We start from the raw sequence: 57,189 nt of genomic DNA, 5'->3' as shown, positions 1-57,189 counted from the left end.
AGTCGAGGTGCCAATTATAACGGAATCGTTAATTTAGCCTTATTCAGTTCATACCGCGAAGCTTGGTACACATTCAGCTTGCGAAACTGGGAATACATTTACTTTAACATCCTCATGTTCGTTCCATTTGGAATTTTACTACCACTCCTATTTAAACGATTTACTTCCTTACCTTGGATGCTTCTCGCCGCAATTATATTTACCGGGTTCATTGAATCCATTCAGTACATAACAGGTACCGGCATCTTTGAATTGGACGACTTATTCAATAATTTATTAGGCGCATGCATCGGCTTCGGAATCGTCAAGGCTTGTATGAACAAACGCTGGTATACCCGACTTTTAGCTACACTTCCTTTGCTACTCGTCATCGTGCTATCAGCGGCTATGTTACTTTATTACGACCAAAAAGAATTTGGAAATTTAGCAAGCACCCCTGTTTCTAAAGCGCATATGAAAGAAGCCAACGTATCGACAGAAATTTCTTTTGATTCTACTTCACACGTTGCAAACGTCTACAAAGCTCCTCGATTAACGAAGGAAGAAGCCAAACAAAAAGCATATGCATTTTTTAAAGAAATGAATATTGATACATCCTCTATCGAAATTATTGATTATCAAAATGAAGCGCTTTACCGCTACAATGGTGAAGAGGCTTACTCAATTTATATCTACTATTTAGACGGTTCTTACAACACATATAACTATTCAGAATTAGAAGCATCCCTTATGGATACGACGGAAGAAACATTGCGCAGCGAATTGAAAAAAATGGCGATTACTATTCCAGAACAGGCTCAGTTCAAACGAATGGATAAAGGGCAATACAAATGGTTTCTCCATCAATTTGCGACGGATCATCAACTAATCGACGGCACATTAACACTTGATTATACGACCAACCATGCTATTCAGAGCATCGAAAATAACCTTATCTATTACGAAAAAGTAAAAGAAGTATCGATAAAGAGTGAAAAACAAGCTTATGATGAATTACAATCCGGTCAATTTAATGTATATGACCGCAACATCAAAGACTTACACGTGAAAAAAATCACGCTCGACTATGAACTTGATTCAAAAGGATTTTATCAACCTGTCTACGTTTTCAACGTCATTCTTAATGGAGAAAAAACGACGCTCACAATCGCAGCCATTGATTAATCCATGCATAAATTGTATAATTATACATATAAGTGATTCAATCTATACGATAATTAAAAACAAGGAATGTTCTCATGAAATTATTAAAAAATCATATATTAAAGTTCTCTTGCTTCTCTTATTTGCTTTAATCGGTCTATCATTTATTTTTTGGAAAGATGGCATACAAGCTGTAAAAGAAGTATCGATTTATATGATAATCGGCTGCTCTTTCATTCTCCTTTGCACATTTGTTAAAAAACGTTACGATTAACAATAAAAACGACATGCTCTAATAGGCATGTCGTTTTTTTGTCGAATGAGAAGAAAACCCCATTTATCTCAAAACTTACTACATGGTATAGTTGTACAAATAAAGTTTGGAGGGTCCTATGAAGAAAATACTTGTCATTTTATCAATCGGCATCTCATTTATTTTAGTTGGATGTAATCAAGCTAGTACAGAAGACGAGGGTAGTTCTGCAATGATCGTCATCGTTAATGACGCGGAATATAGCGGAACAGAAGATCCATTCGATGCATCGAAACCAATCGGAGAAAAATAAGTACCATCACAAAACAAACGAAGGCAACCGAGCTGCCTAAAGAAAATAATCAATCCAATTACTTCCCTGTCGAATCGACCATCTATTCCGTAAAAGGAACAGAAGATTATATAATCGTAGAAGACGATGAAAATAAAAAATGGCTTTTGCAAAAAGTGAGAGAGCTTGAGTAGTGTTTTAGTTATTAGGTTCTATCACATAAAAAACGACATGCCTTTGATTGGCATGTCGTTTTTGTTATGTTTCTTACATATAGGCAAAAAATTATAATTCTATTTCCATTTGATCTTCCCATTCGCCGGTCACTAGATTTAGCGCATCTTCTTCATCTAATATTCTAAAATAAATAGGTAAATTCAAAGTAATTTCAGCTTGATCAAAACATTTTTTGACCCAATTTCCATATTCTTTTATAGTAATTTCTTCTAAACCATTGTCACTATAAAATTCACTAAACATTTCTTCTTCTTTTTCATTAAAGTTTTTTGAATCTTCATCATAAAGAGCAAAATCAGTAAGTAATGTCACATTAAAAGTATAATCACTACCTTCAACTGGATGAACTGAATCAAACATATCTTCATTCGCTTCTAAAAAAAGATGAATATCATCTAAAGTAAAATATGCCCATGCTACTAAAACAGCCGCTTCTTCTGGAAATTGAACATGTTCTAAACCCTTAAAAGATTCAATCAACTCATTTGATTTTTTCTAAATTAAATCTAACCTCTTCTACATAGTTTTCTACACTAAACATTTTAAAAACCTCCGATTATATGAATGATACGGCAAATCTAAATAGCCTAAACGATCGAATATTATTTACATATGCCTATTCTCTTCTAATAATTCCTTAAGTTCTTTTACAGTCAGTACGTGCTGTGGATCTCGGTGAATCATACGATGACAGTTAGCACAAAGCGGTATAAGGTCGGTTTCGGGATGAACGAGTGTTTCTTTTGTAATATGAAGTGGTTTGATGTGGTGTACTTCAATAAAATTTCGTCCCCGTTCGCCGTATACTTTTTCAAAGTCGAAACCACATGCCTGACAAGTCGTGCCATGTATTTCAATAGCCCTTTTACGATTAGCGGCATTACGTTCATAGCGCTGACCATAATAGGTTTGTATTTTCCCTTCAATTCGACCACTTTCGATGGCAGCCGCTTGTAAATCATCTTCTACCGTTGGGCCGTCCCAAAGTTTTTGAAGAATCGTCGCATGTTCTTTACTAATTAAATAGTTTGTATTAACAGGATTTCTTAAAATCAATAGATTCGCTAATGGCTCATTCTCTAATAAATCGATTCGTTTAATACGAGGCGCTAAATCAACGTCCAACACATCTAAATCGATTGAGGCAAATTCGTCTCGCACCGTGTCTACTGTCCAATGAGCCGAACGATTGTCTGTTTGTTCGACAGTATACGGTTCCGAAACAACTATCGTTTTTGCAACAATTCCCCCAGTCCCTCGTTTGCCGCCATCCGAACGCCAAATATAAACGATGTCCCCGCTTTGTAACTGATTCACGAAATGTTTCTGACGTACAGACCACGTAATAATTTTTTCTTCTTTTAAATATGTATCTATATCGAAATGTTTTGGGTTCCCTTGAAAAATCCATGTTTGCATAAAACCTGACTCCCTTTTTAACAACAATGTATAAGATTCATTTTAAACTTCTCTAAAGTGAATTGAAAGACTTGAGAAAAGGACTATTCTTTCAATCAAAATAACTAGCCCACCTTTAAAAAATTTCAGTTTCAACCGTTGATTTGAAAAACGGTTTTATTTTGAATAACATACGAAAAAAGCAGCCCCCTCAGGCTGCTTTTTGAAAACGAATAAAAATGGCATTAAGCCACGTAATAAGTGGTACAAAAAAGAGTAACGTCATGATACCTAATTCACTATTTTTATGAAAGGCTTGTGCATTTATTGCATACAAAATGACCGAACTAATCGAGAAGAAAAGCGTATTGAATATAAATGCATATAAGATGAGCCAGTTGCTGCCTACTTTGTTTTTGCATATGCCGCATAGTACGCTAGATACGATCAGACCTGCTACTAAAATAAGCCAATAAACTATATTCAAAAATTCACCCCATCACAAAGTTTTTACTATAGACGTAACCCCCTCACTAAAATGTTCCCGAAACGTTATACGGCATACACTTTCTTAAATCGTTCGCAAACGACTAGCATACTCGGGGCAAATTGTTGACCGTATTCATTTAATAATTCACTAAAAAACTGCTCGTGTGCATCCCACCAAAATTGATAATCCCCTTCTCCTTCCGCTAATGCAAATTCCTCGGACACCTCGTTCATCGGCATTACTTCAACGGATTCAATTTGAATCACCGCAACAGGTACGTCCGCTCCATTTAAAATAATGTAATATTCTCCCGCTTGTGGCAAAGCTTCTTTTTCTAATTCATAAAATACATGGCCAGAAGTAGTCGCTGTTTTTTTCCTTCGACGACGAGATCCGCTAACCAATCCGCTGACGCCCCAAATTGAAAAGCATCTTTGTATTCCACACTTTCTTGCTGCGTTTCCACACAAAATTCATGCCAAAACTGCTGAATCATATCCATTTTTAAACACCTTCTTAATGAGATTATGTATCATCATTTAGTTAAAAAAATAGCTAGAATCTTATTGATTCTAGCTGTTTTTATTTTTCATCATGAATTCTTCATATTCTGCCCAAACGATGTACGCTAAACCGACTAATAATGCCAAAACACTGCATATATTTAAAGGTATGCCCACATACTCGGACATTTCACGAAATAAATTTTCGTCCCAACTAGATACACCTGAGCCAAAGACTGCCGCACTTATATATTTTGCTGAAATTAAAAAGGCAGCGATTGCTATGAAAGTAACACCTGCTCCACGTTTGTTCATTCTATTCCCCTCCCACATTTCACTTTTCTTGGACTGTATGACAAAAAATAACTTATTCAATTTATTTACATTAAGTATAACAGAAAAATCTCCATTTTTTCTATGCAAGCGGTAAACCCTTTCTCGAGTCTTACGATGCACTATATAAAATATTTTCCACATTTAAATGCACAACATTATTTCAAATCATTCATTATAATAGTATGATAAAAATATGATTATTCGCCTCTGTAGCTCTAGCAGGGAAGAGTGCCAGAAAACAATGTAGAACTGGATCGCAAGGTAACGGTTTCAGAACCACCGAAAAGCAAAAAAGCTGAGGCAGGTGAAATTCCTCGCCGGTGAAAGTCCGTAGGGAAGCGTGTTCCCCGTAGCCTATGCTTACGAAAGGAGTGCGGGTTCGAATCCCGTCAGAGGCATTCGTAAAAAAACGTACTACACTTCCTTATTTCAAACTAAAAAAATGACGCTTATTAGAAAGATGGATGATGATCATAATGGAGAAAAACAGATGTTTAATATGTGGATTTGATGGATTAGAAGAGCCTCCCTACTATGAGGATTATGCTGGAAGCAATGAAATATGTCATTGTTGTGGATTTGAGTTCGGTGTAGATGATTATGATTGTGATGAATTCAATCATGATCAATTGACAGACAAAGAAATTGTAGAGAAATCACATATTCTTTGGAGAAAAAAATGGATTGAAGAAGGGTTTAAATTATTTGTTCCTGAAAGTTTTCCGGATGGCATGAAAAATGGGGATTTTTTGAAACCAGAAGAAGCCGCTAAACAATTGAAAAATGTAGAATGACTATAGAAACAACAGCAAAAAGCGAATGATACAATGAAACTCATAAAATTGAGTTTCATTGTATCGTTCGCTTTATATTTACTAACAATTAATAAATTTTATTTACGAGCAAGCTTTTTGTTCAAAATAAGAGAGAATAAAATAGCAATAAATAAGATAGGCAGTGCGTAAATTTGTCCAACCAACAATTTCCAACTCATTGTATCGTAGCCTTCAGAAGCAGGCAGCATAAGCATTACAAGACAAACTACTACGTAAATCAAGACTGGAATAAGTATCTTCCTCAAGTTCAATCACCTCCAATTCGAAATGTATGAAGCCATCTAAACTTCATTTTATCTATACTTATACTATTCGATAAATTCTTTTATTATCCTTTCATTTGAAAAAATTGAATTTATTTTTTATGCCCCTTTTCAAACATCTCTCTATTTAATAATACGGATTGAATACACTTTTTTATTTCTATATTTTAAATTCACTTACTTTTCCTTTACGAGAAATGCCTATTCATCATTTGGAAACTGTAGAAAATTACTGTACTGTTACCATTCCAACCTTCAAAATCATCCTCACTCATACAAGCCATAAAAAGATGATACGATTCATAATCATTCGGCCAAAATGTATTTTTTGTATTGCCCTTTTCTAATGTTAAATTTATCGCATCTCGTAATTTTTCTAAACCCGTTCTATTCCCAACAATAATTACTCCTTCACTTTTCCCTGAAGGAGATAACTTATTAGTCAATAAACTTTCTTCAAAAAAAGCTCCAATAAACTACGTATGATAGTAAGATAAAGAATGCTACAAAAATCCCAAAATCAACATTTTAAGAGTATAATGAAAAGCAAAATATATGGATTGAAAAAAGATATAATTTTAATGTTTCTTAATCATTTATTGGAGGGATAAATATATATACTGTAGAAAATTATTTGAATACTATTAAATTAAATTTAGATAGAAAAACAAATGAATTGGTTAAAGGATTTGAAAATCTTAAAAAAGCATCTTTTTCTGAAGATACTGTAGTTTTGGTTCTGAGTACATCATTTTCTTTAGAAAGTGTTAATGTATTTTTATCAGCTAATGAAGATATGTTTAATCCAGTTGATTTGACTGATGGATATGTTGATAGTATAGAGTTACTTGGGGATTTTACACTATATAAAAAAACTGGTAATTTAAAAGAGCATGATAAATTTAGTGATTTTTATGAAAATAATGATTTAGAAAAAATAACGATAAATAAATATAGTATGTGGATTAAAGAATGTTTTGATTCTGCCAATTTAGATTTATCTATGCCTATTTATTTTGGTGTTTTAGATGAAGAATATGTTTTAAATTTGGTTACAGGTGAATGGGAAGATCCGATAGAAATAGAATTCTGATTCTAAAAAATAAATAAGGGTTTGTAAACTAAGACGATTAATCAAAAGGAGCGTGCTACTATGCCCTATCAACATCGAACATTTACACCCGAATTTAAACGGCAAATGGTGAAGGTTTATGAAAATGGAAAGTCTCGTGCAGCCATCGCTCGTGAGTATGATTCAACGCCAATAGTATTCAAATTACAGCCCTCATAATTTTTGTCCAATTTACTGTTGCCATTCCACAAATTGAAATGTACGAAATGAAAGATATTAAATAATCGTATTAAATGACTGTCTTATAAACCGCACTTATTTATGATATGCTTCTCCTTAACTGATGTTTGATGATTTTCAAGCTTTCACAAAGGTCCTATTACAACTGAAAAAGGAGGATCATTTTAATGATTACAACTGCAAAAATTACTGCTGCACCTATTTCAGGTTTATACACTGAAAAGATTTATGATGCACCTATTTCTACAAAAAACTGGACTTGGATAAAATTTGAGACAAACGAATATGAAACTTTTTACGGTCAATTCAAAGGTGCACCTTTACAAATCGCGCTCTCAAAACAGAATCCTTATTTTTATGTACTTACTGATTCACTTCTTTATGAGGTTAGTCGTGAAAATCCTTCCGACTATACCGCTTATGATCAGGATGACTTCTGGGGAACAATCACAAACTTAACGTTAACCCCATCAGGACAATTACTACTATCAACTTACTATGAATTACTTCAAGCAAATATGCCCCTCTTTAAAATCGAAGGTGATTTACTAGATACGCTTATCAAAATAATTCCCCCTGTTCAGATTGACGTTATTGAATTTAAAAATTGGCATAATGACCAATTACATATTCAAGCCAATTACCTTGGAACAAGTTACCCTGTCAATCTTTACTTTGATACAAACACTAATAAAATTTATGAAAAAAACGTTGAGCTTTTGGAATCAAAACCACTCAAATTCGGTAAGTACTGATAACACTTTTCTTGAGTGCTTTCATGAATCATATTACTAACTAAAAAAGCCACAAATCATTGATTTAACAATGATTTGTGGCTTTTTCGTATATTCCCTAACTTTGATTTGGGAACATTATTTTGTATGACATTGAATAAAAAATCAAGTATTATAAACTCTTAGCAATTTGAATAATTTCGTGAATAACAGAATCGACATCTTTATTATTTTTAATTACAAATAAATATTCTGCTTCATCATTTGATGGCTCTACAATATCTTCGTTTAAAGATTCTTTTTGCTGTTTGAGAAGTACTTCCTCAAAATTTGAATAAGAACCTCTAAATATATTTGTACTTCGTTGGCTTTGTTTGGCTCTATTTAGAAGAATCTCATCTGCTATATTAAAATTAACCAGAATACGAATAAATTTTTCAGAAGTAAATATTTCATCAAATAATTTTTTCTACTTTTAATACTTCGATTTGAATTACAAATAATGAGATGTAAATTTGTATTTTCAACGGCATAATCAACAATAAAACGTGTTAAAGAATTTTTAAGAATATTTGGACCTGTTTTTGGTAGTAGTTTCTCATAATGGGTATTTAGAAATTCAGCTTGGTTATCTTGGTCCATTACAAAAGAATTCTCTAAACGCTGTTCTAACAACTTTGCAAAAGTTGTTTTACCACTATGCGTTTTACCTACTGTCATAATCATTAACCTTTTCACTATTTCACCCCAACTTTAGATGTTTACAACATTATATAATATTTCATATTTTTACCATATGGTGTAAGATCGTTACCAAAGTGGCGTTTGGGAACGTTATTTGATTATTTAATGCATATTTAGTAAATGGTTTCATCGGTATTAAAGTAATTTAGACATATATAATTCATTTACATAAGAATCATTTATTTGTAGTGAATCTTTTTTGATACCTTCTATTTCAAAGCCCATTTTTTGTATAGATGAATGGCTTGTTCATTATTCTCAATTACCGTTAATTCCAATCGATGAATTTGCTCTTGTTTTGCCCAATTTGTGATGTATTCAAAAAAGTTTTGTCCCCACACCTTTTCCTCGACTATTCGAGTGGACCCCGATTGCAATGGAAGCACGATGAGATGTACGCGACAAATTTTCGCTTTTTATCATAAGATAACCTAAAATTTCTTCATTTTCTAAAGCAATAAAAAATCCAGATTTTGGTGCGTTGTTAATTGAATTTATAAATTTACTTAGTGATGCCTCCTCCATGCGTCTTTCACCAGGTGCAAATAACATGAAACCCGACTCTTCCGCATCTGTCATAACAGAAATTATTTTTAGTGCATCTTTGTCAATAGCATTTCTTACAAACATAAAATCCCTCCTTAAAAAATAAAAAAACTTCGTCTCAACAAAGAGACGAAGTTACATTCGCGGTACCACTCTAATTGATTAATTCAACATTAATCCACTTAAGCTATAACGGTAGCTGCCGTTTATACTTACTTTAGTTCAGCATAAATACTCATGGACGAGTTCAGAAATTTATTGACTGTTTTGCACCAACCAACAGCTCTCTATACAATAATTGTTCCCTACTACTTCCAATCATTGACTTATATATTGATTTAAATCATATTAAATTTAGAAAATTTTGTCAACATAAATTCCCAAAGCGAGATTTGGGAACATTCGTTGCGTATCATTGTAAATTCATATTTTTTACGGAACTACAATAATATTAGTCTGCATTTTTATAATAGATCAAATGGTCTGTCCACTCATTATTTTCGTATATAAAGCCTTTACGCATACATTCGAAGTCCATTCCTACACTTTCAATTAGTTTAATGGAAGGCGTATTATCAATATTTATATGGGCTTCAATTCGATGATAGTCCAATTGTTGAAATGCCATCTTAAGAGATACATTCACCGATTCTTTACCATAGCCATTTCGCCAATACTGATTATGAACTGTATAACCTATTCTTCCCCATTGAAAATCATCTCTCGCTAACGTTGAGAAATCTATCATACCTATATGATTTCCATCCAACTTATTGAATATACCGAAAATATAGGTATTGTCTGAAAGGGCTAATTCTTGATGTTTTTCAACTAAGCTATGAAACCACTCAAGCGTACATTTGCTCATATCTAATTTTCCTAAGTCGTGGCGATTTTGAGATGGAAAACGGTTTTCAAATCCGTTTAACCAAAATTCATAGTCTTCATTTATTAAAGGTCTTATAATTAATCGTTCTGTTTCGACTTTATATTCGAATTTTTTATTTTCCAAATTGATAGCTCCCTTTTTTGTATACTCTTATAATTTAATACCAAATATTTTTTAAATGTCATAAGACATCACACCTTCCAATTTAAATTCTGTATATTGTGAAAATTTTATCTATATAATATTACCATACATTATTTAACAAAACATTCCCAAACAGCGGTTTGGAAATCAAAATCACTCCAATTCGGTAAGTACCGATAACACTTTTTTATTGGGTATTTTCATGAATCACAACATTAACTAGAAAAGCCAGAAATCATTATTAAATCAATGATTTCTGGCTTTTTCGTATAGTCCCAAACTTTCATTTGGGAACGTTTATTGCATAATTTATGTATTAAAAAAATTCATATAATCCGTTTGCATAATAGTTATATATATGATTTTCGATTACGTTTTCACCGTAACCTTCAAAAAAGACAAGTTTATCTTTTTCATCTTGAAATGCATTTGGTTTAGGACGTATTGCTAATGCTAAATCAAATCTAGGATCACCGTATGTTGCGTTTCCCCAATCAATAATTCCAGAAATAATGCCATTCTGAACTAACACATTATCAATTGTAAAATCGCCATGAATTAAAGTTTGTCTCTCAATATGTAATGGGTGAGTAATAATTTTTTCTAATAGTTTTTTATCGCCGTCAACTTGGAAATTTTTAAAATTATATTCGGCTTGATATAACATTTGACTCAACCAATTTGTTTCATGTTTTAATGCTGGTGGACAAGATGTATGATGAATCTCAGAAAGGCATCTTCCAAAATTAAAAAGAATCTCTTCTCGTTTTTCCTTACTTTTTTCGTTAAATAATGCCGAACGTATTGTTTCCCCTTGTAGACATTCCATAAGTAACCATGATTCGCTCGTTTTTTTCTCAGTAAATATATGTACTTTGGGTACAGATATTTTAGTCTGTCTAACTAAAATATCCAAATTCGAATTTTCTTTTTTAACAAAGAACAATTGAATTCACCTTTTGTACGTTTTAAAACATACTTTTCTTCATTTGCTTCTAGGATTATGACATCTGATGTATAGCCTTGTCTTGGAAATTTAATTGAATCAATAGTGGTTAGAAAGCTTTTAATTTCTAAAGGTATTTCATTTAATTCAATAGGTTTCAAAAATTACACCCCCCTATAATCTGATTTATATACATAAAGCATAACATTCTCAAAGCGATGTTTGGGAAACAAAATCACTCTAATTCCGTAAGTGCCGATAACACCCCCTCTTTACACGAAACAACCAATCTTTTCCGTGATAAAAAAGCAGCCGATTTGGCTGCTTTTTTGATATAGAATATATATCGTAAAAAAATTATAATGTCGTAACTTTACAAAATGAAAAATTTGGAAAAATGGGTAGTAGAAATGAAATGATTATCAGCGATTTTTGCAAAAATTCATCACAAAACGTCGAGATGATTGTTACAAAGTTATAAAATAAGCGATTTTTATAACTTAGGTGCTCAATTTCTATACTAAAGAGTGAAAATGGGCGATTTTTATAACTTTAATATTTTTTATCAAACACTTACTATAATCGTCTAAAGAAAAAATCTTCATAAAACAACGAGTCTCGATAATGAAATTAAAGTCTACGAGGGTCTCGTTTTTTGAGATCTGGAACGGTTGTGTTCAACACTTCCGCAAGCTGTTGAAGTAATTCTTCAGTAATTTCATATTCACCAAACTCAATATCACCAATGGCTGTAGCTGGAAGATTTACTTTTTTCGCAAGTTCTTCTTCAGTCATATTTAATTGATCGCGTTTTTTAAAAACATTGTGAGCAATCGCATGCGTTTCAGCCTGTTCAAACCACAATCTTCTAAACGTAGGGTCTTTCATATTCTCTAAGATTAATTTATCCAAATCGTCCATTTTATCACCTCACCTTTATTTTATCATGTGTAACTATCTATTGATGAAAATCAGTTTAATCATAAAAAAAGCAGCCAAATCTAGGCTGCTTTTTTTTACACCCAGCACCTCAAAACGAATTAAAGCGAGACCTCTACGTACTTAATCCCCTAAATCGTATTTTAATTTTGAAGTATGATAACTTGTATCGACATCCAAATTTATTAATGCATCCAAGTCGTACGTTTTTTGCTTATATACTTCCTTCATATATTGTAAGAAAATAGAGCGACAAACATAGAGCTCGCTTGCATCTTCTCGTAACTCATCGTACTCAATTTCATCTCCTAATGAATCGTGGGTAATCGCTTCGAATTCTAAATTCGTGTGCCACATAAAATCAAGGAAGCCTTGCAGCACTGCTCGTCTATAGGCATCGAATGAAAATTCTCCTAGTATTTGCTTCGTATAGTGAAAGTCTTGTAAAATCCGGAAGAAGGTCACCGTTTTTTTATGATAAAATAGTTGAATCGTAAATGCGCCTCCATCCCCACCACCATCTGCGAAATAGGAAGATAAATACTTCTGCGTTTCAATTGATTTGTCCCTTAGCGAAATCGTGTGCAATAAATCATTCCAAAATCGATACAATTCACTCACTTCCGAAGCGATTGGAATCGGTTGTCCGTCGACTAAAAAGACGACTCGTCCTGCAGGATAACCTCCTGATCGTCCAAATTCATAATTAAATACATCCATATCTTTTAATTGCGTCATTTCCATATATCCGGGATACACATCGTCGACATCGAGTTCTTCTTTTTCAGGTGGAATTTGTATGTACGTTTTAATTTCCAGTTCCATCGCTATCCCTCTTTCCTAAAATCTGTTATCTTTATTCATTATATATAAAAAACCATCCTATTCCTAAAAATAGATGATTTATTATGTATATTTGTTTACATTTTTACTTATATACTTTATTACATAACGTTACATTCCAAACTATTAGGGTATTCTTTGACATACCCTTTTAAGGAGCTGATTTTATGAATGAACGACTACGCGACGCCCTTCGCTTCAGGGAACAAGGGCAGCTCGAACTGTCTAACACGCTTCTACTTGAACTCGTCCAAGCGTATCCCGAAGATGCATTCATCCATTACCAATGTGCATGGAGCTTTGATGTGTTAGGTGCGGAGGCACAAGCTGTACCGTACTATGAAAAAAGTATTTCGCTCGGTTTGCCTGATGAACATTTGGAAAATGCGTTCATCGGTTTAGGAAGTACGTACCGAACGCTCGGTGCATATGAGCAATCGAAAGCGACGTTTCTTCGTGGCATCGAAGCGTTTCCGCATAACAAGGCCATGCAAACATTTTATGCGCTCACTTTGTACAATCTCGATGAACATAAAGAAGCGATGCATCTCCTCCTGACGTGTTTGTTGGACACGACGACCGATGAGAATATTAAGCAATACAAACGGGCACTCACCTTTTATGCCGATCATTTAGACGATATTTTCCCATAATCAAAAAGCCGCCGGATACGATTCCAGCGGCTTTTGATTTTATAAAAATAAAGCGCCTACAACGAGCGAACTAATGATGACGAGTGCTGGATTTACTTTGAAGCGAACGAGCGCTAAGTATGAGCCGGCGACTAATAATACGGTCGGAAGCCATGACATCGCTTGAACGGATTCGATTAAAAATTTAATCGTTAATTGCAGCATTAACGCACCGATAATTGGCACGATAAACAGCGTCAATCGCTTCATGCGAAGGGATTCTTTATATTTCGCCAAAATGCTTAATAAGCCCATCATTAAAATCGACGGCAAAATCGTCGCAATGAGCGCATTGACCATGCCCATGACACCACCAATTCGGTAGCCTACGTAGCCTGCCATTTTCGCAACGAGTGGCCCTGGCAACGTATTTCCGATAGCCATAATTTCATAAAATTCCTCGTCCGTTAATGCTTTATGTTGCTCGACGAATTCCGTTTTCATCATTAAAACGGTCGTGTTGCCTCCACCAAATCCCGCAATACCTGCACGGAAAAAAGAGAGAAATAATTGTTTTTGATTCATTATTCGACTACTTTCTAGTGATCTATATTGTCGTACCGACTTAGTTTACAACAACGCCTGCTTCTTGAACGAATTTTGACATGCAACGCTCTTTTGCGAATATAAGTTACGCGGTTTCTGCTTTTTTTAATACGACGCTGCCTATGCCCCTTTTTTCAAAAAACGTAAATTTTCATTATTTTTCAGGAAATTATTGTATTTAACAGAATTTTCAACTATATTTATACTGTTAATACGAATCGAAGGAGTGTTATTTTTGAGAAAATCAAAGTTTACCGTTTCGCTTAGTGCTGCATTGCTTCTACTTTCAGCACCTCTTGCATCTGAATCAATCCAGGCGGAAGCGAAAGCAGCAAAAAAAGTTGTGGACAAGCAAGTACCGATTCAATTTTTAAGCATTAATGACTTACACGGCTACATTAATGGCAACAACAAAAAAGATGCCACTGGTGCACTAATTGGCGGTATGGACTCACTCGCTTATCACTTTGAGCAAGAAAAATCTGATTTTGCGAAAGCGAATAAGTTAAAATCAACTTCTTCTAATACCGTCGTATTACAAGCGGGCGATTTAGTCGGTGGCTCTCCAGCGATTTCTGGTTTACTACAAGACGAACCAGTTATGAACATCGTTAATGCGATGAACTTCTCTGTTGGCGCACTCGGAAATCACGAATTCGATGAAGGCATCGAAGAATACCAACGTTTATTAAAAGGTGGCAAACCGATTAAAAATGTGACACAAAACTATGATTTAGTAAAAGACTACAAATTTGCGGCGACAAAAATGGACGTTTTGTCTGCTAACATTAACGACAAATCAACACATAAGTTAATGAAAGGCTTTAAACCGTATGTCGTGAAAAATGTCGGTGGTGTAAAAGTAGCCTACATTGGCGTCGTAACACCGAGCATTAAAGATGTCGTTCTTGCACAACACACGAAAAATATTGAAATTGTCGACCCTGGTGTAGCTGTGGCAAAATATACGAAAGAACTTCGTAAAAAAGGCGTTAAAGCGATTACAGTCGTAGCACACGCTTCTGTATCCGTTGACCAAACAGCCAACTCATCAATCGATACACAATCTCAAACACGTCTAACAGGCGAAGTTATTGACATGCTAAAAACGGTCAATAAACTTGATCCTCAAAACTCAATCGACGTCGTTTTCGGTGGACATAATCACGCATACGCACAAAATACATACAAAAAAGTGCGCATCGTACAAGCATATAACTACGGACACGCTTACTCTGTCGTAAAAGGTAAATTAAGTACGAAAACACAAGATTTCGTTGCCACACCAACAGCGAAAATTAAGTACAACTATACATTACCGAAAGAAACGATCGTAACGAATAAAGTAGCGAAAAAAGTAAATACTATTATTACAGAAGCAGATGCGATTGTCGGAAAAGTAATGAACCAAAACATTGCGACGATGGACGTTGAAAGCTTATCAAAAACAGCTCCAACGAAAGTTCGTCCAACGGATAAGTACCCAATCGGCGGTTCACAAGTCGGTAACTTAGTGACAGATGCACAACTTGCTTCTGCACGTGAACTGGACCCAACAGTTGATTTCGCCTTCACAAACTCTGGCGGTGTCCGCTCTGATTTAAATGCCGTTCAAAATGGCGATACGCTTAACATCACACGTGGTGCTGCACAAGCGGTTCAACCGTTCGGCAACATGCTCAGCATCATCAACATTACAGGTGCGCAAGTGAAAGCCGCTATTAACGACCAATTCGTCGGTGGCTACGGTCTTGAAATGGCTGGCTTAAACTACACATTCAACGAAAATGGTGTCGTGGACGTATTCGTTAACGGCGAAAAAATCGATGAAACGAAAACATATAAAGCGGTTCTAAATGATTTCTTAAAAGGCGGCGGCGATAAATTCCCAACGTTTATTAATACGACAGTTGATCAATTTTTAGGTGTCGATACGGATATTTTCATTAACTACATCGAAAAAACAAACCATATCGAAAAATCTTCCGTTGAACAATTACGCTTAGAACGCGTACAATAATCTTTACTAAAAAGGACACTTCCAAACATAAAATTTGGAAGTGTCCTTTTTGTGATGGATACAAAATAAGTTTGTTCAGTATGAAAGAAATGACGGATGCTATTAGTTATAACGAACAATCGGTAAGTAATAATCCTTTTTCAAAAAAGGAAACCACCTTTCTCCAGTGCAATACTAGAAAAAGATGGTTTAATGCAAAATTTGACAGCGACTTCTAAGAAAATAGCATGCGTGGGAAGACCTCACAGTGAGCTTGCGAGCGAGGAGACTTCCGCCATACCCCAGAAAAGCGTCCGTCAAATTCAGCTAAAAAGAAGCGTGTTTTTTCACTTTCTTGAGTTACTTCCAAATAGTTTCCTTTTTATATGTAGCCATTTCCTTCCACAGAAATGTGCCTGTTATTAAAAACAATTCGTCATCGTTTCATTCACTACCAGCTTGCTTTTTTTACACCGGGAATTTGTCCGGCATGTGCCAATCGTCGAAACTCGATACGCGAAAGTCCAAACTTTCGCATCGTGCCTCTCGGTCTCCCCGTCACCGCACATCTTCTCGTCAAACGAGTCGGTGATGCATTTCGAGGCAATTTCTGTAATGCTTCATACGCATGTTCTTCCTTGTATTGCGCACGTAATGCCGCATAGTTTTCGACGATTTGCGCTCGCTGCTCATTACGAACAACTTTTGATTTTTTAGCCATATAGCACCTCACCTTCTACAAAGCGTAATCATTACGCTTTAAAAATACGTAAAATTTTTTTACTTCGTTTCTCTATGCACCGTCACCCAGTTCAATTTCTTACAATATTTTCGAAGTTCTAAACGCTCTGGATGTTGGCGTTTATTTTTCGTCGTTATATAATTTCGATCGCCTGTTTCCACACAAGCTAACGTAATATTCACACGCATCGTATCACCTCTCTTTTTTATAAATAGTAATCATTACTATTTAGATTATAAACATCTCCCCTTACGCTGTCAACACGTAACGTAAGAGAAAATAGTTTATGGCTGAAGAGGCTCCGTAATCGCTACTACTGGACCTGCTCGAAAAATTTTCATTAACATGCATGCCATTTGTTCGGGTGTTTCTCGTGTTTTTTTCAATAGCCATTGACGCAAGACGCCGATATTTGCCGACGCTAAATATGCCACAACGACGTCTAGCGGTACAGCGTCTTCGGCAGCCGGTACTTGTTTAAAATAACGCAGTAGCATTTGCTCGAATACACTTTGCATATTCGTAATAACCGTCGTTTGTTCGTTTGAATGTAGCAAAACTTCCATTAATGCATGTTCTTCTTCCATATACTGATAAATGCGTACGATTGTGTCGTATGTGAGTTGGCTGTCGAGCGGCTCGATACCGTTTACAGGTGTCCGTGCTTCAATCATTTGTCGTACTTTTTCAATAACTGCTTTTTCAAGCGTCGCTAACAAATGATGCGTATTTGCATAATGTTTATAAAACGTCGCACGATCCACATTCGCTGTATCTGCGATTTGTTGGACAGTAATCGTGTCGAACGGTTGATTTTTAACTAATTGAATGAATGCATCTTTTAAAGACGCACGCGTTTTTAAAATAAGTCGATCCATATTTCCACTCCTTGATACGGTGTTTATTACGTATATACTTGTCATACCTCATGAAGCGACTCATTAAACGACTTTCACTAATTATCATTCGCTTTCTATTAATGTATGCTACTATTTAGAAACAAAGGAGCGTATCAAAATGAACATGAGAGAAAAATTAGAAAATCATCAAGTCATCGTTTACGGCATCTCTATTGTGTTAGCTGTCGTTTACGGTCTTATCTTCCCTCACATAGCGATGAACTTTGACCAGTTACTGTCCGTCGTTATGGGTATTTTAATGTACGGCATGTTTTCACAAATCCCATTTACTTCCGTTAAAAAAGGGATGCTGAACCGCCGTTTCCTATGTGCATTACTCATTGCCAACTACATTGCGGTTCCGGTTGTCGTCTTTTTCCTAACGCATCTTTTTTCAATCGAATCCCATCTTTTATTAGGTGTCTGTCTCGTACTCCTTGCACCTTGCATCGACTACGTCATCGTCTTCACAGCGCTCGGAAAAGGCGATGCGAAACAAATGCTTCTCGCAACACCGCTTTTATTAGTTACGCAATTATTCGTACTTCCCTTTTACTTAACGCTCTTTTTAGGAAAAGAAGCCGCGTCACTGATCGACATGACACCTTTTATAAAGACGTTTCTTTTATTAATTGTCGTGCCACTCGTTGCGGCAATCTTTTTCCAATTACTCGCTCGACGACAACAAACTGCACAAAAATGGCTCGATTTATCCGCTTGGTTGCCCGTTCCTTTTATGGCTTTGACACTTTTCATTATCATTGCTTCCCAAATTCATTCGCTTCAAGCGTACAAAATGGAACTGCTACACGTACTACCGGTTTACATGTTATTTATGGTCATCATGCCCTTTGTATCCAAATGGATTGCTACACTATTTCGTTTGCCAATCCCACTCGGACGTGCCTTACTATTTAGTAGCTCGACGCGCAACTCGCTCGTCGTACTCCCTTTAGCCTTTGCTCTCCCCGCCCCATTCCAACTGCTCGTCGCTGCAGTCATCGTCACACAAACGATTGTCGAAATGATCGGGGAGTTACTCTACATTCGACTCGTACCAAATGTTTGGTTCAAAAATTCATAAAAAAACTGGGACATACTATCTCATAACGTAAATAAAAATGACGCTGTCGATTGGCAGCGTCATTTTTGGATGATAGTTAAGGGAGCGACTTTTGCGGAACCGTGCCCGCGAAAAGGGTCGTCCTGATATTGCAATCAGAACGACCCTTTCTATTTATTAATCAAGTTCAATCGTCACAATTTCTGAATCACTTCCGACACGCATCGGCATTCCCCACGTCCCAATACCAGACGAAACGACGACTTGTGGTCCATCTTTTTTCAATTGACCGTATCCATAGTCGATGTCAAAAACGAGCGAAGTAATGTAATTTCCCGGGAAAATTTGTCCTTTATGCGTATGCCCCGATACGATTAAATCAACATCTTCCCCGTATTCTTGTAAATGATTCGGTGTATGGTCCATCACGACGACAGGCAACGTATCATCTAAAGCATCTAATTTCGATTGAATCGAGTGACGTTCCAATTTACCAAAGCCACCAATCGGAGACGGGTCTAGTCTACCGGCTAATGCGAGACGTCCATCAATGACCGTCACCTCATCTTTCAATACGTGAATTTGACTCTCTTCCATAAAGGCAAGCATCTCATCAAACGTATCGCCCCCGTCATGATTGCCAAGTACCGCATAAACACCGTACGTCGCATCAATTTGTTGGAATGCTTTTTTAGCCGCTGCAACGTCGCGAATCGAATCAAAATCATCATTGAATAAGTCGCCAACGATGCAGACAACATCTGGATTTTGCGCATTCATACGCTCCACCATCTCCGTAAGGCGTCGCTCAGATTGTACTGCACCGAGATGTACATCGCTCACCATGACTATTTTCATGTCTGGTGATTTCACGCCCTCTTTCGTAATAATCGTATACGCTTTTTCTTGAATATTCATCGCATGAATCGAACCGTATAAGACGAAGCTACACGTCAAAACGACGACTGCTCCCCAAACACCAATCGTCACACCATTTGGAACACGTTTCGGCACGAGGCGCACGAGTTTCGCAAGCGCAACGAGTACGTCTGCCACGACGAAAAATAATAAAAAGTAAACGAAAATCCCCATCGCATACGCTCCGATGACTTTCAAAAAGTACGGTACGCTAAAGAACGACACGATAATCGAGACCGCACCGAGTAAAAATAAGCTATAAAAGATTCGTCGCTTCCCTTTCAAACGTGGGAAAAGTGCGACAAGCCCTGTCGTAAATCGTTTTGCTATGTATACGTGTAATAGTAAGAAAATCGCTATAAAAACAATCATCATGACGATCGTCCAAATACTATTCATTCAAACCCACTCCTTTTTTTCTGTATTCCCTCTTTCATAAAAATTTGACTCATTTTCAACTAATTTCCTATAGTACTTTTATATAAAATGTATGCAAAAATTTCATCAGACGCCACATGCCGCCTACACTTCTTCCTATTATATACACCTTTTATAGTTGTATCGTATAATCTTTCAACAATTGTAATCTACCCCTATGAAATATTTTTGAAAGGCGTATACTGAAACTAAAAAAATAGTAGGAGTCCATGTACACGATGACATTCGAAAAGAATCAATGGCAATTTTTAATTACTGCTTCGACGACGGCACAGGCGAAAAAAGTGCTACAACGGATCACGACACAAATTGGTCCACTTGAAATTGAAAAGATGCAACCTTATTGGAAGGAACCAACGCTTTTCGAAATTTTCGCCTCTGGTGAGACGAAAGAAACTGAAAAAGAAAAAGCGATTTTCGCTGCACTTCAGCAAGTGAACCAACTATCAAACAACGTCACATTAATCGGACCTGAACTGTTCGGTAAAGACAATTACCAAATCGAAGTTACGTGCAACACCGCTAAAATTGTCGGTCTTCACTCATTCAGATTGCATATGGATAACTTTTTATCTTAACAAAAAAATGCCCCGCTCTTTTTCAGTGCGAGGTATTTTTTTACGAACAAAAAAAGAACAAATGTTCCCCATTTATGATATACTTTTCATCAAGAGGTGATTTTATGACAATTCAACGATGTCAATGGTGTATGCACGATGAAGCATTGCAACATTATCATGACCATATTTGGGGACATGCGAAACAAACCGACGAAGCTCTATTTGAAGCACTCACATTCGAAGCGTTCCAATCCGGGTTAAAATGGGAGACGATTTACCGTAAACGAGAAGGATTTCGAGAAGCATTCGCTCAGTTTAATATCGAAGCCGTTTCACAGTTTACCGCTGAAAAGCAAGAGACGCTCCGTAACAATCCCGCAATCATTCGTCATCGCTTAAAAATCGCAGCAACCGTTTATAATGCGTCACAAATTGTTCGTATACAAGCTGAACACGGTAGCTTCCTCCATTATTTAGAAACACTGCCTGAATCTGAACGCATTCAAGCACTTAGCAAACAATTTAAATTTATCGGACCCATCTCAGCCGAAAGCTTTTTAATGGCTTGTGGCTATATACGCCCTCGCCACGAAGAAACTTGTTTTCTTTTTCCATACAAAAATGCCATCGTTTAATACATACGATGGCATTTTTAATCTGTGATTTGTACATCTTCATAAGCTGTAGAAGTTTGAAATTTATTTTCAACGTATGGACAAATTGCTTTAATTTTATAATGATGCGCTCTCGCATATTCTGCGGCAGCATCCAATAAGATTTCTCCATTATGATGTCCTTGTGACGAATGATCGACAAGTGTGCCGTAAATAATCATTCGCTGGTCTTGTAATCGCCAAATTATTTTACCAATCGAACCTTCTACAGCGTCACGTAAAGTAAACCCACGTTCATTCTCCATTAATTGCGTGTGCATACGTAACCCCCCTAGTACATGTTCTTTACCCGATTTACTTTAAAAATAAGCACATTTTTATAAAATTTTTTCATCGTCGCATTTCATTTTGACCGACACGTCCTTAAGCGTATAATAAGCAGTGGAAAACATCTTTTTTCGTCTGATGCTTTTTCAACAATCTTTTAAAATAAAGCGCTCTTTGCTTTATAAATCCAAATCTTTATTAATGCAATATTCTATATAGTTCGTAAGCGAACTATTTGTGGTATACTACTCGTTGAAAAGAGAGGAGAGATTTATATGCGTTTACAAGACAAAGTTATTTTAATTACAGGGGGTGCCGGTGGTATTGCGACTGGTATGGCTCTTGCGATGGCAAAAGAAGGTGCGATTTTAGCATTAGTTGATGTGAATGAAGAAGCTGGTAAAATCGTTGAAGAAAAAGTTCAACAATACTCACCAAAATCATCATTTTTCATCGGTAACTTACTAGACGTACCAAACTTACCTTCAATCGTTGAAAAAGTAGTCGAAAAATACGGTAAATTAGATGTGCTCGTAAATAATGCACATGCATCGAAACAAAAACCATTTGAAGAAATCACACAAGAAGATTTCGACCTATCATTCGGTACTGGTTTCTACCCAACATTTTACTTAATGAAAGCGGCATTGCCTTACTTAAAACAATCAGAAGGCTCTGTCATCAACTTCGCTTCTGGTGCTGGCTTAAATGGGCAACCGACACAAACAGCATACGCGGCAGCAAAAGAAGCCATTCGTGCCATTTCTCGCGTAGCAGCAAATGAATGGGGTAAATATAATATTAACATTAACCTTATTAGCCCGATCGCTAAAAGCCCTGGTGTAGAAAAATGGGCAGAAGCTTTCCCTGAAATGTATGAAGCAACATTAAAAACGATTCCTCTAGGTCGCTGGGGCGAACCAGAAGAAGATATCGGTCGTGTAGCGGTATTCTTAGCTTCTGATGACGCACGTTACATTACGGGTCAAACGATTATGGTAGATGGTGGTTCGATTCAATTGCGCTAGTCAAAAGGAGATCGCGATGGACAAACCTAAATTCCATGAACTCGTCAATATGGTTGAACAAGTTCACAACGGCAGTATCATTCGCTTTACGGAGCGATTCAATAAAAAAGTCGGCATTTCACTTATTGTCGTATTAAGTGAAATCCGTAAACTCGGTTCATGCCAAGCGTCCGAGCTTGCCAAAGCACTCGGTTATTCGAAAAGTAGCATGTCCGCTATTATGAAAAAACTATTCGCTGCTCATTATATTGAGCAAAAAATGGATTTACATGATCGCCGAAAAAACGTCATCATCATTACAGATGAAGGCAATGCCATTTTAGATGAAGCAGAAGTAATCGGACAAGAGTATTACGAAACGATGTACTCCGTTTTGACAGAAGATGAATTAATGCAGTATATTGAAATTCAAAAAAAACTGCTGAATCAAATTCAATCTTTCAAAAAATAAAAGAAAACGAACGTAATCATCCGATTATGTTCGTTTTTTTATTCCCGCATAGGTTTTAGCTTTCCCTCTTTCGTCTACTTAGTAAGTAACACATCTTTTTAGGAGGTGAACGTTTTGCACATACAACTTTCTAACGGAACACTCGTCACGTGTAACGATGCGTTCCTAACGATTGAGAAAAAGCAAGAACACCCCTCTTCTCAATCCGCGTTGACGCTCATTAGCCTATCCTCAATTACGGGGATGATTGTCGATACAGACTACGTATTTTTATGTGTAGAAGGCTTTCCACGACCGTATGATTTCAAACACGCAAACGTCGTCGCCATTAAACAAAATCCCTCTTGCATCGTCGGAAATGCCTATGAAATCATGGAGCTGTACAATCAAATAAAAGCTCGATTGTAAATAAAAAAAGCTCAAATAATTTGAGCTTTTTACATTTCTACTAGTATAGTATGTAAAAGTCCATATCATATTTCCCTTGAGATATCGTCAATTCAATCGTCCCGTAACTTTCTTCTTTGCCAAGCGTATACGTTTTATTGTTTTTCACTCTCTCTTCAAAAACGATTTCACCCTTCGCATCTTTCACCGTTACGACAGCTTTATTGAATAGGCTTAACCCTTCCACTTCAAACTGCATATCCTTTTCAATGTAAAACGGACGTACTTCTTTCTTCGGTTTACCGACAATCCATCCATCTAATGAATAAAAGTCGAGTGATGGTGTTTGATCATCCTCTAAAGTGTCTGAATGAGAATGAGAACTTTCCGCCACTGTCACTTTCTCTGCGTGCGCGGTGAAACGAATTGTGACGACAGCTGCAATCACAACAATCAAAAGAATCAGTGCTACTTTCTTCAAAAAATCCCCTTTTCATATTATAAATATTCAAACTACTCATCCTAAAATATCATACTTTATTTAATTTTTAGATGTTTTTTTGCTTGGATTATTAAAAAAATGACATAAAGCGCTCGTATTATACGATATTCCGTCCTTTTATTATCATTTGTCATACTTCTTTCTCAATTATATTTAAAATCCATATCGTATTATTTTTTTGTGGTAAAATGAAAAAATATAATAGATTTTTCTTATTAAAGGAAAATTTACAATAAGTACACCATTTTTAGGAGGAATTGCGTTGGATCTATATTTTATTAGACACGGCGAAACAGATTGGAATAAACATAAACGCTTACAAGGTCATCAAGACGTTCCTTTAAACGATAAAGGATTAGCACAGGCGAAAATGCTAGCCATTTATTTAAAAAAGAAAAATTGACCGTGTTATTTCAAGTCCCCTACAACGAGCGAAAACAACAGCCGATACGATTGCTGCTTCATTGCAACTCCCTGTCACCGTAGATCCTCTTTTAATTGAAAGAAGTTTCGGAGAAGCAGAAGGTATGACTTTTGAACAATATAGTACACGCTACCCGGATGGCAACTATCCTCAAATGGAAAAGAAATCAACTATCCAAGCCCGTTGTATTCAACTAATCGAAAGCTTTTCTACATATAAAGAAAAGAAAATGGTTATTGTTAGTCACGGAGAATTAATTAATCATATTTTAGATATTTTATCTCAAGGAACGATTAAAAACCAAAAACTAAATAATGGCAGCATTAGCCATATTAAATTAAAAAATGATCAGTGGAAAATTATTAGTTATAACCAATCCCCCGCTGACTTACTTCATGAACATATTGAAAATGAATGTGCAGAGAATACGTATTTTGATGAATTTGATTATTTACGTGAGAAATTCATTGACCCAAAACAAGCAAAAATGCATATTATCATTTCAAAAAATTTATACACGAAATCCTCTAAAAAATTAAATTCCAATATGGATTATTTTTATCAAAATTGTATCGTATATACGGTTTAGAAGATGCTTCTTACTTCCCACTGGCAAAAGATATGTTAACGAAATGTTTACACTATGCACAATCAATCAATGAACAAGAAGCAATCATTGAAACATATGTTGAACTCGGTGAACTGTATAAAAATATGAGAAACTATAACAATGCACTTAACTATTTTGCAGAAGCACTTGATCTAAGTACACAACATTATAAAGATAAAGTATATCAACAATTTGGTAAATGTTATTTAGAATGTGGCAATCTCAATCAAGCTGAAAACTATTTCTATCGTGCACTAGACATACGAAAAGAAACTGGAAACTTAGCTCAAATCAAAGAAACACAAAATGCTATAAACATGCTAAGTAAACAACTCGTTCAACAATAATACCGAGAAAGCTCACATGATTTGTGGGCTTTTTGTTTACTCATTTACAAGTAAACATGTATGCATTTAAACACATAAACATTTATACATGCATATAAAATAATTTGTTACACAATAAACAAAGAATACAACCACTAGGATATAGATATGTTAAGGCACTGTGGACCATTAACTACTATTCCATACACTCGGTATGTAGAGAGGTTGTTGTTGTTCAAATAATTGTTGCAATTGGATAGTGGCTTCATTTTGTTCGCAGTATGTTAGTTCTTCTATGCAAGCAGTATAAAATAAGTGTTTGTTATTTTTTTGGTGTAGTAGTAGTGTCATCATTTCTTTTAATACGAGTTGACGTGTTGAAAAACCCGTCATTGCTTGGCGTCCTTTACCGAACGTTTTGCAAATGATGGTGTGAGATTGTTTTATAAGTTTATTTAAAGAGCTTTTAGGAATACCGAGTTGTTTACATAGTGTACGTTGACTAAGCCAAACGTAGCCATCTTGACGGTCACTTTGCTCAATAAATTGAATAATGTCTTGTTCCCATTCTGTTAAATGGCTACGTGTACGATCTGCACGTTCTTTTTTATGTTTGTACCAGCCAATATACGTAATAGTGGCAGTCTCATTCGTATAAGCTTCTGTTAGTTGTTGAATGTATGTACGTTCTGGACCGTTGTAACGGCCGCTGTAAGCTGAATTGATGATCGTTGTGACTTCTTGCTTCGCTAAAGGCTCATAAAGACGCTCATTGTAGCGCTGAAGCAACTGTTCGGCATCTCCATAACTATATTTATCCGCATAGCAGCATAAAGCGAGCGTAAAGATCATATTGTTACGACCGAGTGTCCCCTTCGTTCCATGAACATTTTGCGTTGCTAAAAGTGCTTTAAACCATTTTTGATTCGTTAAACATTGTTTCCCTTGTACGACGTGTAGTTCTGGCTTATGTTCATCTTCAAAGCGTTCTGAAAAGTGAATCAAGCTCTCGATGCTATACGTTTGTTCTAAATCAAGCCACACTGTATTTTCTCGTGTGGGCATACGGAAAAAACCGAAATCATTGCAAAACAAATCAGCGCCGACTGATTGCAAACTTCTTTTCAGTGAGCGAGCGATTTTTTTTGCAACTTTCAAGCCGACACGTGCCTTATTCATATACATCGGAGACGTTAATAAAAAATATAATTGATAACCGCGCGTCGAACGTAAGAGCAACGTCGGTGTGCCGATCGAGTTGTCGAGACATGCGATTAAAATGTCTTGAGGAGAATAGTCTAGCGTATCAATATCTACGACGAACGCATTGATTTGCATTAACGCATGTTCTTCAAACCCTTTTACATATTCTTTATACCCATTCGTATAGCGGAATGTTGCGTATGGATTCGGCGTAATATGACTAAATTCAGAATAGCTTTCTAACAGCTGTTCCATCGACACGATAATTTTCCCTCGTACACCATAAGGCGTTTGCAAATCAGCTTTTTCTTTCACCGCAAACAATCCGCCTGATCTTATATTCACGGCATTCGCATATTTATTCGATTTTACGCTATGTTGGAATAGCTTATGCAAAAACATTTCTACGGGAAAAGACATCATTCTCCCTCCTCTCTCGGCTTTTTTGTTAGTATACGAGATAAAAAAGGTGCTATTTCATTCAGAAACAATTTTGAGATTGCTTCTAAACGCTGTTATATCAGTGGATAGAGCGATTTTTGAAAGAAGGATTCTTCGTCAAACTATGCAGCATACTACCGCTAAAATGAGATTGTGAGATTTAAATAAAATTTCATTTTGCTCTTTAAAGATTGATATAAAAGGATTTTGAGAAAAATGACGCGATTTTATTGGGTACATCCAACCGCTAAAATCAATTTATTGGGTAGATGCAACAGCACAATCTTTTTTCTTGAATAGGAATTTTTTAGGAGAATATAGTCATTTTCATGCGAAATAAGGTGATTTATCGGGTACATACTACAAAAAAATATTTTTCTCATACATTTGTTCGATGTACCCAATAAAATGAGATTTTTGAGAACGGTATATTAAGGTTCTTGCGACTCAAAAATGAATACAATTTAATTTATTGGGTACATACAACACAAAAAGTGAGATACATATTTAATTTTGAGATTCTTTATAAAAGCTTATATAACAGTATTTATAACCACCTTGAAATTTCATTATTGAGTAGATACAACCGCTAAAATGAGATTTTTATGTACGTATTGGGTAGATACAACCGCTATTTATTGGGTAGATGCATCAAAAATATGAGATTTTATAGAGTAAATAAAAAATGAAATGATTTATTGTGTACATAAGGCACAAAATTGATATTTATTAGATTCCTTGATTTAACAACGTTTCTCATCCTTTATATAGCAACAAATGGAAAAAAGTTTCCGTTATTATTTGATTACGAAAAAAATATCGGGTACATCCGACATTAAAATGAGATTTTTGGTGTTATGTGCACGATAATCGTGTAAGAAGTGATTTATCGGGTATATCGACACATTGGGTACGTCGGGCAAAAAAATGAGATTATAAGATTTTACGTGGAAGTTTTGATATACTTTTGTTAGATGAGATTGGAAGAAAGGTGTTGAGTCACCCAATGGATTATTCGGCGATGCTCGATAATATGTATTTAACGAAAGAATTACAAGCACTTGCGATTTGTGAAGCGGTACAACCTCTGTACATTAATGAATTTGAAGAAGTAGCTGAATGGACATCGGACGTTATGATGATGCAGCAGGACAAGGAGTATGTCCCTTCTGCTAGTTTCCAAAAGCTTTTAACATTCGTACAAATTATTATGCTCGACAATCGCGCATTCCGAAAAATTGATTTACGTGAAAAATTAGCTGACGAAACGCAGCGTAATTTATTAGATCAAGTGATGCGCCCTATTTTGCAAAAGGCAAAAAAAGCGGAAAAACCGAAGCAACCTGTCGTAAAAGAAAAAAACAAACGAAACCAAAAAAGAAAATAGAAGAACCAGTCATCGTTGAACCATTAGTAGAAGAGCCGAAGCAAGATGACACGGCGACGATCGACACGATCATTATTGAGAAAAAAGACATCGATGCTGATGACGCAGAACAAATGACACTGGAATTTAGTGACGTGGGCACGGAGCAAGTTATCGACGAAATTATGTCGAACGAATATTTAATTACGAATGCAAGTACGAGTTACCAAGTTCTGCGAGACCTCGTAACGAAAAAAGACTTTGAAGAGAATGAAGACGGGGATTTACAAAAGGAAATTTTAGTCGACGGTGTGAAGCAAGGAACAGCCGAAATTCGAACGGATGAAGAAATTCAACGACTTCCTGCTGATACGATTGAGAAGCAACGCATTTGGTTTTCTTTGCTAGAATCAACGAATTCAGCGTTAGATGAACTGTCGGCAGACTTATTCGACCTCATCGCGTTCTCTTGGATGAAGCAACCGAAAAATGAGTATGGCTACATTCACTTTGATAGTGACCAAGCATTGCGCTTAAAATTTGAAGATCCATATGCTAAATCATTCCGCGTTCGAGAAAAAGAACGTTTTGATATTATGCAGCGCGTGGCGACATTGTCGTCTGTTTGGATTGCGATGGACAACGACGACTTTATCGTCATCAATCCGGAGTCGGAAGACATTGACCGTGAAAACTATGAATTTGCTGATTTCCATCCGCTATTCCAAATCGGTTCAATCGAAATGGCATACGATAAAAAGACGAAAAAGGCGAAGGGGATTTATTCGGTAACGATTAAGCCGTCGCCATTAATTGATCGATTGCTTATTCATAACGATACGGCATTCGCTTATTTGGATTACAAGGTGTTTCAATACAACTACTATAAACATCGCCAGCATAAACGCCTCGTTCGCTATTTAAATGCCGAATGGAAAAACCGCCGCGATTCAGAAGCATCGACATTCACGGTAGAAAAACTAATTGATATTATGGATTTTGGTAAGGGGAGCGTGCACGGCAGCCGTTTGCGTGAAAGATTTGAACGTGTACTAGATGATTTATTATCAGATGATGTTATCAAATCGTGGACGTACACGACACCTTTTGATGAAAGTGAAACGACGAAACGATTATGGTACGTCAAAGTGTGGGAACAACTCGAAATCTCGATCACACCACCAGATCAGCTCATTATCGAAAACAAACGAATCGAAGAGTTACGTCTCGCATCCAAAGTAATCGACTTGCCACACAAAGAAGCTGAGCAAACACCGGAAGAGTTACAACTCACGATTATGGAAAAAGTTGCGTTCATTATCGAAGAACGTGAACTTACCATTAAAATGGCAGCAGCAGAAGCTGGCATTTCTTATAGCACGTTGCATCGTTATTTGAAAAACCCACCGAAAAAGATTTCAACGAAAAACCGTAAGCCACTCGAGGCGTATTGTGAAAAATGGTACCCACTTATTCAGATGGCACAAAATCAGTAAATATGTAAACAAATTTATTTGTAAGCGAAAGGGAGTCATGAAACAAAATATGGCTCTTTTTTTGTAAACATTAACATGTAATAATGTTTACAAATATACGAAAGGAGTAGAGAATATGACTGTATATTTACACCCACCTACGAAAGAGTGGGCGAAACAATTTGAACGACAAAAAGCATTACTCAAAAAACACTGTCCTTCTTTTATCGAAATCGAACATATTGGTAGTACGAGTATCGGAACGATTTATGCGAAACCAATTATTGATATAGGCACAGCAATCGAAAAAGGGACGACTTTATCTCCAGCTGACTACGATGCACTTCAAAAGATCGGGTACGTATTTCATCCACATGCTTCAACGAGAGATCGCTCTTTTTTTAAAAAAGAGTACGACCATCAAGTGGTTCATTTACACGTTATGGAACTGGGCGAGTCGGAGTGGCAAAGTAAATTACTCTTTCGAGACAAGTTAAGAAACAATGAACGACTTGCGAAACAATACGAGCAGCTAAAAATGAAGCTTGCCAAAGAGCATGATCGCCCAGCTTATACGGAAGCAAAAGGCCCCTTTATCGAGCAATGTTTAAAAAATAAGAAATATCGCAACATGTAAAAATGTTTACAAATAAACAACCATTCTAAAACGAACACTATATAATAGAAGAAACTCAAAATAATGAACTATAGAAAACGGTAAATGTGTTTACAAGTAAACGGATTACTACAATGAAAATCAGTTCGACTACGGCTTCTATGCGACGAGCAGCAGAAGTTTTTTCATGTGTTCAAAGAATGTGGGCTTGAACATTTTAGTATGTAAAATGTGAATAAGGGATAGTGGGAATATCAAACAAAAAGATCCGTAGTTTAGTTAGCGAATTAGAGATCGTTTCGGGCAAACGATTCACTCAGGAATAACGACTATATCAATAGAAGAAACTCAAAATAATGAGCTATAGAAATCTGTAAATATGTTTACAAGTAAACGGATTACTACAATGAAAATCAGTTCGACTACGGTTTCTATGCGACGAGCAGCAGAAGCTTTTTCATGTGCTCAAAGAATGTGGGCTTGAACATTTTAGTATGTAAAATGTGAATAAGGGGTAGGGGAAATATCGAGCAAAAAGATCCGTAGTTTAGTTAGCGAATTAGAGATCGTTTCGGGTAAACGATTCGCTCAGGAATAACGACTATATAGAATAACGACTATATAATAGAAGAAACTCAAAATAATGAACTATAGAAAACGGTAAATGTGTTTACAAGTAAACGAATTACTACAATGAAAATCAGTTCGACTACAGCTTCTATGCGATGAGCAGCAGAAGCTTTTTAAATAGGTACACCAAGTTATGGTGAAATGTTTTGATTACGTGATTGTTACTTAACGAAATATAGGAGTTATAAACGGATGCTCTCTTCCTAAAAAAATAGGTGTAAGTGTAAAACTGTTTACAAATAAACTTTTCTTTTTAAATTTGAAATAACAAATAATAAAGGAATTAATTGAATAGGCAGTAGTGCAATTACAAAATAAAAGATTTCGTTTCATTCGACTTAGCGAGAAGTATACGAGAATAGGACGATACGTATTTTACCTTGAATGAGGTATGTGAGATGGGAAGACGTTTCTCCAGTTTTATCGCTTGTTGCATAATGATCGTTGCAGCAAAGTTTATTTTACTAGAAAATAAATTGTAAAGATGTATATATGTAAACAAAAAAATGTAAACAACGAGTTTGTTTTCACTAATATAATTGTGCGGAAATGCATTTAAAGAATAAGTTTATATGTAAAAATGTAAACAAAAAGGACGTATAGTGAATCAAGCATCGGAACTGACCTAAAAATCTGAGACAACATAAAAAGAAAAAGACACTTTCAAAAGTATCAAATCTTTGGAAGTGTTTTTTGATGGAAAAAAATATTCATACGAAACAAAAATGAAAGTGATAAAGATGAAATGATGAACGTATGTGGAATTAAAAATGACAGTCAGCTTTATCAATGGGTGAAGTCGTATGAAAACAGGGAGTTACATCGTTTACAACAACCAATAGGTAAACAATATCGGATCGGAAAAGGAAAGTTTGAAGAAGAATTAATTGAAACGTTCCATGCCATGCCCCAGGAAAGCGTCCGTCACATTTGGCTTAAAAGAAGCATCTTTTTCACTGTTTCATTTTCGTAGGTCAGTTCCATCTATGCAAGTGAGATGTTTTTATGTAGCGATTCGTAAAATAAAGTAAATATATTTAATGTAAACAAGATAACATTTTTACAAAAGAAAAAGACTTTTTATAAGAAGTCTTCTTTCGTTATGGCATATATTTTTAAATCATGAAATTGTTCATCTACAAAAAGACTACTTCGTGCAACGCCTTCAAATTGCATACCGATCTTCTCCATGACGCGAGAAGAACCGATATTTTGTACGAGGCAACGAGCTGGAATTCTTTGCAAGGACATGTGATGAAAACCAAAATCGAGTAAGGCTTTTGCAGCTTCTGTGACGATTCCGTTCCCCCAATGAGATTTTGAAAGAACATAGCCAATTTCTGCACTGTGCTGTGCCACGTTCCATGATACGAAATCAATCGTTCCGATGAGTGTATTAGAATGCTTTTCTGTGATTCCCCAAGGAGCGAGTTTCCCTAAATCATACTGACTCAAAACAAATCTTAAATATGCTTTAGAATCTTCGACACTTTTATGTACAGGCCACGTCACATACTTTGCCACTTCTGGGTCTGAAGCATATGTAAATAAATCAGCGAGATCTGCTTCACGTAATTTTCGTAAAGTAAGATGTTCTGTTTCGAGCGTAGGGAGTTCCGTAAAAATGTCTTCAATGCCCATAAACAATCTCCTCTCGTACTAAATATTTTTATGATTATAGCATAAAAAAGCCAATAAATGGGTATTAAATCAAGTATATTTGTAAAAATGTAAACAAAAATCAATGAAATACGTATAAGAATGACATCGTTTTACATGCTACTCGCGATACAAAAAGCATACATACACTTTACTTCATCATTTGAGATGCGATACAAGTACAAATATTCATACAGCATGAAGTTACAAAATGACATCGTAAAATCTAAATGAAGCATTTTGTAGCGAGCTTGAGAGAGGTGACGGAATGCGACTAGAAAAAGCATCGATTCAATTTGTTTGAAACGAAATATTTTTGCCCCGAATACCTCGTATAGATCCGTTTTCTTCTTCCCCTTAATCGAAAGGATACTTTAGACGACAAGAAGGCTTTAGAAAGGTATTTGTTGTTAGTACTACGCTAGTTTCGGTATATAGAGCGCAGCATTTTAACTAGAAGAAAAACCTTCTCCCTCTCTTTTAATAGAAATAAAACGTATAAAATGTTTCATGTGAAACAGTCACATATTATTTGTAATCATGTAAACATATTTACTATTTTATTTGTTTATATATAACGTGAATTGTTGTATAATGAAGGTAATGAGAAAAGGGAGGGTTTTTTGTGACGAGAACCATTACATTTGCCAACTTTAAAGGTGGTACAGGAAAAACAACAAATGCTGTACTATTCGCTTATACGCTTGCAAGAAAAGGCTATCGCGTTTTGCTGATCGATAAAGATCCACAAGCAAATGCTACGACCTTTTTATTAAAAACGTATTTACAAGATCACGAAGAACCGCCGGCTTTTGACCGCTACATGTTAGATGGTGTAAAAGCAGGGAATTTAAAATCTACGATTGTTTCTATTCGTGAAAACTTAGACTTAATTCCGAATACACCAACATTCCATTTGTATCCAAAATTTTTACAAAAAAAATTCCCCGGCATGAGCATGCAAGCCGAGCGCGATCGTATTTTTTACTTCAATGAATTAATCGATCCGCTACGTGCAGATTATGATTTTATTTTAATTGATGTACCCCCAACGATTTCAGATATTACGGATGCAGCACTTGCCGCAACCGATTACGTATTACTCGTATTGCAAACGCAAGAATCATCGCTTGATGGGGCGGAAGTTTTCGTCAGCTATTTACAAGAATTGATTGATGACGGCAAAGCGAATTTAGACATTGTCGGAATACTGCCGGTTATTTTAAAAGCAGACTCTCGCGTAGAACAAGCGACGATGCAAAATGCAGAAGCTATTTTCGGGAAAGAAAACTTATTTGAAAATCACGTTAAAACAATGGAGCGTATTAAACGCTTTAGTTCGGTCGGTATTTCGAATGATGATCAGCACGATCATAAAGTTCATAATTTATACGATGCAATTATCCAAGAATTTATGGAGCGTATTGCAGAACTTGAGGAGGAATAACGATGGCAAAAAAATCATTACTGCGTCATGATAGCGCATTACCTAACCACTTACGTTACAACAAAGAAGAAGTAACGGACGAAATTCGTTCAGTTAAAGCAACACCACAAAAAGCAGCGATGCTACGTGTAGATGAGCATACGAAAATTAAAGTTTCGAACTTAGTTAAAGTGTGTGAGTTTAAAAGTGCGAATGAATTAATTAATGAAATGATTGAAACCTACATGGATTCACTTGATGATACGCAACGTGCAGACGTTGAAGTGATGAACCGTATTTTAAACAAGTAATTATGTTTACGTGTAAACAATACATAAAAGCCCTTAATCGAAACGATACTCGATTAAGGGCTTTTGTTTTCTAAGTAAAAAAGTTTACAAATAAACATGTTTATAACTTTCCGCACGTTACACAGCGACGATCTTCATCGCCTGCACCGTATAAGCGTAGTTCTTTTTCAATGCCACAGCTTTCACACGTACCGACTTTCATTTGTGGGAGAATTCCTTGTTTTGCAAGAGGAGCCCATTCGTTTACGTACATTTCATAACTCATACCGTAATCAATTAATACGAGTTTCCCTTTATTATTTAAGGCATAGTTGCTGCTATCGAAAATATCGACACATTGATACGTTTCTTTTAAAAATACAATCGCTTGGCGTAAATTATCTGTTACACGTGGATCAGATTCGAAATCGATGCTATACGTACCGAATGTTTTCGGTACAGGGCGAAAATACGGTTGTACACAGACTTCATCATCTACATAAAGAATAGGGGCTACATTTTCGTGCAGTCCTTGTTCGTACAGTGCCGCATAAGCTTTTGTTTCATAGTCACTTTGTTTTTTGCCAAGTTCATGCAAAAAAGTTTTGATGACAAACTGTCCGTGGCGATCGACTTTCCGTGTAGAACCAAGTCCGATAAATTGAGAAGATGATTTTTTCGTTAATTGTTGAAGCATGAGCCATCACTCCTTTAGTTTCATTTATTGAAACTATTATATAACAGTTGAAATTAAAAATAAAGTGTTATATAACGAAAAATAAAAGAAAATAGCGAATAAACGCGATAAAAAGACGTATTTCGAGATAAAAATGTTTATTAAGCGTATCGGATACGTATAGCTGTACTATTACAGAAAAAACTACCACTTCTATGTTCTATATTCCGAACAAAGAAGTGATAGTTTTTATTTTACGTATATTTGTAAACAAGTTTATTTGTTAATAAAATAACAAGTTATCATTTTTACTTATATACTACGTTTGCGATACATCATGTAACCATCGCGTGATAGTGTAGAATCATCTAAAATAAATGCACCGCGTTCTTCAGCTACACGCGGTTGCAGCTTACTATTCGTTAAGACTACTTGCGAGTTATTTTCTAAATAAAATTCGTTTGTCGCATGGTTTGCAAAGAGACTATTTGTAAACGTAAGTTGGCTATCTTTACAGTGAAGACCGTAATCACCACCATTTAAAAAGCGACAGTTTGAGCCGATGAGAACACTATTTGAAATATCGACTGTATGATTTTTATGGTCTAATGCTTCGACGTTTGATGCTGTAATGTTCGAGCGGTTTTGTAAAACGATCGCTTTGTCACCGGAAGTGAATGAGACATTCGTAAATTGACCAGTCGTCAGCGTCGCTTCAAACTGATTCGTTTTGTTATCGCTAAAAAGAACATCATTTAACGAAATGGAGCCACTTGCGCATTGAAGACCGACCGTTTTATTTTTAAAGAAGTTACTGTTTGCAATCGAGCTAGTTGAGCCATGAAGGTCAGCACCAGTCCCATTTCTTTCAAATTTAACGTGGTCTAAAGAAAGCGTACAATATTCACTCTTCAAGCCGTGTGCCGCATTTCTTGCTAAATAGCTGTCAGCTAACATTAAATGACCATTTTCTTGTGTCCAAATGGCTGCTTTTTGTGAGTGTTCAACACGGAATTGAGAGAGGGTAACGTTGCTATTGAAGCTATGCAAACCAACATTACCTCCATCAATTCGTACATTTTTACCGCTTAATTTACTGTAGTCGACCGTAATGTTTGTACCGGTATTATTTTGGAAGAAAACATTTAAAAAGCTACCGTGTGAGTCATCTTCAATATGAACGGCTGCTTGCTCAATATTCGTAAATAGCGTATTGCGTACTTCAAATTGACTCGTTTGGAAAAGAAGAGCAGGCGCTTCACTTTGTTGAATGGCAAACGTCAATTGATCCATGCTCGTTTGGCTTTCTGTAATCGAAACAGCGATGTGACCGCTTCGCTCAAATTGACAGTCGAGTAAATTTAAACGCGTATGGTCGATTGCTATAATATGAGATTCTTTTGCTAATGTAAAATGACTATGTTGGATCGTTGCTTCCACGCTGTTTTCGAGTTTTAACGTATTTGCAAACTCTGGTTGGAAGTGACATTCGTCGATATCGGTTTTGCCACCATTCACTGTAACAACGGTATCGTAGAACGAGGCAAATGTACAGTTTGTCAGCGTTAATGTTGAGTCTTGTTCACTTAAAATGCTACGATTTGCACCGTTATAAAAACGGCATGAGCGCAGCGTCGTTTGGCAATTTAATAAGTGAAGCTGCGGTTGCTCTTTATTCGTATGATGGTGGAATTTTGTTTGTTCAAAGTGTACGATGCTGTCGTTTGCAAAAATAGCACTTGCTTCGCCAAATGAAAATTCATTGTCTGTCGCATTAATTGTAGACAATTTTTCTAATATTAGTTGTGTTTGTTTCGTTTGTGTAAATGTATTATTCGTCAATGCACCATGACTGTTCGTAAGATGAAGATGTGTTTGAGCTTTTTGGAAGAAGTTATTTAATAATGTCGCATTCGCATCAATTAACGTCAGCTGTGTTTTGGCATGCTCATTGACGTGGCAACGATTCATTTCGATTGTGCTGCCCGTCGAATGAATCGCTTCGACACTTTGCTCTAAGCGAGTATTGACCATCGATAGTTTTCCTTGGTTTAAGGAAATATGACGTGAAAGCTGTTTCGTAAACGTACTATTAGAAACGGTAATAGTACAATTTTCTGCTGAAATGGCTTCATTATTTTCTTCAAATGTACAGTCCGTCAGTGTGATGTGGCTATCATTTGCTTTTAGATAGCTACTCGAAATTTTCGTATTATAGGCGAAAAAATTACAGTTCGTGAAATGGAGATGGCTGTCGACTGTTTGGATTGTGGCATTGTCAGGAATAGCTCTAAAACTACAATTAATGAAACGAACATTCGCTTCTTTGAATTCGATGTAACTTGAAAATTGAATGTTTTCGAAAATGACTTCGACTTCAGGAACGATCGCGACATCTTTTAAAAAGGTCACATTGCCATCGCCGACAATTGTCATCGAATGACGAATGACGAGTATTTCGTCGTATGCACCACTTTTTATTTGCACTTCGTCATTTTCTTTCGCTTTTTCAAGGGCATCATAAATAGATATGTACGCATCTTGTATTGGATTTTTGGATACGGGTAAAATTTGCATGAAAATGCCTCCTTTACGACTAAGTTAACGTGTATAAATGTAATGATGTTAACTAGTAAACATTTATACAAGTTTATTTTTTTACATATTAGGAAATAAGTATCGTGTTCCTACAACTATACCCATATTATACTATTTCAAAAAGTAAAATATAATAGATTATAATAAATCTGTTGCTATGTATGCAAAATTCGCGATTAATCGTGAAAATTCTGCTTTTTGAAAAAAATGGATAGTAGGAAACGGTTGTTTGATATGATTATTACATATTTTAGGAAAAATTGGATATTTAAACACTTTCTAAAATATACATTTCTTTAAGGAGGGTTTTACATGCGTTTAAATGACAAAGTAGCTATTATTACAGGTGCTGCCAATGGTATTGGGGAAGCAGCAGCGAAAAAATTTGTTGCTGAAGGAGCAAAAGTCATCGTCGCAGATTTTGATGAGGCGGGTGCGAAAGTAGCAGAAGAACTTGGGGATGCTGCTCGCTTTTTCAAAGTGAATGTGGGAGATGAAAAAAATGCACAAGAACTTGCACAGTTTGCGATTGATCAATTTGGGACGATTGATATTTTAGTAAACAACGCAGGGATTACGAGAGATGCGATGCTACAAAAAATGACGGGTGATCAATTTGATCAAGTAATTAACGTCAATTTAAAAGGCGTCTTCAACTGTACACAAGCTGTGTATCCAACATTAAAAGAGAAAAAATCAGGACGTATTATTAATACGTCATCTGTTAGTGGTATTTACGGCAATGTTGGACAAACGAATTATGCGGCATCGAAAGCGGCTGTCGTTGGCATGACAAAAACATGGGCGAAAGAATTCGGGCGTAACGGTGTCACTGTGAATGCGGTAGCGCCAGGTTTTATTAAAACGGCAATGGTTGCAGCGATGCCAGAAAAGATTATTGAACAAATGGAAAAAACGATTAGCTTACAATCACTAGGAAATGCTGAAGATATTGCCAATGCATATGCCTTCTTAGCTTCTGATGAAGCGAAATATATTACAGGCCACGTCTTGCACGTTGATGGCGGCATTATGATGTAAGTTTATATAAAAAGTAGATTGCTTCGGCAATCTACTTTTTTTGTGAAAATAAATGTTTGAAAAAAATAAAAATGGGCAAAAGAAAAATCAATAGAAGTGTCATGACAGCCAGCATAAATATTGAATGGAGGGATTTCTCATGTACGGTCAATTCGTTAAAAAATCGGCAATGTTTTATTTTTAGAAGTAGATGGACAGTCTGTTATTTGTAAAATAGAAGGATCAACTGAGGAAATGCTTCAAAGAATAGCGTTAGAAGGAATTGAAATTGCGCCAATTGAAAGACAATTAATAGGGCATCCACCACCTATTTTACAACAAGAACTTCTCGTATTGCCTGATGTGTATCAATAGTTTATTTGTTTAAATGATAACAAGTATAAATGTTTACAAATAAACAAAAAACACGGTTAAGGAGCATGCACTCTTTGGCCGTGTTTATTTTTTGAAAAATGATTTTACGCATAATAAAGCAATAAAGATTTTACAAAAATGCCTGCGATTGAGCAAACGAAAATGGCGATGGCAATATAGCCCGTACGCCAAAGGAAACGCATGCGTTCTTCGCTTTCTTCTAAAAGTTCTTGTTGCTGTTCTTCCGTCAATTCGTCAATAGACAACGCCGGTTGCTCGGCAAATAAATATGAAAATAAGCCAATCATGAAAAAAGCACTAATAAAGGCGATAATACCAAGAAGATACATAGTCGCACCTCCATCTTATTTATTGTAAAAATATGATTCCTTTAAACTATATTGTAAACGAAAAGGGCCCAAAACAAAACTGTTATTTGACTTATACACCTAGGGGTATTATGATGAGCGAAGATAAATGAAATGAGGAGGATGGACGTATATGGAATATGATGTGAAGGCGATGAACCGTTTGAAACGAATTGACGGTCAATTGCGCGGTGTACTAAGAATGATGGATGAAGGCAAAGATTGCAAAGATGTCATTACACAATTAAGTGCCATCCGTTCAGGTGTGGATCGGACGATTGGTGTCATTGTTGCAGATAATCTTGTCGAGTGTTTAAAAGAAAATGAAGGCAATGATGAAAAAATGAATGCAGTCGTTGAAGAAGCAATTAATTTAGTCGTCAAAAGTCGATAATATAAAATACGTAAAAAAGCTTCCTTCTTCTTTTTGAAGGAAGCTTTTTTTGTGCGTATTAATCGAGGCTTCAGCCAGTAGTGGGCGCTGCTTCAATAATAATTGATGTTTAATTTCAACAAATCGAATGAGTTTTAATTTGTAAACAAATTAACAAGTATAAATGTTTTCTTGTAAAATAATATACTTTTTTACAATGTACATACGAAAAACCTACGATGAACGATTCGTAAACTGTTCATCGTGGATTCTGTTTGTTAGAAATAATATTTGACGTCGAGAATAAATTCATAAATAAAATAGCAAGCAAAGCCGAAAAGTAAAATGCCAGTGATGATGGACGTCCATTTGATCATCGAGCGGTTCATTACTTTACGTGTGAGAGAAACGAGCGTTAATAAACCGATGTCATGTAATAAAATACCTGTTAAAATGCCGAGTGAGACAATTGAAAATTACGTTTCATTTGAACCAGAATAGGAATTCGCAAGAACCGTACCGAATACAGATACCCAAAAAACGAGATTGCCGGGAGATACAGCGACTAAAATGCCGTTTTTATACGTTGAGAAAAATGATTTGGACACTTTTTCGCCAGCTAACGTAATGTCATGGTCGGCATTTTTAATCGAATCGTACGCAAGCATGAATAAAAATACAGCGCCGATAATTCAAAGGGGCATTTGTACGTATGGTAATGCTAAATATTTCGCTAAGCCTAAATACAAAGCTGCGATGAGTATAATATCAATGGTCATAACACCAATGCCGACAGCCCAGCCGTGCATGAAGCCATTTTTTAAACCTTGTTTCGTCATTTCAACGGTAATGGCTCCTACTGGCATAGTAATAGCGAGACCAATCATGACGTACGCAAAATAAATACTCACCGAAAAACCTACTTTCATTTGTAAGAATAGTAATAATTATTAGTTTATATTAATTTTTATTCAATCTCAACACAATGTAAAGCAGTGGAATTCATATACAATACGCGATAAAAAAACATCTTCCGAAAGATTTTTTCGGAAGATGTGTTGTTTTATTTTGTTAGTTCGAATTCATAAAAGTAAATGTCGGTTGAGATTGAGGAAATCTTTATTAACCGTATACGTTCTTTTAAACTGAAGTAGTACCTCATACTATTATTTGCGATTTATGAGAAAGTAGTAAAAAATACAATGATAAAAAAACGTGTGAAAAGACGTAAAAATAATTTATTTTCAATGGATGGACGATATTGGATAGAAAAATCCTAATCATTTTAACACGTCGTATAAAGACGATAATAAGACGAAAAATGTCCCACATAAAATAGGCTTAAACGTTGATATAAAGCGAATGAAAAACATTGACAATATTTGTGACACTATGTAATATCAACTCTTGTAGCTCACTCATTACGCAACGTCTAAAATGATGACGTAAATAGTTGTAGTAAGTAGTTAGTATTCAATATTCAATATAAATAGAGGGGTTGATAAAATCATGCAGACAGCACAAAATCTGCCACAGACACAAATGATCGTTCGTTATCAGCACCCAAACAACGAAGTGTATTATGGCGTTGTAGAAGGCGATGAAATTAAGCAATTATCGAATGATTTCTCTGAAATTGCACAAGATAAATTAACATTTGATGGAACGACGGTGAAATACGAAAACGTTCATATTTTAGCACCCGTTATTCCGTCTAAAATTATTAACTTCGGTTGGACGTACGCAGCACATGCTGATGAGACGGGCGGCGAAGCGAATTTAAAAGAACCATTTTTATTTTTAAAACCAACGACATCCCTCGTTCCGAATGATGGGGATATCATATTACCACCGACGGATTTAACGAATCAAGTCGAACTTGAAGGTGAACTAGCGCTCGTAATCGGCAAGCGCGGTAAAAATATAAAAGAAGAAGATGCGATGGATTACGTGTATGGCTGTACGATTTTTAACGATGTCACAGCGCGTGATTTAACCGTTCGCGATCCACAATTTACACGTGCCAAAGGATTTGATACGTTCGGTCCACTCGGTCCTTGTATCGTAAAAGGTTTGGACCCGACAAATGTAAGAATCGTTACGACGTTAAATGGCGAAGTTGTACAAGATGGCAATACGAATCAAATGTCATTCTCGATGCCATTTTTAATTAGTTGGATCTCACAAGTGATGACGTTAGAACCTGGTGATATTTTAGCAACCGGTTCTCCTGCAGGTAGTTGCCCGATGAAATCAGGCGATACGGTCGTCGTTGAAATTGAGCATATCGGAAAGCTACGTAATTTTGTTAAATAATGAGCTTTACATGAGCATGTCTTTACCGGACATGCTTTTTTCTTTGGAACATCGTTTTTTTCAAGATTACTAGATAAGGAATTTTTGATAGAAGTATAGAAATGTTTTTGGAAGTGGATGCTTCGACTTTTGCGACACGAGTGCAAGCGAAAAAAATGAGATGAAGCCATGCCCGTAAATATAATTGGATGTAATGATTTATAATATAGAAAGTAGTTTTTTAGTAGGGAAAATTATGAATTTTTGAGAAAAAAGTTATTTTTTATATGTGATATTGTATAATCATTTTATAATTAGCATTTTTATCCAAATGAAAAGGGTGATAGCCAATGGAGATGAAAGAAGTGCATCAAGTGGAAGATGCTTTATCGGTTATTCGTCATGCATTTGAGCGCTATAGGTTCGATGAGCAGCCTTCTTCTGCTTTAAATGAAACCGTACAGTCGATTCAACTGGAACGCCGTAATGGTATGAAATTGTACGGGATTTGGGAGCAAAATGAGTGGCTCGGCGTCGTAAAATATGTGTCCCGTCATGATTTGATGTATTTTTCGAGATTGTCTGTATTGCCTGATCACCAAGGGAAAGGCGTTGCGACATCTCTTGTTCGCTTCATTGAGCGACAAGCAATTCGAGAAGGTTTGTCACGCTCACAATGCAGCGTACGGAAAAGGGAGACGAAAAATATTTGTCTCTATGCGAAGCTTGGTTACGTCGTTATAGATGAGTCGCGTGTTTTAAATGCAAATGGGCTTGAAATTGAGACGTTAACGATGGAAAAACAATTAGTAAAATAAAGTATACATAGTTTGATGTGTGCGAATATTGCTCGTTATCGTCGATTATTTCTCAGGAAATAATAGGGGGACGACAGTTATTTTTAAATGGATGTATAGGAGTGGAATGACTAGCATCTCATGATTTTTAGCAGTATACTAATAACGTAGCTCACGGATTAGCACTTTGTTTAACGTGACCGTAATATAAAATCGTTTTCTAATGCGTCTTGGAAAACAGTATGTGAGGAAAAAGTCGATTATTCGGTTTAAACTCTATTAAAAAAACGACCTTTTGCTTTGGCAAAAAGTCGTTTTTTTCGTATGCTTTATTTTTTAACGAGGTCGAGTCGCTTCATTAAATGGAATTGACGGAAGTCGAGTTTTGAAATGACGACGCCAAAGAGCATGAAGCTTGCACCAACATACGCTTGTGTTGAAAGGACTTCGTGTAAGAAAAGAAGTGAGAATAGCACCGTGAATACAGGTTCAAGCGAGAAAATTAACCCTGTTCGAATCGGTGTCGTATATTGTTGTGCGATCGTTTGTCCGATGAATCCGCACGCGCTACATAAAATGCCAAGTGCTAAAATAGCGAGCCACGATGATGTCGTTTGCGGAAGCTGTGGTGTTTCGAAAAGAAAAGAAAATACCGTCGCAAATACCGCTGTATAACCGAGCTGCCAAATGCCGAGTACGAGTGCATCCACTTTAGAAGCGACACGGTCTGTTACGAGTATGTAAATCGCATACAGTAGTGCTCCTAAAATGATGAGTAAGTCGCCCATATGGATTCCGAAACCGTGTGTCATCGTCATAAGACAAATGCCGACGAATGATAAAAAAACGCCGATTAAGACGTGTCGTTGCAATCTTTTTTTGTAAATAAGTGCGACGAGTAATGGAACGAATACGACAGCTAAACTAAATAAAAAGCCGGCATTCGATGCGGAAGTCGATTGTACACCAATCGTGACGACTGCGAGTGCCGCGAATAAAATGATACCGAGAAGCGCGCTATGTTTTAATACGAGCCACGTCGTTTTTCGCATACGTTTGTAAAAGACGAGTGACGCAAGTAGAAAGGCAATGCCGAAACGGAGGGCGATTAAATTGTACGCCCCCATGTCCGTTAAGCCGATTTTTATAAATAAATAAGAAGCACCCCAAAATAATGTGACGACGAGCATGATGAGATCGCCGCGTAGTTGCAAGTTCGAAGTCCCTATTTTCGATTCATGCATATGATCACCAACCCTTTTAAACGGAATTAAAATTAATTATAATGGGTAAAGATACATAAGAAAAATGAATGTTTTTAACGAAATACATGAAAAAAATTCACGTAAGGAGAAATGAACATGTCTCTAGCAAAATTTGAAATAATTCATGCAATTGTAGACGAAGGGAATTTTGCGAAAGCTGGCGAAAAGCTTGGTTTGACGCAATCTGCAGTGAGTCATGCGGTCGCTAGTTTGGAAAAAGAATACGGTTTTTCACTACTGACGAGAGGAAGAACGGGCATTCATTTGACGACGAATGGAGAACGTCTTCTCGGTTATATGACAGCGATGCTTAAATTGCAAAAAGAGTTACAGCAAGAAGTCGCAAACATTAATGGACTGCTCGTCGGTGAAGTGCGAATCGGAACGTTTTCGAGCGTATCGTCTCAGTGGCTGCCGGAGTTGCTGCAGCAATTTACTGAGCTGTATCCGGACATCGACATTCAGTTGTACGAAGGAGACTATGATGACATCGAAGCGTGGATTGCAACGGGCTATGTAGACTTTGGTTTCGTGTCATTGCCGACGTCGTATCAGTTTGACGTGATTCCGCTGAAAAAAGATCGCATGGTATGTTTCACAGAACAACATCACCCGTTTACAAAAAAAGAATCGGTGACGTGGGCGGACATTAAAGAGCAGCCGTTTATTCGTGCGAAAAAAGGGAGCGATAATGATTTGCGCCGCATTTTAAAAAAGCAGCAAGTTATTCCGAACGTTCGCTTTGAACTTGCGGATGACCAGGCGATTTTTTCGATGGTATCGCACGGCATGGGGATTAGCGTGTTGTCGGAACTTGCTTTGTACCGACTGCCTGAAAATATTCGTATCATTAAATTGGAACCCGAAGAGTACCGGACAATCGGAATTGCCGCTCAATCATTTAAGACAATCGCACCGGCAACGAAAAAGTTCATTGATTTTTTACGCGCATACGTTGCAAAAAAATAACAATCTGTTATGATAGACACAATTACAAGCAACCACAGGAGGGGCCGACTGAATCGGCTGAGATTGTGCATGAATGCACTGACTCTTTGAACCTGTAAGTTAGTACTTACGTAGGGATGTGGATAGAAACCGACTTCTAAGTGATGTCAGGCTCTGTCCTGATGTCACTTTTTTTTATTCTATTCTTTCTCTCGTTTCAAGAAGTACGTCTGCGTCTTTTCTGAAAGTTAGTGAAGACTGTAAAATCGACTAAAGGAAGAAGGAACGAAAGATGAGTTTTCAATGTATTCAACAGCGACAACCGCTCGTACTTTGTTTAACGAATAGCGTTGCCGCCAATTTCACAGCGAATGGGTTACTGGCAGTTGGCGCATCGCCGTTAATGTCAGAAGAAAAGCAAGAAATGGAAGAACTCGTGGCGATTGCTGATGCGGTGTTACTCAATATCGGTACGATTCACGAAGCAACGAAAGAAGCGATGCACGTAGCGGGACGTGCTGCGAATGAACGTAGTATTCCCGTCATTTTAGATCCGGTCGGAATCGGTGCATCTACGTATCGTTTACGTGCTGTCGAAGAACTTTTGCAAACGGTTCGCATTCAATGTATTCGTTGTAATGCAGGAGAGCTTGCGGTTCTCGCAGGGGAGCAGTGGGAGACGAAAGGTGTCGACAGTGGCAACGGGGAAATGGCGGTAGCGACGATTGCCCAAAAGGTAGCACAAACTTACGGGACCATCGTTTTCGTGACGGGTGCATCGGACATCGTGACAGATGGTACGTCCGTCATTGAAATACGAGGTGGCGACGCACGTATGACGAAAGTGACCGCAACAGGGTGTTTATTAAGTGCCCTAACAGCCGCTGTTTGTGCGACGGAAAATAATACGTTACAAGGACTAGCACAAATGGCGGAGCAATACAAAGCGGCAGCAACGCTTGCTTGTCAACAAGGCGGACAAGTCGGAACGATTCAATATGCCTTTTTAAATGCACTTCAACAAATGGCGGAGGAGGTCATCGTATGGAAATCGTAATGACCATTGCAGGAACAGATTCAGGTGGCGGAGCAGGTATTCAAGCCGATTTGAAAACATTTCAAGAGTTAAAGGTGTTCGGAACGTCTGTTGTAACGGCGGTTACCGCACAAAATACACAAGGTGTCGCAAGTATTCAAGCGATGACTCCTGACTTTGTGGCGAAACAAATGACGACGGTATTATCTGATTTACGCGTGGATGTCGTGAAAACAGGTATGTTATTTTCACCGGATATTATTGAAGCCGTCGCAACAACGCTTGCTGAAAATCCACTGCCGCTCGTTATTGACCCTGTCATGATTGCAAAAGGCGGTGCGACGTTACTTCAACAAGAAGCGGTTACGGCATTAAAGGATAAATTACTGCCATTAGCAACCGTCATTACACCGAATGTGCCGGAAGCTGAAATTTTAAGCGGTATAGCAATCGAATCGGAATCGGATCAACTAGAAGCGGCACATCGTTTACTACAATCGGGCGTTCAGTACGTCATTATGAAAGGCGGGCATATGGACGGAGACATGGCAGTTGATGCGGTATATAGTGCGACGGGCGAACGCTTTACCGTACGTAGCCCACGCATTGCGACGACGGAAACACACGGTACAGGCTGTACGTTTTCCGCCGCACTTACTGCCTTTTTAGCACGTGGCTTTACGATGAAAGAGGCGGTTACAGAAGCGAAGCGATTCGTTCATGCGGCGATTAGTCATCCGCTTCATATCGGACATGGACACGGGCCGACGAATCATTTTGCCTATAATGAATTAATCGCACGGCAGGAGGTCATTTGCAGTGAAGCGTAAACAACTGGCAGTTTATTTTATTATGGGATCGGAAAATGTGACAGAGAAAGAGCCTCTTGTATTGTTAGAAGAAGCGTTGCAAGGGGGCATTACGATGTTTCAATTCCGAGAAAAGGGCGAGCATGCAAGAAAAGGCGAAGCGTACGTACAATTTGCGAAAGCGTGCCAAGCGCTTTGTCAGCGATATGACGTTCCTTTTATCGTCAACGATGACGTAGCACTCGCTTTAAAAATTGGCGCAGACGGCATCCATATCGGGCAAGACGATGAAGCTGTTTTGGATGTGAAAAAACGAATCGGCTCGATGCTTCTTGGCGTGTCCACACATACGATGGACGATGTAGCCGAAGCGGTAGCGAACGGGGCAGACTACGTCGGGATCGGACCGATTTTTGCGACGACGTCAAAAGACGATGCGAAAGCACCTGCAGGTACGGATTTTCTACATCGTGTTGCGACAGCTTATCCGGCACTGCCGATTGTTGCAATTGGGGGGATTACAGAAGAAAATGCCGATCAAACGACTCGGGCAGGAGCAGACGGCGTGGCTGTCATTTCAACGATTTGCAGAAGTACAAACGTACGAGAAACGATTCAGCATTTGCAACGATAAATGAAAAAAGCTCAAGTAAATTGCTGATTTGCTCGTTTTTTAATCGTAAATTTTCGTTTATAAATTAATTATCTTATGTATAAATAGAAGTTTTGCAATTTGTATGTACACATTTACTTGAATTTATTTTTCATGATAAAATATGGAATGAAAGGCAGTGATTCTATGGATGGAAAACAACGTAAAGATGTTTATAGTGGGTTAAAGGTAGACATCGTCTTGAAAAAAGACCAACGTACAGGAAAGACAACGCAAGGAATCGTCAAAGATTTACTAACGAATAGCAGCAGTCATCCGCATGGAATTAAAGTGCGTTTAATAGATGGTCAAATCGGGCGTGTATGTAAAACATATCCAGAGAACTAACGAATCGAATACGTTAGCCTTTTAGTGAAATCCCGTTTATACGAATATGACACATATTTTAACGATTGCTGAAGCGGCATACCGGTGGCTCGTAACCGAAAACTTGATTAAAACGAGATGGCGTTTGAAAAATTCAAGTGAAGACAAATTAGATGCGTGACGCTATTTAGAATCAATTGGCTATATAAAATATTTTAAAGCATTTGAAAAACGGAATGCAAAAGCAGCACGTGAGACATGGCTCGGATTTTCAGAAGTGATGAAGTGATGGTTTGGTGATCCTATCCATGCATATGCAATTCGATCGATTTAAATGTGTAAAATGAAATTGTGTTTAGTAAATATTCTATTTGTAATCACATCAAATTAGTTAAAAAGAGCCTCATAATTTATTAGAACGACATGAACGGAAATGGGATAACGAAAAAGACATTGCATTAACTGAATGTGACAGATGCTAGATGTGTAGGGAAACCTGTCCCTAGTCGTCGATGATTTCTCATGAAAACCGCCTTCTTTCGGTGTGAAACTGGAAGAAGGCGGTTTCGTTTTTGTGTATGTTTTTTTATGGATCGCTATTTCTGTTTCTTTTTAATTTTAATAAATGTTCATGATGACATTTGTATAGGTGCGTGTAAGTTATATAGGGTGTTGTCTATTTTTGAGAACGAAAAAACACGCTCGTATAGGCCTGTCCCAATACGAGCGTGTTTTTTATTGGACATGTAAACTGTGTCACAATCGTTTATATGCTCTTTATTATGTTGTTTAATTCAACACAGAGAATGTCATTAGATAATAATTTTTTGTAGGGTATGAAATTATTGTTCTTGAAAGATGATTTCCATTTTTCAAATCATATTCATTTATTTCACCTCTATTTTTTTATCCATAATATATTGTGTAAAGATATACGCTTTTTCATCTTTAATCGTTATTTGTTCTGTCATTGTGTCTATTTTTTCTAACTCATTTTTCATTTCTTGATTAAGAGAAAATTTCATCGTAGATAATTTATTATTTTTATCCATTGAATAGGCTTGTTTAAAAGTATCCAGTACAATTAATTGATCATTTACCACAGCTAATGTATCCGGATTGAAATCTTTATCATTAATTGCAATTTTTTCTCAATTTCTAATGTTTTAGGATTTAATTGAATTAATCTTCCTGCATATTCATCAACGTCTGATTCATAATTTTCCGTAGCAGGAATAACCGTTGTTTTTGTAACAGCTACGTACAACTTTTTATTAAACATAATTATAGATTGGTTACTGGGCAATCCATTTTGTGTATATTCTTCTGATTTTAATTTCAATTTTTTAGAGTTTAATAACTTACCTGTTTTTAAATTGACTTGATGTACATATTCTATTGCATCAGGATCTGAAGTAGTAATATACGCTACATCATTATAAACATAAATGGATTGTGCAAAACCATTAGGAATTGTCATTATTTTTTTATCTTCAGGTGTTTTAGGATTCCAATAAACGAGCTGCTGATTTTTATTATAATCATTAGCAACATCATAAATTACATATTCTTCATTTGCATAGAGCGTAAAAGACTGGCCATCATTTTGTTTTTTTGCTTCAATGTTTTTAATTTCACCTGACGCTAAGTTCACTGAATAACGCTTATTAGAACTATTATTCACAAGATATGCTTCATTACCTTGTTGTTTGAAAGCGATTGGACTTGAAATGTCTAGTTCTTTACTTCGAGATAAATACACCCCCTCTTTGTTAATCACAAAAAATGAGCCCTTATTTTCTCTTGTATCATTCGCTTCCGAAAAAGCTAAAACATACTTCCCGTTTTTCACATTTAATACATCTTTTGCTGGGGGTAATTCTTCTTGATTTATATTTTCATCAGCAACATAATCAGATGCATACATTTTAAAAATAATAACACTTAAAACGATTAAAATAATGATAGAGAAAAACAATAATTTCTTTTTCATAACACTCTCCAATAACTAACTAATTATCACAGTATTATTTGATTTAACTAATTCAAGTGGTGTAACTACCATATCAAGTTTTATATAATCAATATTAATAGACTGTTCATACAAAGCTTTTGTTGGATTAATTTATTCGCTTGATTTAACTCTGTGTTCGCATCACCCATTAATTGAAGCAATCCTTTGATTTATTTTTAATAATTTTAACATAATATTCAGAAAAATATGATCGATGATACTAGTTACTTGCATTCTTTTTGAGGTAAACTCTCCTGTACTTTCTTAAACATTTGGACGATTATAACAGGAGACCTTGTTATCTTCCGTATTCTTATTCCATAAAGTTGAAAGATAAACGGTTCTAAACAGTGCTGTTGAAATGTTATTTTTGAGATTTATGGTTTTAAATGTTACTTGTAGTAAAATATAAAATACGAGGAATAATAAAAGGAGCGAAACTAATGGACCAAGAATATGATCTAGAAAAAGCAACATTTGAAACACTTATGCAACTTCTTGAAATTGGTCATGAAATTGAATTTATTTATAAAGATAAAGAATATTTTATTTCAAACTTTCAAGATGGTCGTTCATTAATAGTAGATTCAGAAGCATTATGTGATTATACACACGATCACAATAAATTTGTTCAAATGGCTAAAATTGATGGGATGACAATTGAAGAACTATTTAAAAATCATAGCGATGCAATCGAATTCGGGACGATTTATTAAAAAAGCAACTGTATTAAATCTATTCGTGGGTATGTTAATTGTTGCTTAAGCGAAAAAATTGTTGCGTTGAATGAAAAATAAAAGAGCTGCAAGGAGCAGGGTGTACTTACATAGCATGGTTACGATGCGTGCGAAAATCGAAAATCCCTGGCACAAAAAATGGCGGATCGTACCGATGTGCCATTTTTTTCAAATCGCTAAAAGCAATAAAAAATAACCATTTAAGGCTACTTTTTTCAGTGGAAAAGGTTGGCTACTTTGTGTAGATCAGTATTACCGATTGTTACGGAATTGGAATGATTTTGATACCCAAACATCGCTTTGGGAAGGTTTTGTGAGGGCCAATTTCTAAATTGTTTTAATATGACTATCTCGATTAAAATAGGGATTACAAATAGGGGATTCTTAGGAGGGGAAACAGTCTAATATGAATAATTGTCCATTATGTAATTTAGATTTGGAACCAACACAAACAGTAATTTTAAGTAACGAACATTGTATGTTTTTGCAATTAGAGCAAGCTCGTCAAAAGGGCGTTCAGCTTGAAGGGGCAGGCATAATTGTACCTAAAATACATAGAGAGACAACCTTTGATTTAACCTTGGAAGAATGGAATGCTACATATTCTCTTCTTCAAGATGTTAAAAAATATTTAGATAAGCATTATCAACCACAAGGATACAATCTCGGATGGAATTGTGGTGAAAAAGCAGGGCAACATATACCTCATGCACATTTTCACATTTTACCGAGATATGAAGATGAACCACTTGTCGGTAAGGGCATAAGATTTATGTTTAAGGATAAAGAAAACAACAGAAAGACTGCTAAATAACATCAAATAATTATACAAGCTTAATTAAATAACGTTCCTAAATGTGAAGTGACCCCTAAAAGGAATCCACAGACCTTTTCTAGAAATACTAACATATCAAATTAGGAGGGAAACTGAGACCTTTCTGAACTAATTTATTTCATTTTAGATTTTAATTTTTGATAATCTAAAATGAACGAAGGATAAGTACTTTCCTCACAAAATTTTAATTCATTATTAGCACAAAAACTTGCAAAAGATAAAAATTCCTTAGATACTTCCTTTAAATAGTCTTCTTTAGGAATACTAATCACTTTGTTTAAATTATAATTCAAAATACCAGATGAATCTTCTAATTGAATGTAAAATAAATTGTCTTTTTCTGAAATCTCAACACTAATTAGCGAATCTAAAAATGTGATTTTAAAAATACCATCCATTTCGTTAATCAATAAAGGAGTTATAATTGTTTGCCATGTAAACAATAAATCAGTTGTTTCAAAATCCTTGGTAAATATAACTTCCGAATTATAGGTCGCGGTAATACAACCTTCTAAATAATCCTGTTCATTATCTTCTAAAATCATTTGAGCAGCTTTCATAGCTAAAGGGTCGTTAATAGATAAGAATTTCTCTTTTTTTGATGTCAAATATCCTAAATTAGGAAGATGATTTGAGATATAACTTTTTATAATAAACATTTCATTCACCTCATTATACAGAATAAGCCGATTTTACGTACCCGTCTTTTCTAATATGGACTTTATACTTAATGCCATTTATTGTTTTATATATATCTACTGGTTTTCCTTTACTTAATTCAGTAATAATTTTAGTTTTATTTCTATTAATAACATTTGTTACAATATTTTTCACCTGATTTACGCTGAAATCTGGATCGAACATTGATTTACCACCTTTACCTGTCCAATAATTAGGGTGATGTCCTTGAAGCATATGTTGCATTTTTGCTTTGGTAAAATCGACCTTTTTCCTGCCGACGTTAGCTGTGAAATTAGTGAAATTTGCAGTAGCCGTTTTAGATGCATCTTTTGACTTTGCTAGGAAAGTTTTCTTTCCTCTCTTTAAAGCCGCTATTACTTTGAAATAGAATTAGAAAAGTTTATCAAGTATATCCCCATTCAAAGAAGCTAAAGTTTGCTTGCAGTCTTAGCTTCTAGAGCTACAGAAACGAATAATTTAAAATTTATTTATACATTTGAATACAAAAAAGGTTCCTAAATGACACTTAGGGGACTAAACAAAAAAGACGAAATATTCATTCGTATTATTTTAATATATCAACGTTAAGAAGGAGTGTATTATTATGTTAAAATTAGAACCATTTTCGGAAGCCGATTTTCACCAACTTATTAACTGGATACCTGATTCATCTTTTGCATTACAATGGGGAGGACCTGCGTTTACTTACCCATTAACTGTAGAGCAACTCGAACATTATTTGAAGGATGCTAATACAGTTAATGCTACAAAATATATATTTAAAGCTGTAAACGAATCGACCAATGAAGTGATTGGACATATTTCTCTTGGAAACGTTGACCGAATTAACGAATCTGCAAGAATCGGAAAAGTATTAATTGGACAATCAGAAAGTAGAGGAAATGGCTATGGTACGCAATTAATGTTAGCTGCCTTAACATTTGCATTTGAAGAACTTAAATTACACAAAGTTACGCTAGGTGTATTTGATTTTAATACTTCTGCCATTAAATGTTATGAAAAAGTTGGTTTCAAAAAAGAAGGTTTACTTAGAGATGCTAGAAAAATGGTGATGAATTTTGGAATTTAATTGAAATGGGAATCCTAGAAAGTGAATGGAAAGCTAAGTTTTAAATGTACATATTCATACATTAATAAAATAAATAACGTTCCCAAATCCGCGTTAGGGAATATCAAAAAAAGTCACGAATGATTGTTAAATCAATGATTCGTGGCTTTTCTAGTTACTATTGTGATACATGAAAGTACTTAAGAAAAAGTATTGTCGCCACTTTGTTTCCTCCATGAAACTTTAGGTATCTTTCACATCCTTACAGTATTTATGGTAAAATGGGATATATTGTATTTTTATTTGGAGGATTATACTGGAAAATAAAGATGTGGCTTATAAATTTAATGTTTACTATTCAACTGTATGTAGGCAAAATACGTTTGCTAGGCTATGCTGCTTTATTGGAGATTTTTTTAGGGATCGGCGATGTCACTTTCCTTTTAGTATATCCAGAAGTGTTTGTTATTTTGTTCGTAATAACAGTAGGCATGATTATGTGGAAGAAATTACGTCCCCATTTGACGCAAACGATTTTACAAAGACGAATGTTACTTACTCCCATTTTATTTATGTTTTCTTGTCTTATTTTTATGAATTACTATGTTTGGTTTCAACCATATTAAGTAGGAGGGATTTTTGATGAACATTACAAATAAAAAATGGAATATCGCCGAAATAAAAACGAGCTATTTTGTATTTTTTGGGGCCACAGCAGGTGCGATTGTTGGGCTAATTGCTTATGTGAATAATTGGTTATAATCATATTTATAACGTATACAAATCAAACGTTAATAACGTTCCTAAATCTGCGTTAGGGAATATCAAAAAAAGTCACGAATGATTGTTAACTCAATGATTCGTGACTTTTCTAGTTACTATTGTGATACATGAAAGAATTCAAGAAAAACCTTAATTTAAATTATCTTGGGTAAAAGAATCTTCTTTTTAAAGTTTCTAAGGGCACTAATTAACGAAAATGCATAGAGAATCCAAATTACATAATCAGTTGGGTTAATTCCATGTTGTGAACGACCCCCTAATAAATAAAAAATAACAACTGTTGCTACCAATATAGTAGGCACAGACACTTCGAAAATTAGTTTTGTTTTTTACTCATTTCCCATGAATCATTCGATCTTTTAGAAAAATATAACTTAGTATTAATAATACAATTAACACTGACGTTGGGATAAATAAATTTACATCTTCTTTAAAAAAGTCAAAATAAAGAATTAATAAAAAACAAAAAACTCAAAAATAAAGAGATTTTTTCCAAAATAACACTTCCTTTTTGTGTTATTATACCAAATAATGGATAATAAAAGCCATTACGTTTCATTAGTCGTCTTAAAAACGTTCTCTACAGCAGCTTAATGCATCATAACTCGATTTATTTTATCTCTAACTTTTTCAAAATAATGTTATTTTTCATGAAAGTACCTAAGAAAAAGTGTTGTCGGTATGTACGGAATTGGAGTGATTTTGTTTTCCAAACAGCACTTTGGGGACATTTTGCTTTTGATAAAATTAGTTAAAATATGTATATTTATTGAGTGAACGAAATAGCTAAAATAAAGATTATACACGCATTATTCTGAATAATGTGGAAATTTTTTATAAGAAATTTTAAATGAGGAGTATATTATGAGTTTATTTACAAACAAAAGTTTTATGTTTTTATTGACTACTCGTATATTTACGAATATAGCAGATAGCGTTTTCTATATAGTTACTATGTGGTATGTTGTAAATCATTTTCATTCTAGTTTTTATACGGGGCTGGTCGTTTTTTTATCACCCTTCCAGAAGTTTTACTAATATTCTTTGGACCGATAATTGATAGAAGTAATCCTAAAAAAATATTAATATATTCAACGGTATTTCAGTTATTTTTAATTTTTATCTTAATTAGTTTATTACAATTTGATTTGATGCATATATGGATATTGTTAATGATTATATTTATTTCTACTTCTTTAAGTGCTATTACATATCCCCTAGAAGAAACCATATTGCCTCAAATAGTAGACACTAAACATCTAATTACAGCAAATTCAGCTTTATCTATCTCTTATAAAGTTCTTGACTCACTTTTCAATGCATTATCAGGTATATTGATCACTACATTTACACTTATTCATCTTTATGAAATAAATTGGATATTATTTTTATTCCCTTTACTCACTGTTTGTTTTATGAAATTTTCATATAAAGGACAACAAAATTCAATTTATTCATTCAATGAATATAAAACAGATTTAATCGAAGGGTATCATGCGATTTCAAAATCAATTTTAAAAAAGTTATTGTTCCCACTAATTATTGTTAATTTCTTTGGTGCGGTTAACGCTGTAGCTTATCCATATTACGCAAAAACTTTCGAAAACGCTGCAGAGACATATGGATTTATTTTAGGAGCAATCGCTGTAGGTGGAATCATTGGTTCCTTTTCAGTAAACTTATTTCAAAAAATAAATATCGGAAAAATATTGATTTTTGGTTTTTTAATTAGGGGTATTATATGGTGTTTTTTACCATTTACAAACTCTATGATAGTTGCATTACTTTTATTTGTATTGACTTCTATATGTACGGGGATAACAAACATCATCTATTCAAGTCTTATCCAAACGTTAACACCAATTTCTCTCCTTGGGCGAGTAAACGCCACAGTTGATACAATCATTACTTTAGCAATGCCCATAGGTGCGTTATTCGGTGGATTTATATTGGGCTTTTTAAATATATATTTAGTTATTAGTTTCTATGGAATTATATCCATTTTGATTGGAATTATTTATTTTAAAGATAAACAAATTTTAAATTTAAAATCATTAGAACCGACTGAGAGCAATACTTAATCAATTGATTAAATATTGCTTCCCCATAGTTTGATCACTAATCAAATAGATATGTCCGAAATCTTTCTTCTCTTTTAAATAAGACTTTTATCCACATTTCAAGGCTTTTCATATATTGAATTTTATTATATTTATGAGATGATTCAACAAATTAGACGTTTTAATTTGCAGATAAGAAATACTCATTCTTTTGAATTTATTAGATGAAAGATTATTAAGTCCTTTTCCAAAACTATATTGTTTGCTTAAAGCGTTCTAATTCACCATTTTTATACCAACGGACCCATATTTCAACCTGTGTACTATATCGAATATTTAATTCCTCTAAAATTTGTTTCGTAGGAACACCAATTAATTTCATCTCTACTTCCTTCATTTTAATTTCATATGGATAACTTACACGTGTGCCCATAAAAAATACACCTCCAAAGAATAATAGGTATCTATACCCGAATTCTTTGAAGATGCTTTTTGGGTTTGTCTAACTCGAAGGAATCAGTACAAATATAAGCTAAGTCCTTTTTTAATCTTGAGATAAGTATGCCCATTTTTCCTTACTTATAGTAGGTATTTTATATTTTGATTCGACAAAATCCAACATTTTCTGAAAACCCGTTTCATCTTCTTCTAAGTCGTATACATTTTTTTGAACGTACTCTTTAATAATAAAATTTGTAGAAGAATTATTATTAACAAATTCACTAAAATAGTCTCTTAACAAGATAGAATCTTTTTTATCTAAAGCTTCATCATTAATTAAATAAATTCTATATACATTGAGGATTTCATCAAGATCTTCTTCATCCATAAAACATAAAGGGTCTAATTTTTTATCCTCTGTTGTATAAATAGCTTTTGTATCTTCTATTAAAGCATATGATAATATATTTTCATTTTTAGAAACGATAAAAATCTCCAAATCTCGCAACTTTAATACTCTTTTTAATGAAATCAAAAATATCATCCTATC

General features: G+C 35.6%; 64 protein-coding genes, 6 pseudogenes, 1 riboswitch and 1 other annotated feature (1 of these 72 cut by a window edge). Of the genes and pseudogenes, 35 read left to right on the top strand and 35 right to left on the bottom strand.

The window, feature by feature from the left end; all coding sequences use genetic code 11:
• Positions 1-1,164 carry the 3' portion of a VanZ family protein gene (locus tag KSHG_RS08655; protein ID WP_010304621.1) on the top strand. Its footprint begins 210 nt before the window's first position, so 1,164 of the gene's 1,374 nt are visible here — the last part of the coding sequence; its start codon lies beyond the left edge, outside the window; its stop codon occupies positions 1,162-1,164.
• Positions 1,165-1,535: 371 nt separating this feature from the next.
• Positions 1,536-1,709 carry a hypothetical protein gene (locus KSHG_RS18320; RefSeq protein WP_154646891.1) on the top strand — a complete coding sequence of 58 codons (174 nt, stop codon included), beginning with the start codon at positions 1,536-1,538 and terminating at the stop codon, positions 1,707-1,709.
• Positions 1,710-1,973: 264 nt separating this feature from the next.
• Here the strand turns inward: KSHG_RS18320 and KSHG_RS08645 are convergent, their stop codons facing one another.
• From KSHG_RS08645 to KSHG_RS08625, 5 genes and pseudogenes are all read right to left on the bottom strand, one after another.
• Positions 1,974-2,405, bottom strand: coding sequence for a hypothetical protein (locus tag KSHG_RS08645; protein ID WP_010304619.1), 432 nt, complete (start codon positions 2,403-2,405; stop codon positions 1,974-1,976).
• 126 nt (positions 2,406-2,531) lie between these two features.
• Positions 2,532-3,344, bottom strand: coding sequence for an EVE domain-containing protein (locus KSHG_RS08640; RefSeq protein ID WP_010304616.1), 813 nt, complete (start codon positions 3,342-3,344; stop codon positions 2,532-2,534).
• 190 nt (positions 3,345-3,534) lie between these two features.
• Positions 3,535-3,810, bottom strand: coding sequence for a hypothetical protein (locus tag KSHG_RS08635; protein ID WP_010304614.1), 276 nt, complete (start codon positions 3,808-3,810; stop codon positions 3,535-3,537).
• Positions 3,811-3,875: 65 nt separating this feature from the next.
• Positions 3,876-4,315 (bottom strand): annotated as a pseudogene (locus KSHG_RS16575) (ASCH domain-containing protein).
• 70 nt (positions 4,316-4,385) lie between these two features.
• Positions 4,386-4,631, bottom strand: a complete 246-nt coding sequence (locus KSHG_RS08625) for a hypothetical protein (RefSeq protein ID WP_010304609.1) — start codon at positions 4,629-4,631, stop codon at positions 4,386-4,388.
• A 497-nt stretch (positions 4,632-5,128) separates the two neighbouring features.
• On the opposite strand from KSHG_RS08625, the gene KSHG_RS16570 reads away from it, so the two are divergent.
• Positions 5,129-5,446 carry a hypothetical protein gene (locus tag KSHG_RS16570; protein ID WP_010304608.1) on the top strand — a complete coding sequence of 106 codons (318 nt, stop codon included), beginning with the start codon at positions 5,129-5,131 and terminating at the stop codon, positions 5,444-5,446.
• 98 nt (positions 5,447-5,544) lie between these two features.
• Here the strand turns inward: KSHG_RS16570 and KSHG_RS08615 are convergent, their stop codons facing one another.
• Together KSHG_RS08615 and KSHG_RS18525 are read right to left on the bottom strand one after the other, a co-directional pair.
• Positions 5,545-5,733: a DUF4017 family protein gene (locus KSHG_RS08615; protein WP_010304607.1), complete on the bottom strand. Its 189-nt coding sequence runs from the start codon at positions 5,731-5,733 to the stop codon at positions 5,545-5,547.
• Between the two features lie 206 nt (positions 5,734-5,939).
• Positions 5,940-6,197, bottom strand: a complete 258-nt coding sequence (locus tag KSHG_RS18525) for a hypothetical protein (protein ID WP_010304606.1) — start codon at positions 6,195-6,197, stop codon at positions 5,940-5,942.
• Positions 6,198-6,385: 188 nt separating this feature from the next.
• Here KSHG_RS18525 and KSHG_RS08605 point away from each other — a divergent pair, with 188 nt between their 5' ends.
• The 3 genes from KSHG_RS08605 (at position 6,386) to KSHG_RS08595 (ending at position 7,818) form a co-directional block, all read left to right on the top strand.
• The gene (locus KSHG_RS08605; protein ID WP_010304605.1) at positions 6,386-6,844 is read left to right on the top strand and encodes a hypothetical protein; all 459 of its coding nucleotides are present in this window, start codon (positions 6,386-6,388) and stop codon (positions 6,842-6,844) included.
• Positions 6,845-6,904: 60 nt separating this feature from the next.
• On the top strand, positions 6,905-7,042 hold the full coding sequence (locus KSHG_RS19215; protein WP_010304604.1) for a transposase: 138 nt from the start codon (positions 6,905-6,907) through the stop codon (positions 7,040-7,042).
• A gap of 188 nt (positions 7,043-7,230) precedes the next feature.
• The gene (locus KSHG_RS08595; protein ID WP_010304603.1) at positions 7,231-7,818 is read left to right on the top strand and encodes a hypothetical protein; all 588 of its coding nucleotides are present in this window, start codon (positions 7,231-7,233) and stop codon (positions 7,816-7,818) included.
• 151 nt (positions 7,819-7,969) lie between these two features.
• Here KSHG_RS08595 and KSHG_RS16560 read toward each other — a convergent pair.
• The 8 genes and pseudogenes from KSHG_RS16560 to KSHG_RS08565 form a co-directional block, all read right to left on the bottom strand.
• Positions 7,970-8,535 (bottom strand): annotated as a pseudogene (locus tag KSHG_RS16560) (ATP-binding protein).
• Positions 8,536-8,750: 215 nt separating this feature from the next.
• Positions 8,751-8,882: a GNAT family N-acetyltransferase gene (locus KSHG_RS18970; protein ID WP_261797763.1), complete on the bottom strand. Its 132-nt coding sequence runs from the start codon at positions 8,880-8,882 to the stop codon at positions 8,751-8,753.
• On the bottom strand, positions 8,860-9,171 hold the full coding sequence (locus KSHG_RS18965; RefSeq protein WP_010304601.1) for a GNAT family N-acetyltransferase: 312 nt from the start codon (positions 9,169-9,171) through the stop codon (positions 8,860-8,862). The genes KSHG_RS18970 and KSHG_RS18965 overlap by 23 nt, the downstream gene beginning before the upstream one ends.
• 38 nt (positions 9,172-9,209) lie before the next feature.
• Positions 9,210-9,418 (bottom strand) — a binding site (T-box leader).
• Positions 9,419-9,538: 120 nt separating this feature from the next.
• Entirely contained in the window at positions 9,539-10,099 is a 561-nt protein-coding gene (locus KSHG_RS08580) for a GNAT family N-acetyltransferase (protein WP_010304600.1), read from the bottom strand.
• Between the two features lie 337 nt (positions 10,100-10,436).
• The gene (locus KSHG_RS16550) at positions 10,437-11,036 is read right to left on the bottom strand and encodes an aminoglycoside phosphotransferase family protein (RefSeq protein WP_235728353.1); all 600 of its coding nucleotides are present in this window, start codon (positions 11,034-11,036) and stop codon (positions 10,437-10,439) included.
• Positions 11,024-11,227: a hypothetical protein gene (locus KSHG_RS18760; protein ID WP_235728352.1), complete on the bottom strand. Its 204-nt coding sequence runs from the start codon at positions 11,225-11,227 to the stop codon at positions 11,024-11,026. The genes KSHG_RS16550 and KSHG_RS18760 overlap by 13 nt, the downstream gene beginning before the upstream one ends.
• Before the next feature lie 469 nt (positions 11,228-11,696).
• Positions 11,697-11,987 (bottom strand): helix-turn-helix domain-containing protein, encoded by a 291-nt coding sequence (locus KSHG_RS08570; protein ID WP_010304599.1) that lies wholly within the window; start codon positions 11,985-11,987, stop codon positions 11,697-11,699.
• A 141-nt stretch (positions 11,988-12,128) separates the two neighbouring features.
• Entirely contained in the window at positions 12,129-12,830 is a 702-nt protein-coding gene (locus KSHG_RS08565) for a hypothetical protein (RefSeq protein ID WP_010304598.1), read from the bottom strand.
• Positions 12,831-13,015: 185 nt separating this feature from the next.
• Between KSHG_RS08565 and KSHG_RS08560 the strand changes: the two genes are divergently transcribed.
• Positions 13,016-13,501, top strand: coding sequence for a tetratricopeptide repeat protein (locus KSHG_RS08560; RefSeq protein ID WP_010304597.1), 486 nt, complete (start codon positions 13,016-13,018; stop codon positions 13,499-13,501).
• Between the two features lie 39 nt (positions 13,502-13,540).
• On the opposite strand, the gene KSHG_RS08555 is transcribed toward KSHG_RS08560, so the two are convergent.
• Positions 13,541-14,065 (bottom strand): chromate transporter, encoded by a 525-nt coding sequence (locus KSHG_RS08555; protein WP_010304596.1) that lies wholly within the window; start codon positions 14,063-14,065, stop codon positions 13,541-13,543.
• A 256-nt stretch (positions 14,066-14,321) separates the two neighbouring features.
• Between KSHG_RS08555 and KSHG_RS08550 the strand changes: the two genes are divergently transcribed.
• Positions 14,322-16,106: a bifunctional metallophosphatase/5'-nucleotidase gene (locus KSHG_RS08550; RefSeq protein WP_010304595.1), complete on the top strand. Its 1,785-nt coding sequence runs from the start codon at positions 14,322-14,324 to the stop codon at positions 16,104-16,106.
• Between the two features lie 430 nt (positions 16,107-16,536).
• On the opposite strand, the gene rpsN is transcribed toward KSHG_RS08550, so the two are convergent.
• The 3 genes from rpsN to KSHG_RS08535 all read right to left on the bottom strand — a co-directional run bounded on the left by rpsN (position 16,537) and on the right by KSHG_RS08535 (position 17,705).
• Positions 16,537-16,806, bottom strand: a complete 270-nt coding sequence (gene rpsN, locus KSHG_RS08545; RefSeq protein ID WP_010304594.1) for a 30S ribosomal protein S14 — start codon at positions 16,804-16,806, stop codon at positions 16,537-16,539.
• Between the two features lie 59 nt (positions 16,807-16,865).
• Entirely contained in the window at positions 16,866-17,015 is a 150-nt protein-coding gene (gene rpmG / locus KSHG_RS08540) for a 50S ribosomal protein L33 (protein ID WP_010304593.1), read from the bottom strand.
• 96 nt (positions 17,016-17,111) lie between these two features.
• Positions 17,112-17,705 (bottom strand): TetR/AcrR family transcriptional regulator, encoded by a 594-nt coding sequence (locus KSHG_RS08535; RefSeq protein ID WP_010304592.1) that lies wholly within the window; start codon positions 17,703-17,705, stop codon positions 17,112-17,114.
• A 139-nt stretch (positions 17,706-17,844) separates the two neighbouring features.
• Here KSHG_RS08535 and KSHG_RS08530 point away from each other — a divergent pair, with 139 nt between their 5' ends.
• Entirely contained in the window at positions 17,845-18,810 is a 966-nt protein-coding gene (locus KSHG_RS08530) for an arsenic resistance protein (RefSeq protein WP_010304591.1), read from the top strand.
• Positions 18,811-18,966: 156 nt separating this feature from the next.
• On the opposite strand, the gene KSHG_RS08525 is transcribed toward KSHG_RS08530, so the two are convergent.
• Positions 18,967-20,106: a metallophosphoesterase gene (locus KSHG_RS08525; RefSeq protein ID WP_010304590.1), complete on the bottom strand. Its 1,140-nt coding sequence runs from the start codon at positions 20,104-20,106 to the stop codon at positions 18,967-18,969.
• A 257-nt stretch (positions 20,107-20,363) separates the two neighbouring features.
• On the opposite strand from KSHG_RS08525, the gene KSHG_RS08520 reads away from it, so the two are divergent.
• Positions 20,364-20,723 (top strand): hypothetical protein, encoded by a 360-nt coding sequence (locus KSHG_RS08520; protein WP_010304589.1) that lies wholly within the window; start codon positions 20,364-20,366, stop codon positions 20,721-20,723.
• 104 nt (positions 20,724-20,827) lie between these two features.
• Positions 20,828-21,340 carry a DNA-3-methyladenine glycosylase I gene (locus tag KSHG_RS08515; RefSeq protein ID WP_010304588.1) on the top strand — a complete coding sequence of 171 codons (513 nt, stop codon included), beginning with the start codon at positions 20,828-20,830 and terminating at the stop codon, positions 21,338-21,340.
• A gap of 17 nt (positions 21,341-21,357) precedes the next feature.
• Here KSHG_RS08515 and KSHG_RS08510 read toward each other — a convergent pair whose 3' ends face one another.
• A complete protein-coding gene (locus tag KSHG_RS08510; RefSeq protein ID WP_010304587.1) occupies positions 21,358-21,639 on the bottom strand; it encodes a GNAT family N-acetyltransferase in 282 nt (93 codons plus the stop codon).
• A 282-nt stretch (positions 21,640-21,921) separates the two neighbouring features.
• Between KSHG_RS08510 and KSHG_RS08505 the strand changes: the two genes are divergently transcribed.
• The 3 genes from KSHG_RS08505 to KSHG_RS08495 all read left to right on the top strand — a co-directional run bounded on the left by KSHG_RS08505 (position 21,922) and on the right by KSHG_RS08495 (position 23,533).
• On the top strand, positions 21,922-22,674 hold the full coding sequence (locus KSHG_RS08505; RefSeq protein WP_010304586.1) for an SDR family NAD(P)-dependent oxidoreductase: 753 nt from the start codon (positions 21,922-21,924) through the stop codon (positions 22,672-22,674).
• 16 nt (positions 22,675-22,690) lie between these two features.
• On the top strand, positions 22,691-23,125 hold the full coding sequence (locus KSHG_RS08500; RefSeq protein ID WP_010304584.1) for a MarR family winged helix-turn-helix transcriptional regulator: 435 nt from the start codon (positions 22,691-22,693) through the stop codon (positions 23,123-23,125).
• Between the two features lie 114 nt (positions 23,126-23,239).
• Entirely contained in the window at positions 23,240-23,533 is a 294-nt protein-coding gene (locus KSHG_RS08495) for a hypothetical protein (protein WP_010304583.1), read from the top strand.
• A gap of 40 nt (positions 23,534-23,573) precedes the next feature.
• Here KSHG_RS08495 and KSHG_RS08490 read toward each other — a convergent pair whose 3' ends face one another.
• A complete protein-coding gene (locus tag KSHG_RS08490; protein ID WP_010304582.1) occupies positions 23,574-23,993 on the bottom strand; it encodes a hypothetical protein in 420 nt (139 codons plus the stop codon).
• A gap of 283 nt (positions 23,994-24,276) precedes the next feature.
• Between KSHG_RS08490 and KSHG_RS17490 the strand changes: the two are divergent.
• Both KSHG_RS17490 and KSHG_RS17485 read left to right on the top strand, forming a co-directional pair.
• Positions 24,277-25,027: pseudogene (locus KSHG_RS17490) on the top strand (histidine phosphatase family protein).
• Positions 25,006-25,395 carry a tetratricopeptide repeat protein gene (locus tag KSHG_RS17485; RefSeq protein WP_010304575.1) on the top strand — a complete coding sequence of 130 codons (390 nt, stop codon included), beginning with the start codon at positions 25,006-25,008 and terminating at the stop codon, positions 25,393-25,395. Before KSHG_RS17490 ends, KSHG_RS17485 begins: the two are co-directional and overlap by 22 nt.
• 168 nt (positions 25,396-25,563) lie before the next feature.
• Here the strand turns inward: KSHG_RS17485 and KSHG_RS08475 are convergent, their stop codons facing one another.
• A complete protein-coding gene (locus KSHG_RS08475; protein ID WP_010304572.1) occupies positions 25,564-26,997 on the bottom strand; it encodes a primase C-terminal domain-containing protein in 1,434 nt (477 codons plus the stop codon).
• 1,015 nt (positions 26,998-28,012) lie between these two features.
• On the opposite strand from KSHG_RS08475, the gene KSHG_RS08470 reads away from it, so the two are divergent.
• From KSHG_RS08470 to KSHG_RS17480, 4 genes are all read left to right on the top strand, one after another.
• Complete coding sequence (locus KSHG_RS08470; protein WP_210432975.1) at positions 28,013-28,405, top strand: hypothetical protein; 393 nt, start codon at positions 28,013-28,015, stop codon at positions 28,403-28,405.
• A 113-nt stretch (positions 28,406-28,518) separates the two neighbouring features.
• Positions 28,519-29,880, top strand: coding sequence for a transcriptional regulator (locus KSHG_RS08465; protein ID WP_010304565.1), 1,362 nt, complete (start codon positions 28,519-28,521; stop codon positions 29,878-29,880).
• A gap of 115 nt (positions 29,881-29,995) precedes the next feature.
• On the top strand, positions 29,996-30,496 hold the full coding sequence (locus KSHG_RS08460) for a GrpB family protein (protein WP_010304562.1): 501 nt from the start codon (positions 29,996-29,998) through the stop codon (positions 30,494-30,496).
• Between the two features lie 1,354 nt (positions 30,497-31,850).
• Positions 31,851-32,078: a hypothetical protein gene (locus KSHG_RS17480; protein ID WP_010304559.1), complete on the top strand. Its 228-nt coding sequence runs from the start codon at positions 31,851-31,853 to the stop codon at positions 32,076-32,078.
• Positions 32,079-32,185: 107 nt separating this feature from the next.
• Here KSHG_RS17480 and KSHG_RS08450 read toward each other — a convergent pair whose 3' ends face one another.
• Complete coding sequence (locus KSHG_RS08450) at positions 32,186-32,746, bottom strand: GNAT family N-acetyltransferase (protein ID WP_010304556.1); 561 nt, start codon at positions 32,744-32,746, stop codon at positions 32,186-32,188.
• A 643-nt stretch (positions 32,747-33,389) separates the two neighbouring features.
• Here KSHG_RS08450 and KSHG_RS08445 point away from each other — a divergent pair.
• Together KSHG_RS08445 and KSHG_RS08440 are read left to right on the top strand one after the other, a co-directional pair.
• A complete protein-coding gene (locus KSHG_RS08445) occupies positions 33,390-34,211 on the top strand; it encodes a ParA family protein (protein ID WP_010304554.1) in 822 nt (273 codons plus the stop codon).
• A gap of 2 nt (positions 34,212-34,213) precedes the next feature.
• Positions 34,214-34,501 (top strand): DUF5388 domain-containing protein, encoded by a 288-nt coding sequence (locus tag KSHG_RS08440; protein ID WP_010304551.1) that lies wholly within the window; start codon positions 34,214-34,216, stop codon positions 34,499-34,501.
• A 100-nt stretch (positions 34,502-34,601) separates the two neighbouring features.
• Here the strand turns inward: KSHG_RS08440 and KSHG_RS08435 are convergent, their stop codons facing one another.
• Positions 34,602-35,177, bottom strand: a complete 576-nt coding sequence (locus tag KSHG_RS08435) for a hypothetical protein (RefSeq protein WP_010304548.1) — start codon at positions 35,175-35,177, stop codon at positions 34,602-34,604.
• Positions 35,178-35,468: 291 nt separating this feature from the next.
• Positions 35,469-37,733 carry a right-handed parallel beta-helix repeat-containing protein gene (locus tag KSHG_RS08430; RefSeq protein WP_010304544.1) on the bottom strand — a complete coding sequence of 755 codons (2,265 nt, stop codon included), beginning with the start codon at positions 37,731-37,733 and terminating at the stop codon, positions 35,469-35,471.
• A 333-nt stretch (positions 37,734-38,066) separates the two neighbouring features.
• On the opposite strand from KSHG_RS08430, the gene fabG reads away from it, so the two are divergent.
• The gene (gene fabG / locus KSHG_RS08425) at positions 38,067-38,795 is read left to right on the top strand and encodes a 3-oxoacyl-ACP reductase FabG (protein ID WP_010304541.1); all 729 of its coding nucleotides are present in this window, start codon (positions 38,067-38,069) and stop codon (positions 38,793-38,795) included.
• Positions 38,796-39,253: 458 nt separating this feature from the next.
• On the opposite strand, the gene KSHG_RS08415 is transcribed toward fabG, so the two are convergent.
• Entirely contained in the window at positions 39,254-39,499 is a 246-nt protein-coding gene (locus tag KSHG_RS08415; RefSeq protein ID WP_010304539.1) for a hypothetical protein, read from the bottom strand.
• A gap of 151 nt (positions 39,500-39,650) precedes the next feature.
• Between KSHG_RS08415 and KSHG_RS08410 the strand changes: the two genes are divergently transcribed.
• A complete protein-coding gene (locus tag KSHG_RS08410; RefSeq protein ID WP_010304537.1) occupies positions 39,651-39,911 on the top strand; it encodes a metal-sensitive transcriptional regulator in 261 nt (86 codons plus the stop codon).
• Between the two features lie 257 nt (positions 39,912-40,168).
• Here KSHG_RS08410 and KSHG_RS16530 read toward each other — a convergent pair.
• Positions 40,169-40,801: pseudogene (locus KSHG_RS16530) on the bottom strand (LysE family translocator).
• A 598-nt stretch (positions 40,802-41,399) separates the two neighbouring features.
• On the opposite strand from KSHG_RS16530, the gene KSHG_RS08395 reads away from it, so the two are divergent.
• Both KSHG_RS08395 and KSHG_RS08390 read left to right on the top strand, forming a co-directional pair.
• Complete coding sequence (locus KSHG_RS08395) at positions 41,400-42,206, top strand: fumarylacetoacetate hydrolase family protein (protein ID WP_010304535.1); 807 nt, start codon at positions 41,400-41,402, stop codon at positions 42,204-42,206.
• 329 nt (positions 42,207-42,535) lie between these two features.
• On the top strand, positions 42,536-43,003 hold the full coding sequence (locus KSHG_RS08390) for a GNAT family N-acetyltransferase (RefSeq protein ID WP_010304533.1): 468 nt from the start codon (positions 42,536-42,538) through the stop codon (positions 43,001-43,003).
• A gap of 308 nt (positions 43,004-43,311) precedes the next feature.
• Here KSHG_RS08390 and KSHG_RS08385 read toward each other — a convergent pair whose 3' ends face one another.
• The gene (locus tag KSHG_RS08385; RefSeq protein ID WP_010304531.1) at positions 43,312-44,226 is read right to left on the bottom strand and encodes a DMT family transporter; all 915 of its coding nucleotides are present in this window, start codon (positions 44,224-44,226) and stop codon (positions 43,312-43,314) included.
• 117 nt (positions 44,227-44,343) lie between these two features.
• Here KSHG_RS08385 and KSHG_RS08380 point away from each other — a divergent pair, with 117 nt between their 5' ends.
• The 5 genes from KSHG_RS08380 to KSHG_RS08360 all read left to right on the top strand — a co-directional run bounded on the left by KSHG_RS08380 (position 44,344) and on the right by KSHG_RS08360 (position 48,040).
• A complete protein-coding gene (locus KSHG_RS08380; RefSeq protein ID WP_010304530.1) occupies positions 44,344-45,216 on the top strand; it encodes a LysR family transcriptional regulator in 873 nt (290 codons plus the stop codon).
• A gap of 27 nt (positions 45,217-45,243) precedes the next feature.
• Positions 45,244-45,350, top strand: a riboswitch (TPP riboswitch).
• A 137-nt stretch (positions 45,351-45,487) separates the two neighbouring features.
• The gene (thiM, locus tag KSHG_RS08375; protein WP_010304528.1) at positions 45,488-46,252 is read left to right on the top strand and encodes a hydroxyethylthiazole kinase; all 765 of its coding nucleotides are present in this window, start codon (positions 45,488-45,490) and stop codon (positions 46,250-46,252) included.
• Positions 46,240-47,061, top strand: coding sequence for a bifunctional hydroxymethylpyrimidine kinase/phosphomethylpyrimidine kinase (gene thiD, locus KSHG_RS08370; RefSeq protein ID WP_010304526.1), 822 nt, complete (start codon positions 46,240-46,242; stop codon positions 47,059-47,061). The genes thiM and thiD overlap by 13 nt, the downstream gene beginning before the upstream one ends.
• Positions 47,051-47,674, top strand: coding sequence for a thiamine phosphate synthase (gene thiE / locus KSHG_RS08365; protein WP_010304524.1), 624 nt, complete (start codon positions 47,051-47,053; stop codon positions 47,672-47,674). The genes thiD and thiE overlap by 11 nt, the downstream gene beginning before the upstream one ends.
• 165 nt (positions 47,675-47,839) lie before the next feature.
• Entirely contained in the window at positions 47,840-48,040 is a 201-nt protein-coding gene (locus KSHG_RS08360; RefSeq protein WP_010304522.1) for a YwbE family protein, read from the top strand.
• 866 nt (positions 48,041-48,906) lie between these two features.
• On the opposite strand, the gene KSHG_RS08355 is transcribed toward KSHG_RS08360, so the two are convergent.
• Both KSHG_RS08355 and KSHG_RS08350 read right to left on the bottom strand, forming a co-directional pair.
• A complete protein-coding gene (locus tag KSHG_RS08355) occupies positions 48,907-49,122 on the bottom strand; it encodes a phospholipase D-like domain-containing protein (protein ID WP_010304520.1) in 216 nt (71 codons plus the stop codon).
• 2 nt (positions 49,123-49,124) lie between these two features.
• Positions 49,125-50,012, bottom strand: coding sequence for a hypothetical protein (locus KSHG_RS08350; RefSeq protein WP_010304518.1), 888 nt, complete (start codon positions 50,010-50,012; stop codon positions 49,125-49,127).
• Between the two features lie 464 nt (positions 50,013-50,476).
• On the opposite strand from KSHG_RS08350, the gene KSHG_RS08345 reads away from it, so the two are divergent.
• A complete protein-coding gene (locus KSHG_RS08345; RefSeq protein WP_010304516.1) occupies positions 50,477-50,749 on the top strand; it encodes a hypothetical protein in 273 nt (90 codons plus the stop codon).
• Between the two features lie 427 nt (positions 50,750-51,176).
• The gene (locus tag KSHG_RS08340) at positions 51,177-51,584 is read left to right on the top strand and encodes an HIT family protein (protein ID WP_010304514.1); all 408 of its coding nucleotides are present in this window, start codon (positions 51,177-51,179) and stop codon (positions 51,582-51,584) included.
• A 134-nt stretch (positions 51,585-51,718) separates the two neighbouring features.
• Here the strand turns inward: KSHG_RS08340 and KSHG_RS08335 are convergent, their stop codons facing one another.
• Complete coding sequence (locus KSHG_RS08335; RefSeq protein ID WP_010304512.1) at positions 51,719-52,264, bottom strand: hypothetical protein; 546 nt, start codon at positions 52,262-52,264, stop codon at positions 51,719-51,721.
• A gap of 13 nt (positions 52,265-52,277) precedes the next feature.
• Positions 52,278-52,469 carry a hypothetical protein gene (locus KSHG_RS08330; protein WP_010304510.1) on the bottom strand — a complete coding sequence of 64 codons (192 nt, stop codon included), beginning with the start codon at positions 52,467-52,469 and terminating at the stop codon, positions 52,278-52,280.
• A gap of 421 nt (positions 52,470-52,890) precedes the next feature.
• On the opposite strand from KSHG_RS08330, the pseudogene KSHG_RS16525 reads away from it, so the two are divergent.
• Both KSHG_RS16525 and KSHG_RS08310 read left to right on the top strand, forming a co-directional pair.
• Positions 52,891-53,420: pseudogene (locus KSHG_RS16525) on the top strand (GNAT family N-acetyltransferase).
• 1,731 nt (positions 53,421-55,151) lie between these two features.
• Positions 55,152-56,219 carry an MFS transporter gene (locus tag KSHG_RS08310; RefSeq protein WP_083844858.1) on the top strand — a complete coding sequence of 356 codons (1,068 nt, stop codon included), beginning with the start codon at positions 55,152-55,154 and terminating at the stop codon, positions 56,217-56,219.
• A 204-nt stretch (positions 56,220-56,423) separates the two neighbouring features.
• On the opposite strand, the pseudogene KSHG_RS17745 reads toward KSHG_RS08310, so the two are convergent.
• Both KSHG_RS17745 and KSHG_RS08300 read right to left on the bottom strand, forming a co-directional pair.
• Positions 56,424-56,631 (bottom strand): annotated as a pseudogene (locus KSHG_RS17745) (IS3 family transposase); the annotation flags it as partial.
• Between the two features lie 111 nt (positions 56,632-56,742).
• Positions 56,743-57,174, bottom strand: coding sequence for a hypothetical protein (locus KSHG_RS08300; RefSeq protein WP_026022545.1), 432 nt, complete (start codon positions 57,172-57,174; stop codon positions 56,743-56,745).
• Positions 57,175-57,189: the final 15 nt, after the last annotated feature.

The organism is Kurthia senegalensis, assembly GCF_000285595.1.
Lineage (GTDB): Bacteria > Bacillota > Bacilli > Bacillales_A > Planococcaceae > Kurthia > Kurthia senegalensis.
This window is presented reverse-complemented; position numbering and strand designations above follow the sequence as displayed.

What these genes read in the sequence shown, in the direction of transcription:
- KSHG_RS18320 (WP_154646891.1), top strand. Translation starts at nt 1,536, where the DNA reads ATGAAGAAAATACTTGTCATTTTATCAATCGGCATCTCATTTATTTTA.
- KSHG_RS08640 (WP_010304616.1), bottom strand. Translation starts at nt 3,344, where the DNA reads ATGCAAACATGGATTTTTCAAGGGAACCCAAAACATTTCGATATAGAT.
- KSHG_RS08625 (WP_010304609.1), bottom strand. Translation starts at nt 4,631, where the DNA reads ATGAACAAACGTGGAGCAGGTGTTACTTTCATAGCAATCGCTGCCTTT.
- KSHG_RS16570 (WP_010304608.1), top strand. Translation starts at nt 5,129, where the DNA reads ATGGAGAAAAACAGATGTTTAATATGTGGATTTGATGGATTAGAAGAG.
- KSHG_RS19215 (WP_010304604.1), top strand. Translation starts at nt 6,905, where the DNA reads ATGCCCTATCAACATCGAACATTTACACCCGAATTTAAACGGCAAATG.
- KSHG_RS08595 (WP_010304603.1), top strand. Translation starts at nt 7,231, where the DNA reads ATGATTACAACTGCAAAAATTACTGCTGCACCTATTTCAGGTTTATAC.
- KSHG_RS18965 (WP_010304601.1), bottom strand. Translation starts at nt 9,171, where the DNA reads ATGTTTGTAAGAAATGCTATTGACAAAGATGCACTAAAAATAATTTCT.
- KSHG_RS08570 (WP_010304599.1), bottom strand. Translation starts at nt 11,987, where the DNA reads ATGGACGATTTGGATAAATTAATCTTAGAGAATATGAAAGACCCTACG.
- KSHG_RS08565 (WP_010304598.1), bottom strand. Translation starts at nt 12,830, where the DNA reads ATGGAACTGGAAATTAAAACGTACATACAAATTCCACCTGAAAAAGAA.
- KSHG_RS08560 (WP_010304597.1), top strand. Translation starts at nt 13,016, where the DNA reads ATGAATGAACGACTACGCGACGCCCTTCGCTTCAGGGAACAAGGGCAG.
- KSHG_RS08555 (WP_010304596.1), bottom strand. Translation starts at nt 14,065, where the DNA reads ATGAATCAAAAACAATTATTTCTCTCTTTTTTCCGTGCAGGTATTGCG.
- rpsN (WP_010304594.1), bottom strand. Translation starts at nt 16,806, where the DNA reads ATGGCTAAAAAATCAAAAGTTGTTCGTAATGAGCAGCGAGCGCAAATC.
- rpmG (WP_010304593.1), bottom strand. Translation starts at nt 17,015, where the DNA reads ATGCGTGTGAATATTACGTTAGCTTGTGTGGAAACAGGCGATCGAAAT.
- KSHG_RS08535 (WP_010304592.1), bottom strand. Translation starts at nt 17,705, where the DNA reads ATGGATCGACTTATTTTAAAAACGCGTGCGTCTTTAAAAGATGCATTC.
- KSHG_RS08530 (WP_010304591.1), top strand. Translation starts at nt 17,845, where the DNA reads ATGAACATGAGAGAAAAATTAGAAAATCATCAAGTCATCGTTTACGGC.
- KSHG_RS08525 (WP_010304590.1), bottom strand. Translation starts at nt 20,106, where the DNA reads ATGAATAGTATTTGGACGATCGTCATGATGATTGTTTTTATAGCGATT.
- KSHG_RS08520 (WP_010304589.1), top strand. Translation starts at nt 20,364, where the DNA reads ATGACATTCGAAAAGAATCAATGGCAATTTTTAATTACTGCTTCGACG.
- KSHG_RS08515 (WP_010304588.1), top strand. Translation starts at nt 20,828, where the DNA reads ATGACAATTCAACGATGTCAATGGTGTATGCACGATGAAGCATTGCAA.
- KSHG_RS08510 (WP_010304587.1), bottom strand. Translation starts at nt 21,639, where the DNA reads ATGCACACGCAATTAATGGAGAATGAACGTGGGTTTACTTTACGTGAC.
- KSHG_RS08505 (WP_010304586.1), top strand. Translation starts at nt 21,922, where the DNA reads ATGCGTTTACAAGACAAAGTTATTTTAATTACAGGGGGTGCCGGTGGT.
- KSHG_RS08500 (WP_010304584.1), top strand. Translation starts at nt 22,691, where the DNA reads ATGGACAAACCTAAATTCCATGAACTCGTCAATATGGTTGAACAAGTT.
- KSHG_RS08475 (WP_010304572.1), bottom strand. Translation starts at nt 26,997, where the DNA reads ATGTCTTTTCCCGTAGAAATGTTTTTGCATAAGCTATTCCAACATAGC.
- KSHG_RS08465 (WP_010304565.1), top strand. Translation starts at nt 28,519, where the DNA reads ATGACACTGGAATTTAGTGACGTGGGCACGGAGCAAGTTATCGACGAA.
- KSHG_RS08460 (WP_010304562.1), top strand. Translation starts at nt 29,996, where the DNA reads ATGACTGTATATTTACACCCACCTACGAAAGAGTGGGCGAAACAATTT.
- KSHG_RS17480 (WP_010304559.1), top strand. Translation starts at nt 31,851, where the DNA reads ATGATGAACGTATGTGGAATTAAAAATGACAGTCAGCTTTATCAATGG.
- KSHG_RS08450 (WP_010304556.1), bottom strand. Translation starts at nt 32,746, where the DNA reads ATGGGCATTGAAGACATTTTTACGGAACTCCCTACGCTCGAAACAGAA.
- KSHG_RS08440 (WP_010304551.1), top strand. Translation starts at nt 34,214, where the DNA reads ATGGCAAAAAAATCATTACTGCGTCATGATAGCGCATTACCTAACCAC.
- KSHG_RS08435 (WP_010304548.1), bottom strand. Translation starts at nt 35,177, where the DNA reads ATGCTTCAACAATTAACGAAAAAATCATCTTCTCAATTTATCGGACTT.
- KSHG_RS08430 (WP_010304544.1), bottom strand. Translation starts at nt 37,733, where the DNA reads ATGCAAATTTTACCCGTATCCAAAAATCCAATACAAGATGCGTACATA.
- fabG (WP_010304541.1), top strand. Translation starts at nt 38,067, where the DNA reads ATGCGTTTAAATGACAAAGTAGCTATTATTACAGGTGCTGCCAATGGT.
- KSHG_RS08415 (WP_010304539.1), bottom strand. Translation starts at nt 39,499, where the DNA reads ATGTATCTTCTTGGTATTATCGCCTTTATTAGTGCTTTTTTCATGATT.
- KSHG_RS08410 (WP_010304537.1), top strand. Translation starts at nt 39,651, where the DNA reads ATGGAATATGATGTGAAGGCGATGAACCGTTTGAAACGAATTGACGGT.
- KSHG_RS08395 (WP_010304535.1), top strand. Translation starts at nt 41,400, where the DNA reads ATGCAGACAGCACAAAATCTGCCACAGACACAAATGATCGTTCGTTAT.
- KSHG_RS08390 (WP_010304533.1), top strand. Translation starts at nt 42,536, where the DNA reads ATGGAGATGAAAGAAGTGCATCAAGTGGAAGATGCTTTATCGGTTATT.
- KSHG_RS08385 (WP_010304531.1), bottom strand. Translation starts at nt 44,226, where the DNA reads ATGCATGAATCGAAAATAGGGACTTCGAACTTGCAACTACGCGGCGAT.
- KSHG_RS08380 (WP_010304530.1), top strand. Translation starts at nt 44,344, where the DNA reads ATGTCTCTAGCAAAATTTGAAATAATTCATGCAATTGTAGACGAAGGG.
- thiM (WP_010304528.1), top strand. Translation starts at nt 45,488, where the DNA reads ATGAGTTTTCAATGTATTCAACAGCGACAACCGCTCGTACTTTGTTTA.
- thiD (WP_010304526.1), top strand. Translation starts at nt 46,240, where the DNA reads ATGGAAATCGTAATGACCATTGCAGGAACAGATTCAGGTGGCGGAGCA.
- KSHG_RS08360 (WP_010304522.1), top strand. Translation starts at nt 47,840, where the DNA reads ATGGATGGAAAACAACGTAAAGATGTTTATAGTGGGTTAAAGGTAGAC.
- KSHG_RS08350 (WP_010304518.1), bottom strand. Translation starts at nt 50,012, where the DNA reads ATGAAAAAGAAATTATTGTTTTTCTCTATCATTATTTTAATCGTTTTA.
- KSHG_RS08345 (WP_010304516.1), top strand. Translation starts at nt 50,477, where the DNA reads ATGGACCAAGAATATGATCTAGAAAAAGCAACATTTGAAACACTTATG.
- KSHG_RS08340 (WP_010304514.1), top strand. Translation starts at nt 51,177, where the DNA reads ATGAATAATTGTCCATTATGTAATTTAGATTTGGAACCAACACAAACA.
- KSHG_RS08335 (WP_010304512.1), bottom strand. Translation starts at nt 52,264, where the DNA reads ATGTTTATTATAAAAAGTTATATCTCAAATCATCTTCCTAATTTAGGA.
- KSHG_RS08330 (WP_010304510.1), bottom strand. Translation starts at nt 52,469, where the DNA reads ATGTTCGATCCAGATTTCAGCGTAAATCAGGTGAAAAATATTGTAACA.